The organism is Streptomyces sp. NPDC005898, assembly GCF_040629635.1.
GTDB lineage: Bacteria > Actinomycetota > Actinomycetes > Streptomycetales > Streptomycetaceae > Streptomyces.
In genome coordinates, this window is the sequence record NZ_JBEXWC010000014.1 from 113,974 (window position 1) to 169,034 (window position 55,061).

Below are 55,061 nucleotides of genomic sequence, written 5' to 3' on the forward strand. Positions count from 1 at the left end.
GTGCGCTGATCCTGCTCGTGCTCGGCGTCTCCCTCGTCGGCGCCTTCGTCGTCGCCCGGTCCATGATCCGCTCGCTGCGCCGGCTCCAGGACACCGCGACCAAGGTCGCCCAGGACCGCCTGCCCGAGCTGGTCAAGCAGCTCTCGGAGTCGGACCCGCAGGACGTCGACACCTCCGTGGAGTCCGTCGGTGTGCACTCCCGGGACGAGATCGGCCAGGTGGCCGCGGCCTTCGACGACGTGCACCGCGAGGCCGTCCGCCTCGCCGCCGAGCAGGCCCTTCTGCGGGGCAACGTCAACGCGATGTTCACCAACCTCTCGCGCCGCTCGCAGGGCCTCATCCAGCGCCAGCTCTCGCTCATCTCCGAGCTGGAGTCCCGCGAGGCCGACCCCGACCAGCTCTCCTCGCTCTTCAAGCTCGACCACCTCGCGACCCGCATGCGCCGTAACGGCGAGAACCTCCTCGTGCTCGCCGGTGAGGAGCCGGGACGGCGCTGGACCCGGCCCGTGCCGCTCGTCGACGTGCTGCGCGCCGCCGCGTCCGAGGTGGAGCAGTACGAGCGGATCGAACTGTCCGCCGTGCCCGCCACCGAGGTCGCCGGCCGCGTCGTCAACGACCTCGTGCACCTGCTCGCCGAGCTGCTGGAGAACGCCACCTCGTTCTCCTCGCCGCAGACCAAGGTCAAGGTCACCGGTCACGCGCTGCCCGACGGCCGCGTCCTGATCGAGATCCACGACACCGGCATCGGCCTCTCCCCCGAGGACCTCGCCGCGATCAACGAGCGGCTCGCCTCGCCGCCCACCGTGGACGTCTCCGTCTCCCGCCGCATGGGTCTGTTCGTGGTCGGCCGCCTCTCGCAGCGCCACGGCATCCGCATCCAGCTGCGCCCCTCCGACTCCGGCGGCACGACCGCGCTGGTCATGCTCCCCGTCGACGTCGCCCAGGGCGGCAAGAAGATGCCCGGCAAGCCCGGTCCGTCCGGTGGTCCCGCGGCCGCTCAGGCCGCCGCGGGCGCCGCGGCCGCACGCCGCGGGGTCGGTGCCGGCAACGGCGGCCCGGCGCTCGGCAGCGGCCCCGGCGGTGCCGGTGGCCCCGGCCGCGGTGGTCCCGCGCTCGGCGGTGGGCCTGGTGGCCCCGGCCTGGGCGGCCCCGGTGGCGCGGGCAGGCCCGGTGCCCCGGCGCCGCGCCAGCAGGTCGCCGGTTTGGGTCCGCGCGCCGCGCTGCCCGCCCGGGACACCGGCCAGCAGCGTCCGCCGGCCACGCCTCAGGGGCAGCAGGGGCAGCAGGGCCGTAAGACTCCTCAGCAGGCGCAGGGGCACCAGCAGCAGGCGCCGCAGGGCGGCCGTGGCGGCGGTGTCCAGCAGCCGCCGGTCCCCCAGCAGCGTACGAACGCCATGCCCCCGCCGGCCGACGGCGACCCGGGGCGCCGGCCTCAGCTGCCGCCCCGCGGCGGGCCCCGCGCCGAGCTGCCCGGGGGCAACCCCCAGCCGCGCGTGCCCAGCTGGAGCGAGGAGAACGCGCGGCCGCAGTCGCGCGAGCCCTTCGACGCGCCGCGCGGTCACGAGGAGCACGAGTCCACCGGCCAGTTCACGCAGCCCACCGCGGCCCCCGACGACCGGCAGGGTCCGGGCTCCACCGCGCAGTTCCCCCGCCCCGACTTCGACGCGCCGCCCCCGGGCACCCCCGCGCCGCAGGACCAGGGCACCGGCCAGTTCGTCCGCTCGGACGTCTTCGGCGGCCAGGGCGACGCCCAGCAGGGCGCACCGCAGCACCAGCAGCCCCAGCACAACCCGCAGCAGGGTCAGCAGGGTCAGCCGCGCCGGCCGCAGGGCCAGGCAGGCGGCCCCGCGCAGCCCGGCGGCCCCGCGCAGCACGGCAATCGGGAGATGCCCGACTACACCGTGCCGCGTCCGCCCGCCCCGCGCCGCGGCCAGGGCGGCGACCCGCACCAGGGCCTGCCGCACCAGCCGCAGGCCGCCGAGCAGCAGCCGGGGTCCGCGCGGCCCGAGGACCTGCTGCCCGCCGCCGGCCCCGGTGACGGCCGTACGCCGCTGTACGACACGCTGGAGACCAACTGGTTCCAGCAGCAGCAGGACCAGCGCGCCCAGGCCGAGCAGCAGAGCCGTCAGCCGGAGCAGCAGCAGGCCCGGCACGGCCGCCCGGACGGTGGCCGCGCCGCGGAGCCCGCGCAGCAGCAGACTCCGGAGCAGGCGCCCCAGGGCCCCGGCCCGCAGCGTCCGCTGCCCTCGCGGTCCCCGCGTCAGGCCGCGCCCGGCGCGCCGGGCAACGCCAACACCCAGAACGGCGCGACCCCCGCCACCCCCGCCACCCCGGCCGGCTGGCGCTCCTCCCCCAACGACGAGCTGGGCCGCCAGGCCGAGCGCGTCCGCCAGCCCACCGCGGGCGGCGTCACCACATCCGGACTGCCGCGTCGCGTCCCGAGGGCCAACCTGGTCGCGGGCACGGCCCAGCAGCAGCAGGACAGCGCAGGTCCGCAGGTCTCGCGTGCGCCCGACGACGTGCGCGGCCGGCTGACGAATCTCCGTCGGGGCATTCAGCAGGGTCGACAGGCCGGTACCGGCCAGACCGGCAGTTTCCCTCGCCCCACTCACCAGCAGGAGCGTTAGTTGAGTCCGATGAGCCAGGCGGCACAGAATCTGAACTGGTTGATCACCAACTTCGTGGACAACACCCCAGGGGTGTCCCACACGGTCGTGGTCTCCGCCGACGGCCTCCTTCTGGCCATGTCCGAGGGGTTCCCGCGCGACCGCGCCGACCAGCTGGCCGCGGTCGCCTCTGGGCTGACCTCGCTCACGGCCGGGGCCTCCCGGATCTTCGAGGGCGGCACCGTCACCCAGACCGTGGTGGAGATGGAGCGGGGGTTCCTCTTCATCATGTCGGTCTCCGACGGCTCCTCCCTGGCCGTGCTGGCGCACCCCGAGTGCGACATCGGCCTCGTCGGGTACGAGATGGCGCTGCTCGTCGACCGCGCGGGGGCGGTTCTCACCCCGGACCTGCGCGCCGAGTTGCAGGGCAGCCTGCTCCACTAGCGCGGCGCCGGCCCAGCCGCGCTCCCGCCCCTTCGGCCGCCCCACCGACCGAACGTACTGACCAACCGTCCGGCCGCCACATGCCCCCACCGGCTCTGTCAGACGGCACACGCAGATGACCTGCTGTCCCGCCCGGAGGATCCATGACCCCGCCCACCGCCTCTCACAACCCGTACGGCGACGCCTCGTACGGAATGGAGGGCGACCAGCCGCTGGTGCGTCCGTACGCGATGACCGGCGGCCGGACCCGGCCCCGCTACCAGCTCGCCATAGAGGCGCTGGTGAGCACCACGGCCGACCCGGCCCAGCTGATGGGGATGCTTCCCGAGCACCAGCGGATCTGCCACCTGTGCCGTGAGGTCAAGTCGGTGGCCGAGGTCTCGGCCCTCTTGTCGATGCCGCTCGGTGTGGCCCGGATCCTGGTGGCGGACCTGGCCGAGGCCGGGCTCGTCGCCATCCACCAGCCCGGCGGCGACGAGTCCGCCGGCGGCCAGCCTGCCGTGACACTGCTCGAAAGGGTGCTCAGTGGACTTCGCAAGCTCTAACGGCTCGGGCGGCTCAGGCTCCGGTTCCGGCCGTTCCACCACCTCCGCCAAGATCGTGGTGGCGGGCGGCTTCGGCGTGGGCAAGACCACGTTCGTCGGGGCGGTCTCTGAGATCAACCCGCTGCGCACCGAGGCCGTCATGACGTCCGCGTCCGCGGGCATCGACGACCTCACCCACACCGGGGACAAGACCACCACCACGGTGGCCATGGACTTCGGCCGCATCACCCTGGACCAGGACCTGATCCTGTACCTCTTCGGCACCCCCGGACAGGACCGCTTCTGGTTCATGTGGGACGACCTCGTCCGCGGCGCCATCGGAGCCGTCGTCCTCGTCGACACCAGGCGCCTCGCCGACTGCTTCCCCGCCGTCGACTACTTCGAGAACAGCGGCCTGCCCTTCGTCATCGCCCTCAACGGCTTCGACGGACACCAGCCCTACACCCCCGACGAAGTCCGCGAAGCCCTGCAGATCGGTCCCGGGACGCCGATCATCACCACCGACGCGCGACACCGTGCAGACGCAAAGAGTGGCTTGATCACGCTGGTGGAGCACGCACTTATGGCACGTCTCAAGTAGGCAGGTGTATACGGAAGTTGTCGTAGCCTGATCGGAGGGGTCTGTGTCCTTAGACACGGGCCGACGCCGTATTCATAACGTTTCGACAGAGAATTGTCCGGTGACCGCCACGCGTCGCGGTCGCCTGGTGCCACTGTGCTCACAAGAGCCCCGCCTTTTGGCGGGGCTCGCTCTTTATGACCGATTTATCTGAGGCTTACACCACTCGGGACTTGTGCATCCCACTGTTTGGAAGAGCGGCGCCTGACGTGCTGGAATGCGCTGAACTGCCCAGTAGCACGGGCCTTGGAGACGACAGCGGCACGAGAGTGAGTGCCGCCGCCGAGAGGTTGTTGGTCGAGTGAGGCGAAGCAAGACGAGCCCCGCGGCACCCCCCACCGGGGACGCGCGGGGCAACTTCACCCCGCCGCCGCGCACAGCGGCGTCCCCCGTTGACGTGAGCGGCGCCCCCGGCAACGAGCCCCCGGCTCCCTCCGGCGGCCGGATGTCGCCCCGCAACTGGCGCGTGCCGACCAAGCTGAACGCCATCCTCCTCATACCCGTGCTCGTCGGCCTGGTCATGGGCGGCTTCCAGGTGAAGGGCTCCATCGACACCTGGAACGAGGCCCAGGACGCCGAGAACACCGCCCGCCTGGTGCGGGCCTCCCTCGACTACGGCAACCGCCTCATCGAGGAACGCGACATCTCCGCCGTCCCGCTGCTGAACGGCAAGCGCGACGACCCGGCCGTCCTGCGGGCCCGCAAGGCCACCGACAAGGCGGCCGCCGCGTTCAAGGACGCCACGGAGAAGATGCCGGACAAGGAAGGCCTCAACCGTCGTCTCGACGCCTTCCACAAGGTGGAGCCCAAGCTGGTTCCGCTGCGTCAGGCCGCCTACACCACCAAGCTGAGTGGCGCCCAGACCGAAGAGGGCTACGTCGCCATCCAGCACCCCCTGATGGAGTTCGCCAACGAACTCGGTCTGGGCACCGGCAACATCACCAGCTACGGCCGTACCGTCTACGCGATCTCGCTCTCCAAGGCCGCGCTGTCGCTCCAGCGGTCCCTCGGCACCCACCTGCTGGTCAAGCCGGGCCCCGGCACCGGTTCGCTCACGCTCCAGCGCACCTCGCTCTCCTCGTACGCCTACCTGGAGCGCATCGCCATCGAGGAGTACACCGGTGGTGGCACCCCCGAGGACGTCGCGAAGCTGGAGCGGGCGAAGAAGGAGCTGACGGCCGCCGCCGAGAAGCAGGCCGATCCGCCGCCGTCGCAGGAGAAGATGGTCGCGGCGCTCGCCACCATGGAGAGCACGCAGCCGAGCACCCGCGTCGAGCTGGCGAGCCGGGGCATCACGCGCCAGGCCTGGTGGGCGACCACCAGCGCCAAGTTCGACGCCTACCGCACGATCGAGTCGGACCTCGCCGACAAGGCCGTGGACGAGGCGTCCGACATCGCCGCCACCGCGCAGCGCAACGCCTACATCACCGGCGCCATCGTGGTGCTCGCCCTGCTCGCCGCCTTCATCCTGGCCGGGATGATGGCGCGCCAGATGTCCCGTGCCATGCGCCGGCTGCGCACCGCCGCCTTCGGCATCGCCGAGCAGCGCCTGCCGATGCTGGTCGACCAGCTCTCGCGCACCGACCCGGGCCGCGTGGACACCCGCGTACAGCCCATCCCGATCTCCACCACGGACGAGATCGGCGAGGTCGCCCGCGCCTTCGACCAGGTGCACCGCGAGGCCGTGCGGCTCGCCGCCGAGCAGGCCCTGCTCCGCGGCAACATCAACGCGATCTTCACCAACCTCTCGCGCCGCAACCAGTCGCTGATCGAGGGCCAGCTGACCCTCATCACCGACCTGGAGAACAACGAGGCCGACCCGGACCAGCTGGAGAACCTCTTCCGCCTGGACCACCTGGCGACCCGCATGCGCCGCAACGGCGAGAACCTCCTGGTCCTCTCCGGCGAGGAGCCGGGCCGCCGCTGGGACCAGCCGGTCCCGCTGGTCGACGTGCTGCGCGCCGCCTCCTCCGAGGTGGAGCAGTACGAGCGCATCGAGCTGGAGGGCGTCCCGGAGGCCGAGATCCACGGCCTGGCCGTGACCGACCTCGTGCACCTGCTGGCCGAGCTGCTCGAGAACGCCACCACGTTCTCCTCGCCGCAGACCAAGGTCCGCGTCACCGCGACCCGGCTGCCCGACGGCCGCGTCATGGTCGAGATCCACGACAAGGGCATCGGCCTCACCGCCGAGGACTTCGCGGACATCAACCACAAGCTGGCCAACCCGCCGACCGTGGACGCCGCGATCTCGCAGCGCATGGGCCTGTTCGTGGTCGGCCGCCTCGCCGACCGGCACGGCATCCGCGTCCAGCTGCGCCCCTCGGGCGAGCAGGCGGGCACGACCTCGCTGGTCATGCTGCCGGACGGCATCACGCACGGTGGCGGTGGCGAGCACGCGCAGGACCCCGAGTTCACCGTCTCCTCGATCATCCCCGAGCAGCAGGTACCGGCGGCCGAGCCGCTGCGCACCGCCGCGGAGCTGGGCTTCGACGACAGCCGCTACCACGGTGACGGCGGCGAGCCGCAGGGTCTCGACCCGGTCGGCCGCTCGCTGATGCGCGAGGAGCGCAGGGCGGCCCTGGAGGCGCAGGCCCACCAGCCGGGCGGCGGCCGCCCGCTCTTCCGCGACGAGGTCGAGCCGCAGCAGCAGCCGCACCAGCCCCAGCAGCCGTACCAGGCCCAGCAGGCCCAGCAGGCCCAGCAGCAGGACGCGTACGAGCCGCAGCACTCCCCCGCGTACGACGAGCAGCAGAGCTCGTACGACCAGGGCAGGCCGGCGTACGGGGGCGACGACTACGCCGGTGAGCAGTACGCCGCCGCCCCGCACACCGACGCGCAGTACGCCGACACGCAGTACGCCGAGGGGCAGTACGACAACGGCCAGTACGTCGAGGGCGGCTACGGCGAGCAGCGGCAGGCGCCCGCGTACGACGAGCGGTACTACCCGGCGCAGGACGGTTACCAGGACCCCCAGCTCTCCTATCCGGAACGTACCGGCCAGGACGACTGGCCCAGCGGTGACGGCCACCAGCCTGATTACGGTCAGGAAGCGGAATCCGCTCAGGCCCCCGCGGCCGGCGCCGAGAGCGTAGGCTTCGAGCGGCCGGGACCGGGTCCGTCCGCCGTCCACGACCTGACCGACGCGGGTCTCCCCCGCCGCGGCCCCTCGGGCCCGAACGGGAACGGGAGCGCCCCCGCCACGACCGACGGCCACGGCGGGCAGAACGGCCGTGACCTGCGTTCGTCCAACGACGAGCGCTGGCAGCGGGCCGAGCGCCTCAAGGAGCCGAAGGCGGGCGGAGTCACCTCGTCCGGGCTCCCGCGGCGGGTGCCCAAGGCCAATCTGGTCGAGGGCACCGCGGAACAGACCCCCCAGGGCGGCCCCCAGGTCTCCCGCGACCCCGAGGAAGTCCGGGGCAGGCTGAGCAACCTGCGCCGCGGCGTCCAGCGGGGCCGCAACACCAGCAGTGACACGAATGGCCAGGGCTTCAGCCCTGATAGCACCTACAACCAGGAGCGTTAGTGTGAGCCCGATGAGCCAGGCGGCGCAGAACCTGAACTGGTTGATCACCAACTTCGTGGACAACACCCCAGGGGTGTCCCACACGGTGGTGGTCTCCGCCGACGGACTCCTTCTGGCGATGTCCGAAGGGTTCCCCCGTGACCGTGCCGACCAGCTCGCGGCCGTCGCCTCGGGTCTGACCTCCCTCACGGCCGGGGCCTCCCGGATCTTCGAGGGCGGCGCCGTGACCCAGACCGTTGTGGAGATGGAGCGAGGATTTCTCTTCATCATGTCCATTTCCGACGGTTCCTCGCTCGCCGTTCTCGCCCACCCGGACGCGGACATCGGCCTCGTCGGGTACGAAATGGCACTTCTCGTCGATCGTGCGGGCACCGTCCTCACGCCGGACCTGCGCGCGGAGCTCCAGGGGAGCCTTCTCAACTAACAGACAGACGGTGCGTTTTCGCGTCCCGGCCCCGTAAGGTTTCGGGACGCGGCTCCACAGTGATGGTGCCCGGCACAGTCGGAGGAGGAAGCAACGTGGCAACACCCCCAGACAGTTCGTCATCGGCGAACTGGACCCCTGGTCATGGCCAGGGTGGTCAGCACGACGGCGGGCCGAACCGGTACAACTTCCCCTCCGCGCCGAGTCACCGCCGCCAGCCCTACGCGCCGTCCCAGCAGCCCGGTCCGCGCCCCTACGACCAGGGCACGCCGGGGCGCGCGCCCCGGATCCAGCCCGTGCAGCCCCAGCGGCGCGCCCCCGAACCGGCGCCCGCCGCGGCGGCGCACAACCCGCTGGTGCGCCCGTACGCCATGACGGGCGGCCGCACCAGGCCGCGTTACCAGCTCGCCATCGAGGCGCTGGTGCACACCACCGCACAGCCGCACCAGTTGCAGGGCCAGTTGCCCGAGCATCAGCGGATCTGCAACCTGTGCCGCGAGATCAAGTCAGTCGCTGAGATCTCGGCACTGCTCACCATTCCCCTCGGCGTCGCCCGGATCCTCGTAGCCGACCTGGCGGAGGCCGGACTTGTCGCCATCCACCAGCCCGGCGGCGACGAGTCCGCCGGCGGCCAGCCAGACGTGACACTGCTCGAAAGGGTGCTCAGTGGACTTCGCAAGCTCTAGCGGCGGAGCAACAGCCCGCTCCACCACCAGCGCGAAAATCGTGGTGGCGGGCGGCTTCGGCGTGGGCAAGACCACGTTCGTCGGGGCGGTCTCTGAGATCAACCCGCTGCGCACCGAGGCCGTCATGACGTCCGCGTCCGCGGGCATCGACGACCTCACCCACACCGGGGACAAGACGACGACCACCGTCGCCATGGACTTCGGCCGCATCACCCTGGACCAGGACCTGATCCTGTACCTCTTCGGCACCCCCGGACAGGACCGCTTCTGGTTCATGTGGGACGACCTGGTGCGCGGCGCCATCGGCGCCGTCGTCCTCGTCGACACCAGGCGCCTCGCCGACTGCTTCCCCGCCGTCGACTACTTCGAGAACAGCGGCCTGCCCTTCGTCATCGCCCTCAACGGCTTCGACGGACACCAGCCCTACACCCCCGACGAAGTCCGCGAAGCCCTGCAGATCGGCCCGGACACCCCCATCATCACCACCGACGCCCGCCACCGCGCGGACGCGAAGAGCGCGCTGATCACGCTGGTCGAACACGCCCTGATGGCACGACTGCGCTAGCGTCCCCCCGCTTCTCGGTAGTGCTCGAACTGGGTCACGCCCCGATAGCCGTAGCTCTCGGGGTGCAGTTCGTGCAGGGCGACACCGCCACGGGCGAGCGGGCCGAGCAGCTCGGTGAGCAAGGTGTGGGCCGCGGCGATGAAGGCCGCCTTCTGCGCCGCGCTGTCGGTGCCCGCCGTGAGGCTGACCTCCAGGTGCGCGTCGCGGGCGGCGCCCGTCAGGGGTTTTCCGGCGACGTGGTACCGGTCGGCGGGGACGAGGTCGAGGTGCACGATCGTGCGCGCCCTCGACTTGCCGAGGGCGGAGACGGCCAGGTCGGTCAGTCCTTCGGCGAGGTGATCGATCCGCCGCCCGGGCCCGGTGTGCCGCTCGCCGACGACGGCTACCGGGCGCTGCTCCCGCGCGATCACCCGCTGGCGGGCGAGGCGGCCGTCGACGTACGCGATCTGGAGGACGACGCGTTCCTCGTCTCGCCGGGCGGTTGCGAGGAGCGGGTACGGGAGCTGTACCGCCTGGCCGGGGGGCGGGTGGGCCCGGTGCGGCGGGTGCGGGACCTGGCCACGCTGATCAGCATGGTGCAGGCCGGGATGGGGGTGAGCGTCCTGTCCGAGGTCTCCGAGGCGCTGGTCCCGGCCGACCTCGTCCTGCTGCCGGTGGAGCCACGGGCCGCGCGTCGGCTGGTCCTGAGCGGGCCGCGCGGCCGGCCCTGGCAGCCGGCGGTGCGGGCCCTCGCGGAGTCGGCCGCCGTCCATCTCCGGGGGTCCGTGGCAACGCACACGTGAGGCCCCGTCCTCCTGAGGGAGGTACGGGGCCTTGGTGAGGCGGTGGTGTCAGCCCTGCCAGCTGTGCGGGGCGCGGAAGCCGGGGGTGCGCTCCAGGCGGCGCCAGCCGGCCTTGTCGCGGCCGCGGCGGGCGGGGGCGTCGGCGGGCCGGGCTGCGGCGCGGGCCAGCAGGATCGCGGTGATGGCCGCGACTTCCTCGGGCTCGGCGTGCCCCTTCTCCACTCTGATGTCGGGCGGTGTCATCTGCGGCGTTCTCCTTGTGGGCTGCTGCGGCGCGGGCCGGTCCCGCCGTTACTGCGGGGGGTTGCCGTGCTTGCGCGAGGGCAGATCGGCGTGTTTGTTGGCGAGCATCGCGAGGGAGTTGATGAGGACCTCGCGGGTCTCGGCGGGGTCGATGACGTCGTCGACCAGGCCGCGTTCGGCGGCGTAGTAGGGGTGCATCAGTTCGGCCTTGTACTCCTTGACCATGCGGGCGCGCATGGCTTCGGGGTCTTCGGCTGCGGCGATCTGGCGGCGGAAGATGACGTTGGCGGCGCCTTCGGCGCCCATCACGGCGATCTCGTTGGTGGGCCAGGCGTAGGTGAGGTCGGCGCCGATGGACTGGCTGTCCATGACGATGTAGGCGCCGCCGTAGGCCTTGCGCAGGATGAGGGAGATGCGGGGGACGGTGGCGTTGCAGTAGGCGTAGAGGAGTTTCGCGCCGTGGCGGATGATGCCGCCGTGTTCCTGGTCGACGCCGGGCAGGAAGCCGGGGACGTCCAGGAGGGTGACGATGGGGATGTTGAACGCGTCGCACATCTGCACGAAGCGGGCGGCCTTCTCGGAGGCCTCGATGTCCAGGACGCCGGCCAGGGCCTGCGGCTGGTTCGCCACGATGCCCACGACCTTGCCGTCCAGACGGGCCAGGGCGCAGATGATGTTCCGCGCCCAGCGCTCGTGAATTTCCAGGAAGTCGCCCTCGTCGACCAGTTCCTCGATGACCTTGGCCATGTCGTACGGGCGGTTGCCGTCCGCCGGCACCAGGTCGAGCAGCACGTCGGAACGGCGGTCGGCCGGGTCCTGCGACTCGTGCGTCGGCGGGTTCTCCCGGTTGTTGGACGGGAGCATCGAGATCAGGTAGCGGACCTCGGCCAGGCAGGTCTCTTCGTCGTCGTACGCGAAGTGGCACACACCGGAGGTCTCGGCGTGGACGTCGGCACCGCCCAGGCCGTTCTGGGTGATCTCCTCGCCGGTCACGGCCTTCACCACGTCCGGTCCCGTGATGAACATCTGCGAGGTCTCGCGGACCATGAACACGAAGTCCGTGAGGGCCGGGCTGTACGCCGCGCCGCCCGCGCACGGGCCCAGCATCACGCTGATCTGCGGGATGACACCGGACGCCTTGGTGTTGCGCTGGAAGATGCCGCCGTAGCCGGCGAGCGCGGAGACGCCCTCCTGGATACGGGCGCCCGCGCCGTCGTTCAGGGAGACCAGCGGCGCACCGGCCGCGATGGCCATGTCCATGATCTTGTGGATCTTCGTGGCGTGCGCCTCACCGAGCGCGCCGCCGAAGATGCGGAAGTCGTGCGCGTAGACGAACACCGTCCGGCCCTCGACCGTGCCCCAACCGGTGATCACACCGTCCGTGTACGGCTTCTTGGCCTCCAGACCGAAACCGGTCGCCCGGTGCCGGCGCAGCTGCTCGACCTCGCGGAACGACCCGGGGTCGACGAGCAGCTCGATCCGCTCGCGTGCGGTCAGCTTGCCCTTGGCGTGCTGCGCCTCGGTCGCCTTCTCGCTGGGCCCGCGCAGCGCCGCCGCACGGATCTCGTGCAGTTCGGCCACGCGCCCACGCGCGTCGGTGGGCTCGCCCCCGGAAGAGGCGGTCTCGTCCAAAACGGTCATGTAGCGACCTTACGGAGCGCCCCCGGGGAAACGGACCGTCGACTCTGTACAGTCTCCGGGCCGTTTTCCTGGCACCCCCGGACAGAAGAGGGCGGGGTCACCGAAGAAGTGACTGCTCAGGCCCTCGCCAACTGTAGGGGTTCCACAAAAATACGCGGGACAGTGGCGTCCGGAGAGACCTGGCCGGTCGTTAGCCCGGTTGAGAGACGCCTCACAGCGGCGGTCCGCGTACGCGCTTCGGGGGCCGCCGCGTTGGCGAGGGCCGACAAAGCCGGCGGGGCGTCCGGCGCGCGGGCCGGTCAGGCCCGGCTGACCGTGATGTCGCCCAGGCCGGTGCGGGCCCGCACCTTGACGACGTCCACGTCCGCGTCCGTGCTCGCGGCCGGCGCCTCGGCCTCCGCCAGCGGCTGACGCACCGCCCCGGCGCTCGTCCGTACGTCGAGCCAGGCCGCCGTGCCCTCGCGGATGCCGATCTCGATCTGGCCGGCGGCCGTCTCCAGGACGGCTGTGCCGCGCACCAGCTCCCTGACCCGCAAAGCGCCGTTGGCGGTCCTGAGCCTGACGTCCCCGGCCGCGCTGCCGACGGTGACGGCGCCGTTGGACGCCTTCACCTCGATGTCGCCCCCGATCGCCCCGAGGTCGGTGGTGCCGTTGGAGTTCTTGACCGTCACCGTGCCCGTGACGTCGCCGACGCGGATCTCGCCGGAGGCGGTGACGCGGAGGGCGCCGTCCACCCGGCCCACGGAGACATCGCCGTGGCCGGTGGTGAGGCGGAGGCCGGCCCCCTGCTCGACCTGGAGGTCGCCAGCGCCCGTCTTGATCTCGCAGTCGCCGAGCGTGCCGCGCGCCGTGACGTGCGCGAGCCCGGTGTCGACCCGCAGCGCGGAGCCGGCCGGCAGCGTGATCTCCACGTCGAGCGAGGAGCCCTTGCTGAACGGGGAACGGTCCTTGGGACCCTTGACCGAGAGGGTGCCGTTCACGAAGTCGACGCGGGTGCGCTCGGCCGCCTTGACGTCCGCGTCCCGGGCGGCTTGGCCGGGGCGTACCTCGACGGTGGTCCGCGCGGCGTCCCCGGCGACGACGCGCAGGGTCCCGGCGTCGAAGGCGACGCCCGCGGTGATCGGTTCGGGCGTGTCGAAAACAGGCATGGCAGTCCCGTCCTAGTGGCTCGACGGGCCCTGGCGGGCCCGGTGCCGGCGCGGCAGATCGCGTCGGCCGCGCGAAGTCGTGCGGTGGTGTGTGCGGGCCTGGCCCGGTGGGGCGGCGCGAGGGCGGGTCAGCGTACCCAGCCCGTGAAGGCGGTGCCGAATCCCAGTCCGTCGCGGTGGCCCGAGGGGGCGGCGGGCCTGCCGTCGGGCTGGTCGAGGGCGGCGGAGACCGCGCGGACGAGCCAGGCGTTGACCGACAGGCCGTCACGGCCGGCCGCCTCTTCCACGCGGGTCTTGATGTGGGCCGGGAGGCGGAGGTTGACGCGGGCCGTGCCGCCCTCGTCGGAGGCGTCCGGCGGGGGCGGCGCGGTGGGGGGTGCCGCCTTGAGTGCCATGAGGGCCGCGTACTCCGCCTGGGCGTCGAACGGTTCCTGCGCGGGCGGGAGCGTCACCACGAACTCGGGGTCGAGCCCGCGCAGCCTGACGTCGACCGATCCCGGCGCCAGATCGCTGGTGATCTCCTCGGCGGCGGCGGACAGGGCGTTCAGCAGGGTGAGCCGGGCGGCCGACTCCAGGGGGGCGGTGAGGCGTTCGGCCAGGGCGCGGGCCTCCTCGCCCCCGGCTTCGGCGGCGACCGCGAGCTCCTGCCGGAGGTGGTCGACGTACTGCGTGAGGTTCATGGCGTCATAGTGGCACCGTTGTGGCGCCATCGCAAATGTGGGCGGCGGCGCGGGTGGGCTAACGGCCTCTTCGGCGGCTCGCGTTTGCGCTTTGGGCCAGGTCACCGGGGTTGAGGAGGAGCTTGACCCCTTGTGGCGTCAGCTTGGCACCATGACCTCGACCTCTTGCGGCTCGCGCCCGCCACCCGGGGGGTTCGAACCCTCCAGAACGCTAGAGGTTGAATGTTGAACCAAGTCGCGCTACCTTCGTTCTTGTTGAACCTTCAACTGAAGCTCCCCGTCGGAGCTCATCCCCCAAGGAGCACGCCATGGGTCTCTTCGGCCGCAAGAACGACACCACCGCCACCGACACCACCACCGTCGCCGCCCCGGCGCCCGCCGCGGTCGACCCGGGGCTCGCCGCGCTGACCGGCGACTACACCATCGACCCCGCGCACACCACGATCGGCTTCGTCGCCCGGCACGCCATGGTCACCAACGTCAAGGGCTCCTTCCTCGACGTCTCGGGCACCCTGCACCTGGACGGTGCCGACCCGGCCCGCTCGACGGCCTCCCTCGACGTGCGGATGGACAGCATCGACACGGGCAACGCCGACCGCGACGGGCACCTCAAGAGCGCGGACTTCTTCAAGACGGAGGAGTTCCCCCGGATGACGTTCCGCTCCACCGCGGCGGAGTTCCTCGGCGGCGACGACTACCGCGTCACCGGCGACCTGACGATCCTCGGCACGACCCGGCCGCTCACCATCGACCTGGAGTTCAACGGCTCCGCCAAGGACCCGTTCGGCAACGAGCGCGTGGGCTTCGAGGGCAAGGCCGAGATCCTGCGGTCCCAGTGGGGCCTCACGTGGAACGCCGCGCTGGAGACGGGCGGCGTCCTGGTCTCCGACAAGATCAAGCTGAACTTCGACATCTCGGCGATCAGGTCGGACGAGTCGGTTGCGCCGGGCGAGTCGGGCTCCTGACCTTCGACGCCGGCCGAGGGGCCGAGTCCGGCTCGGGGCGGCCCAGTCCGGCTCCGGACGACCGAGTCCGGCGGGGGGAGCTGCCGCCTCACGCCGATCCCCGCCGCGCGGGGGTCACGCCGACGGACGCCCGGCGGTGTGGCTCAGGATCGCCTCCGTGAGGGGCCCGAGCACCGCCGGGGGCAGCGCGTGCCCCATGCCCGGTATCTCCACCAGCCGCGCGCCCGCGATGACCTGCGCCAGGTGCTGCGGGTGCGGGGGCGGGAAGACCGGTTCCGCCGGGGCCGCGACGACGAGGGTCGGGACCTCGGTGGCGGCCAGTTCGGCGGTGCGGAGCATCCCGGAGGCGTCGGCGCGGCCGTGCGCGGTCGACACCGCGTAGGTGCCGGCGTGCTCGATGACGCGGCGCTCCAACTCCCTGAAGTACGCGGCGTCGAACGGCAGTCCGTCGCCCGCGAGCACCCGCCAGTGCTCCACCCGCCGGTCCAGCTCCGCCTCCAGGCCGTGGTCCTCGACCGGGCGGCCCCACATCTCCAGCACCTCCGGCGCGATGCCGGGCAGTTCGGCGACGGGAACGCTCACCCCGTCCGGCCCCACGTACGGCGTCTCGCTCAGCGCGCAGGTCCCCATCAGGGTGGCGCTCAGCACCCGTTCGGGGTGGTCGGCGAGGACCAGCTGGGTCAGCATGCCGCCGAGCGACAACCCCACGAAGTGCGCGCGATCGACGCCGAGGCCGTCCAGTACGGCGACGGCGTCCTGCGCCAAGTCCGTGACGGGGTACGGGTTTTCGTCGAAGCCGTGGGTGGAGCGCCCCGTGTCACGATGGTCGTAGCGGATGACGTGATGCCGCTCCGCGAGCGCGTCCACCAGGGTCTCGGGCCAGCCGAGACCGGAGGCCTGGGCCCCCATGACGAGCAGCAGCGCCGGGGCGTCGGCGGCCCCTCGCCGCTCCGTCCACAGCCGCACCCCCGGAGCCGCCTCCACATACTGTTCCCGCACCATGAGCCACCTCCGGCAAGACGACGACCGCCCGACCGAACCGCCAAGCGATGAGACGAACCGTATCGTCTCATCAACCCGGCCGCAAGCCCCTCCCGGCAAGGGAGGTAAGGTTCCGAAGCGCCTTGAGGTCATTACCATCGGATGACGCACCACTGGTTCGGGAGGACATGATGCTTGCGGACATGGTCAGGACGTGGGCGGCGGGCTGGGCGATATCCCGGCGCACGCCCCCGCCGGTCGAACGCCCCTGGGGGTTCTACATCGAGGTGGCCGACAACCCTGCGGAAGTGGGGCGCCATGTCCTGCCCGTGCCCGATGAGTCGCTGGTCCGCGGCGCGGCCGCCTCGGTGACGACGCCACGCACGTGGATGAAGATGCCCGCGGAGCCCGAGGACATCGAGCCCTGGCTTTCACCGGGATGGGTGCTGGCCCGGGAAGAAACCGGCCACCTGATGGCCAGCGACCTGACCGCCACCGACGTGGCCACGCCCGAGGGTTACACCGCCACCGTTCAGGCTGCCGACGACGTCGTGTACGTCCGCGTACGGGACGCGGCGGGCGAGCTCGCGGCCCAGGGGCAGTTGGCGGTGGTCGGCGAGACCGCGGTGGTGGACCGGGTGATCACGGCGGAGGGCCATCGGCGTAAGGGGCTGGGCGGCTTCGTGATGCGTTCTCTCGCCGACCGAGCCGTGGAACACGGTGCGGACCTGGGCGTTCTCGCCGCGACAGACGCCGGACGCGCGCTGTACGAGACCCTGGGCTGGAAGAAGCACGCAACGATCGCGGAGTGCATCTACCGGCCCTGATGCCGGAAGCCCTGACTCCGGAAGCCCTGACGCCGGAAGCCCTGACGCCGGAAGTGTGGGCCGAATGGAGAAGGCCGGCGTGCAGATCGACGCCGCCCCCAGGCCAGCGACGCCACCAGCTCAGCGCCGCCCCCAGCCCGGGCCGCCGCCCCTCCCCGTCGCCGGGTCACGGTGTCGTGCAGTCCACCGCTCCCGACGAGCGCCGCGTCCGACCCCGTACCGCCCACACGCCGGCCGCTCCCGCCCCCACCGCAAAGCCGTACACCGCGACCAGGCCATGGCCGTTCTCCTGCGTCAGCCACATCGCGAGGCCCAGGACCGGGACGGCGACCGCCGTCACCCGGTCCTTCACGGCTCCGGCTGCGGCCTCGGCTCCGGCTCCGGCCGTGGCCCCGTGCACGCGGGTCAGGAGCGCCGCCGCGAGGGTCGCCCCCAGGAAGTACGTCGCCCCGGAACTGCCCGCGAAATTACGAGGATCCGCGCCGGCGTCGCCGCCGATGCCCAGCAGGGTGTCGAGCCGTTCCGGCAGGAGGATGCCGGACAGGAAGAACAGCAGCGTCAGGGTGCCGCCCCAGCACCAGTGGGCCAGCGCCGCCACCAGCGCGAGCGTCGCGAGGTTCCACAGCACGCCCCCCACGCCGCCGTTCTGCATGAAGACCGAGGTGAACTCACGCCACCAGCCGCTCTCGGCGGGGTCGGCGTCCAGCGCCTCCATCGCCCCCGGCCAGCTCAGCTGGAGAACGACGCCCGCCATGGCCAGGACGCCCAGCACCGCCACGGCCCACGGGAACGGACGCCCTCGCAGCAGGCCCTCGCCCACCGCCGCGCGACCGCTCTTGGCCATCAGCACCATCAACGCCGCTGTCGTAGCTCCGAACAACAGTCCGCCCATATCCCCCGCGCCAGCCTTTCCAACAGTGTTCAAAACCGGTCGCCGCCGAGACTACACGCGGCACGAGGTTTTTCAAACGGTGTTTGAAAACGCTGTTACGGTAGGACCATGAAGCTCACCAAAGAGCGGATCGTCGACGCCGGCATGGCCACGTTCGCCGAGACCGGGTACCACGGCCTGTCCATGCGCCGGGTGGCCGAGCGACTCGGCGTGCAAGCGGGCAGCCTCTACTACCACGTGCGCGGCAAGGACGAGCTGCTGGCGCTGATGGCGGACCGCGTCTGCCGACACGCGTACGACGCCGGCGACACCGCCCTCGCCGCCCTCCCGCCCGAGGCGCCGTGGCAGGACCGGATCGAGACGCAGGCCGCCGAACTGCGCCGGAGCCTCCTGCGGCATCCGGGCGGCGCCCTCCTTCTGGCCGACAGCCCCGGCACGCTCAGCACCGGCGCCCTCTCCCTGATGGAGCGGCTCCTCGCCACCCTGATCGGCGCCGGTGTCCCCGCCGAACAGTGCGGCGTCGCGGCCGACACCCTCCTCAGCCACGTCACCGGCTTCGTGCTCCAGGAACAGGCCGAGCCCCGGACCCAGACGCCGAACATCACCGCCGACGTCTACGCCGGCCTGTGCGCGCGCTTCCCGCTCGTCATGGAGCGGATGCCCCGCCTGAGCCAGGACGAGAAGTTCCGACGCAGCGTCCGGCTCCTGTGCGCGGCCTTCCAGGCGCTCACGCCGGACGGCCCCGCCCCCGAGCGTCCCTGACGGAACGAGTGTTCCTGGACGCCCCTCAGAATCCGCCGCCACCCCCGAAATCGCCGCCACCCCCGAAGTCCCCGCCCCCGCCGAAGTCGCCGCCGCCCCCGAAGTCGCCGCCGCCTCCGCCGAAGTCTCCCGGATCGAAGTCCGCGCCCGACTGGTCACCGCCCTCGAAGCCGCCCCCGCCGTCCCCGTGGCCGCCGCCGTAGTCCGCCCCGTACGCCGGGCCGGCCATCATGCCGCCGAGCATCGTGCCGACCAGCAGTCCGGGCAGCATGCCGCCGCCGAAGTACCCGCCCGCCCAGGGGCCGTACGCCGGTCCGGCCTCCCAGTAGGGGCGGCGCTCCCCGGACTCCGTCGCCACGGTGCGCGCCATCGGGTCCTGGCCGTCCGCCAGGCGTGCCGCGTCGGCCGCGCACACGGGGACCTCGCGTTCCGCGCCCCCGGCGGGCGCCCACACCGCGTCCCGCACCGAGGGGCCGTGCCGGGGGTCGAAGAAGCAGGGGGCGCGCCGCTCGGGCGGCTCGCGCCCCTCGCGGCGCGCGGCGAGCGAGGCCAGCGAGAAGCGGCCGTCCTCCAGGGCCTGGGTCACGCCGCGCACGTCCTCGGGGTGCGTCGCGGCCGCCATGTACGCCTTGGCCTTCTCGTAGGCGTCCAGCGCGTGTTCGTAGTCGGCGCGCATCGCGTCGTCGGCGCCCGGTTCCGCCGGGTGGAAGTCCAGCCGGTCGAGTTCCTCGCCGAAGGCGGTGATGTCCTCGTCCACGACGACGGAGAGCTTGCGCAGTGCCGCGCGCTGCGCCTCCTCGTGGCGCCGCTTCTTGCGCCGGATCACGGCGTACGCGCCGACGCCGCCGGCCACGACCACCACGCCGACGCCGGCGAGGGTGCCCGCGTTGACGCCTTCGTCGGCCGGGCCGCCGCTCCAGGACTTCGGCGCCCTGCCGGACGCCTGCGCGAGGGCCTCGTCCACGAAGGTGTCGAGCTGGGTGTCGGCGCTCTGCCCGCGGACGAGGGAGACGAGGTTGGCGACGGCGTTGCGCGACAGCACGGAACGGTCGGCCTTCGCGTCGAAACCGTCGCCGAGGCGGATCGCGTACACCCCTGTCACGCCGGTCTCGGTGCGCAGGTTCCGGAAGATGTCCCTTCGCGGGAAGTCCTGCGGCAGCACGGCCACGAAGACCGGCTTGTCCGCGTCCTCGATCTTGCGGGCGAGGGCGTCCGCCCGGGTGTCGGAGAGCTGGTCCGACGCCGCCGGGTCGACGTACACCGGACTCTTCTGCCAGGCCGCCGCCACCTGCGAGGTGGTGGAGGCGGTCCGCGCCCCGGGCGCCGCCGTGAAGGACGTGGCGCCCAGGGCGAGCAGCAGCCCGGAGAGCCCGACGGTGAACCGCTTCGTCCGATTCCTCATACTTCGAACGTAACGCAGCGGGGCCTCGGGCACCGGCCCGGGAACAGGGCGGCCTCCCCCGGGGGACGCCCGGCGGACGCCCGGGGGATTAGTCGACGGGCTCGACCCCGGCCCGCAGGAGGCCGTACGTGTAGGCGTCCTCCAGGGCGTCCCACGACGCGGCGATGACGTTCTCCGCGACGCCGACGGTCGACCACTCGCCGACGCCGTCCGACGTGGAGATCAGTACGCGCGTCGTGGACGACGTGCCGTGCTTGCCCTCCAGGATGCGGACCTTGTAGTCGACCAGCTCCAACTTGGCGAGCTGGGGGTACATGCGCTCCAGGCCGACGCGCAGGGCCCGGTCGAGCGCGTTGACCGGGCCGTTGCCCTCCGCCGTGGCGACGATGCGCTCACCCTTGGCCCACAGTTTGACGGTCGCCTCGTTGGCGTGGCTGCCGTCGGGGCGGTCCTCGACGATGGCCCGCCAGGACTCCACGCGGAAGTAGCGGCGGGCCCGGCCCTCGGCCTCCTCCCGCAGCAGCAGCTCGAAGGAGGCGTCGGCGGCCTCGTACGTGTAGCCCTGGAGCTCGCGCTCCTTGACGCGCTCCACGACCCGCCCGACGAGCGCGCGGTCGTCGCCGAGGTCGACGCCCAGCTCCTTGCCCTTCAGCTCGATGGAGGCGCGGCCCGCCATGTCGGAGACGAGCATGCGGATGCGGTTGCCGACGAGGTCCGGGTCGATGTGCTGGTAGAGGTCCGGGTCGACCTTGATCGCGGAGGCGTGCAGGCCCGCCTTGTGGGCGAACGCGGAGACACCCACGTACGGCTGATGGGTGGAGGGCGTGAGGTTGACGACCTCGGCGATGGCGTGGGAGACGCGGGTCATCTCGCGCAGCGCGCCCTCGGGCAGGACCTGCTTGCCGTATTTGAGTTCCAGGGCGGCGACGACCGGGAAAAGGTTGGCGTTGCCGACGCGCTCGCCGTAGCCGTTGGCGGTGCACTGCACGTGGGTGGCGCCGGCGTCGACGGCGGCCAGGGTGTTGGCCACCGCGCAGCCGGTGTCGTCCTGGGCGTGGATGCCCAGGCGGGCGCCGGTGTCGGCGGCCACCGTGGACACGACGGCCTGGATCTGCGCGGGCAGCATGCCGCCGTTGGTGTCGCACAGCACGACCACGTCCGCGCCCGCCCCGGCGGCGGCCCGCACCACCGCCTTCGCGTACTCCGGGTTGGCGCGGTAGCCGTCGAAGAAGTGCTCGCAGTCGACGAAGACCCGCCGCCCCTTCGAGCACAGGTAGGAGACGGTGTCGCGCACCATCTCCAGGTTCTCCTCCAGCGTGGTGCGCAGGGCCAGCTCGACGTGCCGGTCATGGGACTTGGCCACCAGCGTGATCACCGGGGCGCCCGACTCCAGCAGGGCGTTGACCTGCGCGTCCTCGGCCGCTCTGCCCCCTGGGCGCCGCGTGGCGCCGAAAGCCACGAGCTGAGCGTGCCGGAAGACCACTTCCTGCCGCACCCGCGCGAAGAACTCCGTGTCCCGCGGATTGGCCCCCGGCCAGCCGCCCTCGATGAAACCCACCCCGAAGTCGTCCAGATGCCGGGCGATGGCCAACTTGTCCGCGACCGTCAGATTGATGCCCTCACGCTGCGCACCGTCCCGGAGGGTGGTGTCGAAGACATGGAAGGAATCGTCGGGGGTGCTGGTTTCCGTCATGCTGATCAGGCTCCTGTGTCGGATCTCGGTCTACCGGAAAGACCGGCTCCACCGCCCACAATGATCCCGTGCGCTCCGCGTCCGGCTGTTGTTGGGCCGGGAAACGAAAAAACCCCTCGCGGGTGCGAGAGGTCTGCGCGCGGGTCGAGGACGACGGTGTCCGCCCGTACTTGGTGGTACGAGACGGTCACTGCGGACCGGCGCGCCTGCTGCCAATAATCGTGGCGAACGAGAGCACGGACGCAGCCTGCCACAGCGGGGCCGTGCCGCGTCGCTCCGTCTCACGATGCGGGCGGCGCGGTGGACGCGCCGTCCGCGCCCTTGTCGGGCCAGGGCGACGGGGACACCCGGGCGGGCCGGGGTGTTGTCGCTAGGCGACCGGGGTGAGCGCCCCGTCCAGGAACTCCCTCGCGTGCGCGAGGACTTGTTCGCGGTCCGTCCCGCGCAGCCCGATCGCCACGTGGATGGAGAAGCCGTCGAGCAGCGCCCGCAGGCGGGCCGCGAAGCGGTCGGGGTCGGCCAGGGCGAACTCCCCGCGCGACACGCCCTCGGCGAGCAGCGCCACCAGGTCGCGGTGCCAGGCGCCCTCGATGGCGGCCTGCCGGTCGCGGCCGTCCGCGTCGGCGTTCAGGGAGCGGTTCCAGACCTCCAGCCAGAGGGTCCAGTGGGGGTCGCCGGGCCCGTCGGGAACGTACAGCCGGACGTAGGCGTCCAGGCGCGCGCGGGCGGTGCCGGGGCGGGCCAGGACGCGGCCGCGCTCGGCGCCGAGGCGGCCCTCGCTCCACTCCAGGGTGCGCAGGAGCAGCTCGTCCTTGGTGCGGAAGTAGTAGAGGAGGTGCCCGGAGCTCATGCCGACCTCACGGCCGAGCGCGGCCATGGTCAGCTTCTCCAGACCGCGCTCGGCGATCATCTCCATGGCGGCGGCCAGGACGTCCTCACGCGGTGGTGCGTTCTTCCGCGCGCGGACCTGACCAGCCATGTCACCGCTCCTTGATCACCTCGGGCCGCGCGGTACGGCGGTACCGCCCCCTGCGGTCCGCCTGCTCCCCCACTGACCTGCACAGCGGTCGAGTCTCCCACATCGCGTGGAAGGAGAGGAGGCGTCGCCTCAGGGGCGGAGTCCAGACGTCCGCGCGGATCCCCGTTGCGGGCGCCGCGCGGGATGCGCCAGTATTCCGACGCCGCTGGTCCGGAACCCACCGTGCGGACAGCAAGCCCTTCAGCCCGAGGGAAGCCGATGTGGTCCACCCTGATCGCCGTGCTCGGCACGCTCGCCGGTGCCGCGCTGGCCAGTCTCACCGCGCACTGGACGGACCGTCGCGCCCGCGCGGCCGAGCACCGGCAGCAGGTCCTGGACGCCACCGCGCAGCTCCTCGCCGCGTCCCTGGCCTACCGCGAGCAGTACTGGCTCCAGATAGCGGACCTGCGGGACGGTGAACTCCCGGGCAGGGAGGGCAGGGCCGAGCTGTACCGGGCCCGCTCGGCCGTGACGCACGCCTTCGACCGGCTGGCGCTCACCACGACCGACCCGGAGCTGACCTCGATCGCGGTCGAGGCCGCGTGGTCGGCCATCGACCTGGCCGACATCCGGCTGGGAGAGGTACGGGACGGGTGCTTCGCCGAGGAGGTCGAAGCCGCTCTCGCCGCGGGCCGCGAGCGCAGCCGCGACGCCCACACGGCGCTGCGCGACGCCGTCCGCGACCAGTAGACCGGGCACCGCGGGCGACACCCCGGCCCTGGTCCACGCCGGCGTCACCCCAGGACCGAGCGACGTCCACGACCGGGTCCGGTTCGAGTCCGATGATCCTTTTCCGGAAGCTCGCCTCTCAGGCGCCCCGTGCCGTATCGGGGCCTGTCTCGTTCGGCGTCGGCGGACCGCTGATCATCGTTTGCGCGAGGGCGGAGACGATCTCGGCGCGCTGTTCGTCACTGAGGTTCGCGTCCGCCACCAACCGCTCGGCCGCGAGGTAGCGCGAGAACTCCAGCGGCTGATCGAAGTACGCGCGCAGATGACTTGCCGCGGCCTCCTGCGATCGTACGAATGTCCTGCTGACGTAGCCCGCGAGAGCGGCCGCGACGGCCCCCAGTCCGCCCGCGACGACGGCACCTGCGGTCGTGCTCGCCTGCAACGCGATGATCACGAATCCCACGAGGAGAGCAAAGCCGAGGATCATCGCCATCTGGGCATTGCGGAACGAGCGGGACGCCTGACCGAGTGCGATGTCGTGGTAAAGATCAAGGCGCCGGTGCGTCACCGTCCACAACTCGGAGAGCGTCAGTCTCGCCCTGTCTCGATGGGCGCCACCGGCGTCGCCGCCCGGGAAGGGCGCTGCGTCACCATCCCGCCGCCGAGCGTCATCGGCAGTGCTGCCGGGCGGCGACGAGATGTACACATCGCCGTGCACGACCATCGCCTCACCGACGGGCAGCCGTAGCGCCTGCTCCAGGTCATGCTCCGCCTCCCGGACCCGCTCTCGCCCTTCCGAGACCCGCCCCGCCTCGACATCCAGCGGCCTGAGGACGTACGCGCCGACCGTCCCCACTGCGGCGAGCAGCAAAAGAGCCACCGGCGACGACATCCTCCATTCACCGGGACCCAACCGCACATAAAGGAGAATGGCGACGGGAGCGGACAGAAAGAACGTCGCTATGACAATTCTGCGCTTGTTCCAGGATGTGTCCGCGTTGCCTGTCGACATCTGAGGTTCACCCCTGGGCGTGGGCGTGCTCTCCATAAGGGGCGATCATGCAGACCTGTGACTGAACCGTCCAGCGATTCACGAGGATCCGCCTGCGGACGCGGCTCGCATCCGAACGGATCACCGCCACCGTGCGGGGCTTTCGTATACCCGCACCCGCACAAGACGGCATGATGGCCCCTTTCAACTCACCACACTTGAGGGGACCATGAAACACCGCACCACCACCGTCGCACTGCTCCTCGCCGGCGCCCTCGCCCTCACCGCCTGCTCCTCCAGCGACGACAAGGCCGACAGCGAGCGGAACACCGGCCCGAGCGCCACGGCTCCTCAGCTGACGCAGAAGCAGAAGGACGAGATCGCCCGCTCCTCCGGTCTCCCGCCGAAGCCCGACGCCGTCGAGCGAGCCAAGCTCATCCGGGCCCTGCAGGCGGCGGCGCCGGACGTGGTGCGCTACGAGGACAAGGCCGTGGACGCCGCGCGCAACCAGTGCATGGCGATCAACGGCAAGGCCAAGCGCCTCGATTGGCTCGCGTCCCAGCGCTTCACGTACAAGGACGTGACGACGACGGAAGAACAGGGCGCAAAGATCAACGACGCGCTGCGGGCGACGGGCTTCTGCAAGGTCTGACCCGTACACCAGGCCCGGCCGCACACTCAGCGGCCGGACTTTCGCATGCTCTTACAGGGGCCCGCACCGCAACGACACGCGAGCTGGCGTCGGGCAGCCCCCGGCATGAGGCCCGGCCGCGCACCCTCCTCGCGGTGAGGGCACTTGGGCATGAGCGGCGCAATGAGGGTGATCTTGGGAGTGAGGGCGTGTCGCGCACTGGTCCGCGGACCCGGCATGCCCGGAAACAACAGGCCCGCGCCATGCGGCCCTGACGCAGTTTCAGCCGCTCTGTGTCACAGAGACGTCACTGTGCATTCACCTCCCCTCCACGCGGCGCATGATGCTCCTTCAGCACACCCGCATCCCAGGGGAGAACATGCACACCCGCACCGCCATCGTCGCGCTCATCGCCAGTGCGAGCCTGCTCGCGCTCACCGGCTGCGAGGAGAACGACACGAGCACCAGCAAGGGCAAGCCCGCCGCAGAGCAGGACGCAGGCGGTGACACCAAGAAGGCCGCCCTGCCCGACATGAGCGGCAAGGGCCTGCAGTCCGCACAGGATCAGGCTCAGGAGGCCGGGTTCTACGGCCTCACCTCCCACGACGCGCTCGGCCGTGACCGCATGCAGGCCTTCGACCGGAACTGGAAGGTCTGCTCTCAGACCCCGAAGGCCGGCACTCACCCGACCGACACGAAGATCGACTTTGCGACGGTCAAACTGGAAGAGACCTGCCCGGGCAAGGACGCGGGTGCGGACGAGCCGAAGGCGGCGGGGGCGACGATGCCCAGCTTCCAGGGCAAGGCGGTCAAGGTCGCGCGCGGCGCCCTCGATTCCGGGACGAGCATCACCGTCAACGACGCGTCCGGGCAGGACCGGATCATTTTCATGGAGTCGAACTGGAAGGTGTGCTCGCAGGAGCCCGCTGCGGGCGCCAAGCTCGACGGCCGACCTGTGACGCTCAGCGCGGCGAAGTTCGAAGAGTCCTGCTGATCCCCCCGTGGACCGGCCCGGCCACACCCGTGTGGTCGGGCCTTCGCACGCTCCGGTGGTGTCCATGGCGCGCCCCAAGACGAGCAAGGCTGCCTCGTCACCTCTAGGAGCGCGCTGAGATCACTCGCCTCCAGGGCGAGTGCCACGACCGCAACGAGATCGCGCGCTTCACGCTCCACTCGCCGCGCACGGTGTCAGTGATCTGCGCCGACGAACGCCTCGTCTTCGACGTCACCATGACGGAGGCCACCTGGCACCGCGGTGCATCCGGGAAGCCTGACAAGGGTGGCGGGCCAGGGAAGGAGGGCGGCACCGGGCCAGCGGGGAAGAACGGGGTGGGGAAGTCGGGCAAGGACGGCGAGGCGGGCGCGCCGGGCTCGGGCGGACCAGCTGGTCCATCGGGGCCGCAGGGTGAGCCCGGGACCCGCTGGCCCTCAGGACAAGCGAGGGCCGGCAGGATGGGTCCCGCCGGGGAGCGCGGCCCGGCCGGACCGTCCTGTCCTGACGTTTACAGCCTCAAGCCGCCGGCCGATGACCCGGACGCGCTGGTGTGCCGTCGCGACGGCGCCCCCTACCCGGAGCCGGGCAACTCACCGGCTCCTCAGGCCGCGCTCGATCCGGCGCGCCGCCAGAACCCATGGCACAGGCCCTCTTCCGCCTTCGGGCGGAAGGGGGGCTCTTCGTCATGCCCCGGCGCGGTCAAGAGCGTCGATGGCATTCACGATGAGGCCGCGGGCGTCGGCGCCATACACGGCCAGTTCGGTGAGCCTTGCGAACGCCCGCAGGTAGATGTCCAGCTCACCGGGAGCCGTAACGGTCACCTTCGCCGCCAGAAGCTCCACATGGATCCGTGAATCATCGAAGACCGTGAACTGTTCGAGCGGCCACATGACACCGTCCCGCGCGACTGCGGCCGGGATGACACCGAGCGACATGGATGGGAGCGTCATCGCGGCGAGCAGGTTGCCGAGCTGGCCCGCCATCACATCCTGGTCGCCGACCCGGTGGTGGAGGACGTTCTCCTCGATCAGCGTCGCGAAGCGGTGGCCGCCTTCATGGATGACCCGGCTGCGGTGCATGCGGACATCGACCGCCTCCCGCACGTCGTCCGGGGTCCCGCGGAAGCCCGCGATCGTGCTCATCAGCGCTGTCGCGTAGCCAGGGGTCTGCAAGTATCCGGGCATCACGTGGGAGGCGTACACACGAAAGAGCCGGGTGCGCTCGTACAGCTTGGTGGATGCCTCGGCCAGCTGCTTCATGCCCGACCGCTGGAGCCTCTTCCATTGCAGGTACATGGAGTCGGCCTGCCGGTTCGCTGCGACAAGATCGGCCGCCTCGCCATCGGCGCCGCAGGCCACGGACCACGCGCGGATGTCTGCGTCGGCGGGGGCTGTAACTGCGTTCTCGATCCTTGAAGACTTCGCGACGGACCAGCCGCACCGACGCGCGAGTTCCTTGCTGGTGATCCCCGCATCAAGGCGTAGCTCCCGCAGCCGAGCTGCGAGAGCTGCGCGCGCTTCCTGCACGCTGGACGTGGGGAATTGAGACATGCTGGGCTACTTGACCTCGTACTGGTCGTGCGGAACGGCCCGCTCCCAGATGGCTTCGTAAGCGGCCGCGTGCGGGCCGACCACGAACGGGTCGTCACACAGCTCTTTGTTGATCCATTCGCCATCGCCCGAGAAGTGGTGGACGCGCATGAGCCGTCCGTCGAAGATCCACAGGTCGCTGCCCGGCAGGAGTAGGTCCCAGGCTCGGTGTCGCGGAAGCCAGCGCACATCCTCACCGGCCTCAACGTTGGCGCGGGTCTGGTAGTGCTCCCACCGGATGTAGTCGGTAACCGGTTCGGACACGATACGGACGCGACGGACAGCAACGCCGCGGGCAACCGCATCCGCGATGTTCTGGTGGAACGGCCGCCACCAGGACGCTCGGTCGGTCCAGTCGACGCGTTGCCCGGCCTGCCAGTCCTCGAAGCGGGGGTTGCTGAAGTAGGCGTCGCGCATCTCCAGATGGACAGCCGACTTCCCGGTGTTGGCGAGGAGTTCAGAGAACTCCGGGATCGAGTTCATCGCAGGCCTTCCTGATGATCGGGATCATCCGTCTCGGGATCCGGATGATGGTCTCGCCGGGCGGGATCGGTGCACGAGCCGGGGAGAGGGCATCGCACGTGACGCGCGTCTCGTTGTCCGTCTTGTAGCTCTGGATCAGCAGGTCCCCCGCGTTCGCGTCCACCCAGACGGTTGGGCATCCGTCCTCGTCCGTCTCTGGGTCGATCCCGACAAAGTGAATGTTCATGAGGGCTGGCCTCCCGCGCTAGTCGGTTGCAGCGACTTACATCACCGTCGTGGACCCCGGTTACGGTGTCAAGGGCGCGTGCTCGCCATGGCCAGGAGCATTCAACTGCCCTGTAATTCGGTGCAACTTCCTAGCCGCGACGCACATAACGGTCCTAACGTCAGTCGGCACAACGAAGGCCCTGGCAGCCGCGCTAACGACCCCAGGGCGTGGCCGACTGATGAGGAGTCGACATGGGCGAGAGTACGGGGCGCACGCTGCGCCCGAGGAGTGGTCCTCCCGAGTCGGCGGATGCCATGTCTGACTGGCTGGCGCACGCCCAGCGCGCCATCGAACAGGCCCGGCGCGAATGGGCTGACACCGGCGTGGCCCTTTTGCCGCTCGGCCGGCGATTCGACGCGGCCCGCCTCCCTGCGCAGCTCATCCTCGCGACCGTGGGCATGTGCGATCCGCTGGAGGTAACCGAACGCCTCCACCGGTTCCTCAACGGCCCCGTCCTCTTCGACGGCCGCCTCATGGGCGGCACCTTCTACGCCCTCATGCGGCCCAGCCCCGGACAGCCGTGGAAGCACCAGGCCGCCGCACCTCGCCTCAGCACGGGCACCTACCTCGGCGTCCCGAAGATCGGCCGCACGAAGCCGCCCGGCACGCACTGGGTGGCGCCCCCGCGGTTCCCGGGCGACCTGTGCGAACCCGCCACCGTCGAGGCCCTCATCGGCTTCGGACTCCGCATCACCCAGGAGGCTGAGCAGTGACCCCGCGGGCCGGGGTCCCGGAGTTGGACCCGGTGGAGATCGGCCAGGCGGTGGTCAAGCACACCTACGACTGCCCCACGTGCAAGTCCATCGGCCGCATCTGCGCGAAGGGCCGCCGCCTGCGCCGCACCCTGAAAGCCGGCGGCGAGCCCGCCATGCGGCGCGTGAACGGCGGCCCGGGATGAGCGAGGGCACACGGTTCTGCCGGCACTGCAACGCGCCGATCAACGGTGGCCGGTCACGCACGACGGTCGCCCAAGTCCCCTCTCGTCCGGCGGCGTGACCGTCGTCCCGCACAACACCTGCCGTGCTCATCCGGAATTTCCTCTGTCGCGTCGGGGATTCCCATGCAGGCCAGTTTCGATCTGCTCGCCGACCGTCTCGCGGGCAAGACCGTCCTCGTCACCGGCGGCGCCGGACTCATCGGCAGCCGCATCACCGCCCACCTGCGCTCACTCGGCGCCCGATGGACGCCATCGGCAGCAACATCACCGGCACACAGACCGTTCTGGACGCGGTCGCCGCCAGCGACCGGATTCACCGCATGGTGTTCGTGTCCTCCGCCAGTGTCTCGGCACGCTCCTGTCGGGTGCCCGGCTCGGCTCAGCGTCCCCGGACCGCCGGCTGCTGCTGGGTTATGCAGTGGATTCCCCCGCCCCCGGCGAAGATCGTGCGGGCGTCGACGAGGGTTACCGTGCGGTCGGGGAAGAGGCCGCGGAAGATGCCGGCCGCCAGCTCGTCGTTCGGGTCGCCGAAGGCGCACAGGACGACGCCGCCGTTGCACAGGTAGTGGTTGATGTAGGAGTAGTCGACCCAGCCCTCGTCGTCCTTGACAACGGTCGGCGCCGGCACCTCGACGATCCGCAGGGTGCGGCCGCGGGCGTCCGTCTGGCCCGTGAGGGTCGCGATGATCTCCTTGCTGACCTCGAAGTCGGGGTGCGCCGGGTCGCGCTGGGAGTGGACGAGCACGACGCCGGGCGCGGCGAAGGCGGCGACGATGTCGACGTGGCCGAGGGTGCCGTAGCCGTGGCCGGGGTAGTCGGCGGTGAGGCCGCGCGGCAGCCAGATCGCCTTGGTGGTGCCGAGCTGCGCGTGGATCTCCGCCTCGACCTCCGCCTTGGTCAGGCCGGGGTTGCGCTCGGGGCCGAGCTGGACGGTCTCGGTGAGCAGAACGGTGCCCTCGCCATCCACGTGGATGCCGCCGCCCTCGTTCACGAGGGTCGAGGGGTACGTACGGGCTCCGGCGAGGTCGGCGACGTACGCGCCGATCTTGGAGTCGTGGTCCCAGCGGGCCCACTCCTGGGCGCCCCAGCCGTTGAACGTCCAGTCGACGGCTGCCAGTTGCCCCTTGCCGTCGGTGAGGAAGGTCGGGCCGATGTCCCGCATCCAGGCGTCGTCCAGGTCGCGTTCCACCACCTCGAGGTCCGGGCCGAGGAGTTCGCTCGCGTACGCGGACTGGGCGGGGCCGCAGACCACGGTGACCGGTTCGAAGCGGCGTACGGCGCGGGCGACGTTCGCCCAGGCCAGGCGGGACTCGTCGAGACCCTCGGGGTCGTCGAAGGTGGGGTTGGGGCACGGCCACGCCATCCAGGTGCGCTCGTGCGGGGCCCACTCGGCGGGCATGCGGAAGCCGTCGGCGGCAGCAGACATGAGGTACACCTTCAGAGGAAGTAGAGGCGGTTGAGGGGGACGGAGTCGGCGGGTTCGGAGCGGACCGGGTCGCCGTCGAGGGTGACGAGGCCGGTCTCCTGGTGCACGTCGACGGCTCCGGTACGGGAGTTCAGGCGCAGGTCGGCCGGGCCGATGCCCCGGGTGCCGCGCACCGCGACCCGGCGGCGGCGGGTCGGCATCGAGTCGTCGCCCTGGTCGACGGCGGCCCGCGCGACGAACGCCACGGAGATGTCGGCGGGCACGGCGCCGTGGGCGCCGAACAGCGGGCCGAGGACGAGGGGTTCGCAGGTGTCGGTCGCGGCGTTCGGGTCGCCGGTGACGCCGTAGGCGGGGAAGCCGGCCTTGAGGACGAGCTGCGGCTTGGCGCCGAAGTACTCGGGGCGCCACAGCACGATGTCGGCCAGCTTGCCGACCTCGAGGGAGCCGACCTCGTGCGCGAGGCCGTGCGCGAGGGCGGGGTTGATGGTCAGCTTGGCGATGTAGCGCAGGACGCGCGCGTTGTCGTCGTACGGGCCGTCGCCCTCCATGGGGCCGAGCTCCGCCTTCATCTTGCCGGCCATCGCGAAGGTGCGGCGCACGGTCTCGCCGGCGCGGCCCATGCCCTGCGCGTCGGACGACGTGATGCCGATGGCGCCCAGGTCGTGCAGCACGTCCTCGGCGCCCATCGTGCCCGCGCGGATGCGGTCGCGGGCCATGGCGGCGTCGCCCGGCAGGTCCGTCTTCAGGTCGTGGACGGAGACGATCATGCCGTAGTGCTCGGCGACGGCGTCCCGGCCGAAGGGCAGGGTGGGGTTGGTGGAGGAGCCGATGACGTTCGGGACGCCCGCCATCTTCAGGACGTTCGGCACGTGGCCGCCGCCGCAGCCCTCGATGTGGAAGGCGTGGATCGTGCGCCCTTCGAGGACCTTCAGGGTGTCCTCGACCGACAGGCACTCGTTCAACCCGTCGCTGTGCAGCGCCACTTGGACGTCGTGCTCCTCGGCGACGCGCAGCGCGGTGTCCAGGGCGCGGGTGTGCGCGCCCATGTCCTCGTGCACCTTGAAGCCGCACGCGCCGCCCTCGGCGAGCGCCTCGACCAGCGGGGCGTCGTGCGAGGACGAGCCGCGGCCGAGGAAGCCGATGTTGACCGGCCAGGCGTCGAAGGCGTTGAAGGCGTGGCGCAGCGCCCAGGGCGAGTTGACGCCGACGCCCCAGACCGGCCCGAACTCCTGGCCGATGATCGTGGTGACGCCGGAGGCGAGGGAGGCCTCCATGATGCGGGGCGAGAGGAGGTGGACATGGGTGTCCACGGAGCCGGCGGTGGCGATCAGGCCCTCTCCCGACACGATGGACGTGCCGGTGCCGACCACGACGTCCACGCCGTCGAGGGTGTCCGGGTTGCCCGCCCGCCCGATGGCGTGGATGCGGCCTTCCCTGATGCCGATGGACACCTTGCGGATGCCCTGCACGGCGTCGATGACGACGACGTTGCTGATGACGACGTCGCAGGTGTCGCGGACGGCGGCGGCCTTCAGGTGCAGCCCGTCGCGGGCGGTCTTGCCGAACCCGGCGAGGAATTCGTCGCCGTACTTCTGGGCGTCGGACTCGACGCGGATCGTCAGCCCGGAGTCGCCGAGCCGGACGTGGTCGCCGGCGCGGGGGCCGTGCGTGGCGGCGTACTCGTACGGGGTGAGGCGGCGCGGTGCGGCGGGGTGTCCTCCGGGTCGGCTCATCGCTCGCCCTCCTGATCGCCCTGATCGGTCGTTCCCGGCACGCCGGTGGCTCGGTCTGACGTCCCCGGTATGCCGGTGGCCCGGGCGGCCGTCCCCGGTATGCCGGTGGCCCGGGCGGCCGTCCCCGGTATGCCGGTGGCCCGGGCGGCCGTGCCCGGTATGCCGTCGGCCCGCTCGGTCGCTCCCGGTACGCCGTCGATCCGCTCGGTCGCTCCCCCTACGCCCTCGGCCCGGGCGGTCGTCCCCGGTACGCCGAGGTAGCCGCAGGCGGCCGCGCGGCGCAGGGCCTCTTCGCGGGTGCCGGGTGCGTCCAGCGGGCCGTCGACCAGTCCGGCGAAGCCGATGGCGATCCGCGCGCCGCCGATCGGCACCAGGCCGACCTCGGCGCTCTCGCCGGGGCCGAAGCGGACGGAGGACCCGGCGGGCACGGCCAGGCGCAGCCCGTAGGCGGCGGCGCGGTCGAAGTCGAGCCGGGGGTTGGCCTCGAAGAAGTGGAAGTGCGAGGTCACGGAGACGGGCACGGTGGCGGTGTTGCGCACGGTCAGGGTCACGACGGGCTCGGGGTCCTCGTGCGCGGGGCCGGGCAGCAGCGCGCCGGGCGCCCGGTCGCCGAGGCCGGCGCCGATGGGGTCGGAGACCACCGCGAGGCGGGAGCCGTCGTCGAAGACGGCTTCCACGTGCACCTCGGTCACCACGTCCGCGACGCCGGGCAGGACGTCGTCCGGGCCGAGGACGGCACGCGCCCGCTCGATGGCCTCGGCGAGCCGGACGCCGTCGCGGGCGGCCTCGCAGACCGTGTCGGCGATCAGCGCGGTCGCCTCCGGCACGTTGAGTCTCAGGCCGCGCGCCTTGCGGGCCCTGGCGAGCTCGGCGGCCCCGAAGAGCAGCAGCCGGTCGCGTTCGGTGGGCGTGAGTCGCACGCGCCGTACCTCCCTGTTCCAACCTTCAGCGCCGATCTTTAGAGCAGCACTCTAAACACTCTAACGGCGAAATCCGCGTGCGGGAAGGATTGACGGGGGCAGGTACGACAGGTCACATTGAGCGCTGCTCAAACAACGGGGCAACCATCGGGACCAAGCGAGCGTCAGGGGCACCCTCATGCCGATAGAACAGCGCGGAGTCGACACCATCCCGGACGGGGAACGCACCAGCGGCCCCCGCGACCTCGTGTCGATCCTCATCGGCTCCAACCTCTGCCTGGGGGTGATCGTCTTCGGCTGGCTGCCGGTGTCGTTCGGCCTCGGCTGGTGGGAGTCGGTCAGCGCGGTGGTGGCGGGCACGGTGCTCGGCACCGCGCTCACCGCGCCGCTCGCCCTGGTGTCCCTGCGCACCGGGACGAACCTCTCGACCTCCTCCGGGGCCCAGTTCGGCGTGCGCGGCCGGCTCGTCGGCTCGGTCGTCGGCCTGCTGCTCTCGCTCGGCTACACCGCGCTGACCGTCTGGATCGGCGGCGACGTGATGGTGGGCACGCTGCACCGCCTGCTCGGGATGCCGGCCGGCGGCTTCTCGTACGGCGTGGTCTACGCCCTGCTCGCCGCCGCCACCGTGGTCGGCGCCGTCTTCGGCTACCGCGTGCTGCTGCGCCTGTCCCGGATCCTCGCCTTCGGCATGACGGCGCTGCTGATCCTCGGCGTCGTCGCGTACGCCCCCGACTTCACGACCTCGGCGCTGCCCGGCGCGGGCGGCCATCTGCTCGGCTCGTTCTGGCCTACCTGGCTGCTCGCCCTGGTCGCGGCGGGACTGTCGGGCCCCATCGCCTTCATCACCCTGCTCGGCGACTACACCCGCTACGTCTCCCCCGCCCGGCACAGCTCGCGCGCGGTGCTCGGCGCGGCCTGGGCGGGGCTGCTCGCGGGGCTGCTGATCCCGCAGCTCTTCGGCACGTTCACGGCGTACGCGGCGCGCGCCGCCCTCGACTATGCCGGGGGCCTCATCGACGCCTCCCCCACCTGGTACCTCGTGCCGCTGCTGCTCGCCGCCTCGGCGGGCTCGGTCGGCAACGCGGGCCTGATGCTGTACTCGATGGGCCTCGACCTGGACGCGATCCTGCCCCGCGCCTCGCGCGCCCGCGCCACGTACACCGTCGCCGTCACCGCCACGGCCTGCGTCTTCGTGGGCCACTACGCGTGGCGGGCGCAGGACGCGATGACGGCGTTCGTGCTGCTGTTGACCGCCATCGGCACGCCCTGGGCCGTCATCACCCTGATCGGCTTCAGGCGCTGTCGCGGGGAGTACGACGCGCAGGCCCTCCAGGTCTTCAACCGCCGCGCCAAGGGCGGCGTCTACTGGTACCGCTCCGGCTGGAACGTCCAGGCGACCCTCGCGTGGGCGCTCGGCGCGGTGGTCGGTCTGCTCTCGGTCGCCCTCCCCACGTACGAGGGTCCGCTGCTGTCCCTGACCGGCGGGGTCGACTGCAGTTTCCTGCTGTCGGGGGTGGTGGGCGGTGTGACGTACGCGGCGCTGACCCGGCGGGCGCCGGCCGCGGCGCCGCTTCCGCTGGTGGAGGAGGAGACGGTGGCGGGCTGAGCGGGTGCCTTCCGGGGGTTGCCTTGTCCATTGCGGGTCGGATGCGGCTGGGCGCGCAGTTCCCTGCGCCCTTAGGGGGTTTCACGCGTCGCCCGCCTGGGCCGTGACGCACGTCAGGCGATGTCCAGGATCGCCTTGCCGTGGAGGCGGCGGGTGAGCAGGGTCTCGATCGCTTCCGGGGCCTTGTCCCAGGTGCCCCGCCAGGACGTGCCGGGGTCGAGCGTGCCCGCCGCCACCTGCTCCGCGAGCCAGGTCAGGTCCCGGGAGAGGCCCGAGCAGCCGAGCAGCTGGAAGTTGACGATCGAGCGGTCGTGGCGGCCCTGCTCCCCGTAGAGCGCCTTGAGCGGGAAGTGCTCCGGTTCGCCGCCGGCCTGCCCGACGGAGACGAGGGTGCCGTGCGGGCCCAACTGCTCGTACGCGGCCACCAGTTGCCGACCGCCGATCACGTCCACCACGCCGTCCACCGGGGCGCCGGCCGCCTCGGGCGTGGCGATGACCTCGTGGGCGCCGAGGGCCTTGAGCTGCTCGCCCCGCCCCTCGGGGTCGCCGGTCACCGCGATGACGTGTGCGCCGCCCCGCCGGGCGAGCTGCACCGCGTACCGTCCGACGCCGCCGGTCGCGCCGGTCACGAGCACGCGCCTGCCGAGGATCGGGCCGATCCGGTCCAGGGCGCGCAGGGCGCTGGCGCCCGCGACCGGCACGGTGCTGATCGCACCCAGGTCCGCGTCCTCGGGGACGACGCCGGTCCAGTCCGTGTCGGCGACCCGGTATTCGGCCCAGGCGCCGTCCCCGGCCAGGGTGACCACGGGGGTGCCCGCCGCCGGGCCCGAGCCGTCGGCGGCGGCCCGCTCCACGACACCGGCCGCGTCCCAGCCGAGCACCGCGCCCTCGGGGGCGCCCTCGATGCCCCACCGCACCTCGCCGTGGTTGAGGGAGGTCGCCCGTACGCGGATCAAGGCCTGGTGCGGGGCAGGCTCGGGGACGGGGGCCTCGCCGAGGCGGAGGCCGCCGGGGGCGGAGGGGTCGACGAGCAGTGCGCGCATGTGAGTTGCCTTTCGTCGTACGCCGAAGAAGGCCGTGGGCACCGTGGTCGGTCCCGGCCGCCGCAATAGTGCCACTGAGTGGCAGAAGCCTTCAAGAGGCATTCGCCTCCGCGCGGCCGCCGAGGGCTACACTGCCGGCATGGACGCGATGGACCTCGACCGGTTGCCCCTGCGGGAGCGCAAGAAGCTGCGGACGCGACAGGCGCTCGTCGACACGGCCCTGGAGCTGTTCACCGAGCGGGGCTTCGACGGGGTGACGCTCGACGCGCTGTGTGACGCGGTGGAGGTCAGCAAGCGGACGTTCTTCCGTACGTTCACCAGCAAGGAAGACGTGGCGATGGCGCCCACCCAGGATCTGTGGGGGGCGTTCCTGGAGGAGCTGGAGGACTGCGAACCGGTCGCGGGGCAGCCGCTGTTCGACGTGCTGCGGGACGCGCTGCTCGCGGCGATCGGGCGCATGCCGGCGGAGGGCTGGGCCCGGCGGGTGCTGCTCAGCCGGCGGCTCGCGGGGCGGACTCCGTCCATGGACGCGCACGGGCTCGCGTTCTGCGACCGTACGAGCCGGGCGGCGCTCGCGGTCGCCCGGCGCCGGTTCGCCCTGCCGGGCGGGGAGGAACTGCGGGCGCGGCTCGCCATCGATGTGCTGGTCGCGGCGTTCCACCGGGCGGTGGAGGCGTGGGCGGAGGGCCCCGCGCCCACCCGGGACCACCTTTCGTCAGCGCTGAGGGCCGCCTGCGACGCGGCCCCCGGAAGCCTCACCCTCGCGGTGCGGTAGCCCGGGCCCCAGGGAGCCTCACCCTCGCGGTGCGCTTGCCCGGGCCGGGCGGGAGCGGTTTTCCCCTGCGGGTCGCCGTGGGCCGGTCGCGCAGTTCCCCGCGCCCCTGACCGAGCCCCAGGCACCCCCCGCCCCCTGGCACCCCCAATAGGGGCGCGACGAAGGACCCCCCAGGGGCGCGGGGAACTGCGCGACCAGCCACCACGAACCCGCAGGCGACAGACAAGAGGACGGGCCTCGCGTCTACCGCGACGCGGGGCCCGTCCGGAAAACCGCCAAGGCCTCAGCCGAGGCCGTGCATCCAGCCATGGACGTCCTCGGACGTCCCCCGCTGGATGTCCAACAGGGCCTCCCGCAGCTTCATGGTGACCTCACCCGGCTCGCCCCCGCTCTGCTGCCACTCGCCCGCGTTGCACTTCACCGTGCCGACGGGCGTGATGACGGCGGCGGTGCCGCAGGCGAAGACCTCGGTGAGCGTGCCGTTCTCGGAGTCGGTCTTCCACTGGTCGATGGAGACGCGGGCCTCCCGCGACTCGTAGCCGAGGTCGCGGGCGACGGTGAGCAGCGAGTCACGGGTGATGCCGGCGAGCAGGGAGCCGGTCAGCGTGGGCGTGACGATCACCGGCTTCTCGCCGGCCGCGCCGCCGTACACGAAGTACAGGTTCATGCCGCCGAGTTCCTCGACCCACTTGTGCTCGACGGCGTCGAGGTAGGCGACCTGGTCGCAGCCCTTCGCCGCGGCCTCGGCCTGCGCGAGCAGCGACGCCGCGTAGTTGCCGCCGGTCTTGGCGTCGCCCATGCCGCCGGGCACGGCGCGCACGCGGTCCTCCGAGAGCCAGATGGAGACGGGCTTGACGCCGCCGGGGAAGTACGCGCCGGCGGGCGAGGCGATGACGACGAAGAGGTACTCGTTGGCGGGCTTGACGCCCAGGCCCACCTCGGTGGCGATCATGAACGGGCGCAGGTAGAGGGACTCCTCGCCACCATGCGCCGGGACCCACGCCTTGTCCTGCTGCACCAGGACGTCGCAGGCCTCGATGAACGTCTCGACGGGCAGCTCCGGCATGGCCAGGCGCCGGGCGGAGGCCTGGAAGCGGCGGGCGTTGGCGTCGGGGCGGAAGCTGGCCACGGAGCCGTCGGGCTGCCGGTAGGCCTTGAGGCCCTCGAAGATCTCCTGGGCGTAGTGCAGGACGTTCGTCGCCGGGTCGAGCGCCAGCGGGCCGTACGGCACGAGCTGGCCGTCGTGCCAGCCGCGGCCCTCCGTCCACTTGATCGTCACCATGTGGTCGGTGAAGTGGCGGCCGAATCCGGGGTTGGCCATGATCGCCTCGCGCTCGGCAGCGGCCAGCGGCGTCGAGGAGGGCTTGAGCTCGATGGTCGGCGTCGTCGTCATGAGTGCTTCGTCCTTCACGGTGTGATGGTGACGGACCGCGCTCACGCCCGTACCGAGCGGTACGAGGACGTCCGAGCTTCCCTGTCTTCACGGCCCCACGTTCGATTATCGCTCGTGGGGTCCCGAGGAGGAAACGGCATGAGTGCGGCCCGGGGGTCGATGGTGACACCCCGGGGCCGCATACGAGAAGCCGCCGGGTGTCTCACGAGACCCGGCGGCTTGTGTCGATCTTCGAGCTACCGGGTCAGCCCGCTACTCGTACGGCGAGGGCGTCGCCGATCTGCTCCGTGGTGCGCACGCTCTCCCCGCGCTCGGCGAGGTCGGCGGAGACCGCGGTCTCGATGCGGGCGGCCTCGGACTCGTACCCGAGGTGGCGCAGCAGGAGGGCGACGGACAGGACGGTGGCCGAGGGGTCGGCCTTGCCCTGGCCGGCGATGTCCGGCGCCGAGCCGTGCACGGGCTCGAACATGGAGGGGAACTCGCGGCTCGGGTTGATGTTGCCGGAGGCCGCGACGCCGATGCCGCCGGAGACGGCCGCGGCGAGGTCGGTGATGATGTCGCCGAAGAGGTTGTCGGTGACGATCACGTCGAAGCGGCCGGGGTCTGTGACGAGGTAGATCGTCGCGGCGTCGACGTGGATGTAGTCGGTGGTGACCTCGGGGAACTCCTTGGCCACCCGGTTGAAGACGTTCGTCCACAGGTGGCCCGCGTAGGCGAGGACGTTGTTCTTGTGGACCAGCGTCAGCTTCTTGCGCGGGCGGGCCTGCGCGCGGGCGAAGGCGTCCCGGACCACGCGCTCCACGCCGAAGGCGGTGTTGACGGAGACCTCGGTGGCGACCTCGTGCGGGGTGCCGGTGCGGATCGAGCCGCCGTTGCCCGTGTAGGGGCCCTCGGTGCCCTCGCGCACGACGATGAAGTCGATCTCGGGCTGGCCCTTGAGCGGGGTCGCGACGCCCGGGAGCAGCTTCGAGGGGCGCAGGTTGACGTGGTGGTCGAAGAGGAAGCGGAGCTTAAGCAGGAAGCCGCGCTCCAGGACGCCGGAGGGGACCGAGGGATCGCCGATCGCGCCGAGGAGGATCGCGTCGTGCCGCTTGAGGGCTTCGACGTCGGCGTCGGTGAGGGTCTCACCGGTCGCGTGGTACCGCTTGGCGCCGAAGTCGTACTCCGTGGTCTCCAGCTTCACATCCTGCGGGAGGACCGCGCCGAGGACCTTGAGTCCCTGGGCCACGACTTCCTGGCCGATGCCGTCACCGGGGATCACTGCGAGATTGAGGATGCGAGAGCTAGCCGACATGCGGGCAGCCTACTCTCCGTCCCAGGGGATGACATGCGGTGTCCGGCATGCGGACAGTCGTCTGGCGGACGGGTGCTGTTCATCCCCGCGTGGGGCGGGAGTTGGCATCCACTGGGAACTTTCCTGCCATGGACACACCGAAGGTCGGCATACCGGAGCCGCTGGCGTCCCGCATGAGCATGCCGGAGCAGCACGCCTACCTGCGCTCGAAGCTCTCCCGGCGCCGGGTGCTCGCCCGTTCGTTCGCCGCGGCCGGCACGGCGGGCGGCCTCGGCCTGCTGGCGGGCGGTTCGGGCGGCGCGTACGGCGGAGGCCCGCGGGTGGCGGTCGCCTCGTCCGCCGGGCGGGCGCGGGTCGACGGCGCTCTGGTCGCCCCCTTCGGGCGGCATCTGGCGTTCGGGGCCGATCCGAGGACGCAGATGAGGATCTCCTGGCAGGTGCCGCTGGCCGTCCGGTCCCCCTATGTGCGGGTGGGGCCGCGGCCCTGGGAGCTGAGCCAGAAGATCGAGGCCGAGGTGCGCGACCTGCACACCCCCTCGCTGTCGAAGAAGCTGCCCGCCGTCGAGCAGTACTACCTGCACGCCGCGCTCGACGGACTGCGGCCCGGCACGACGTACTACTACGGCGTCGGCCACGACGGTTTCGACCCGGCCTCGCCCGGACGGCCGGCGACGATCGGCTCGTTCCGGACCGCGCCCGAGCGGCCGGAGACCTTCGTCTTCACGGCCTTCGGTGACCAGGGCGTCGGCCACCACGCGCTCGCCATCGACCAGGTGCTGCTCGGCCAGAACCCGTCCTTCCATCTGCACGCGGGCGACCTCTGCTACGCGGACACCACCGGGCACGGCAAGGAGTCGGACACCTACGACGCGCGCGTGTGGGACACCTTCCTCGCACAGACGGAATCGGTCGCGAAGTCGGTGCCGTGGATGGTCACGACCGGCAACCACGACATGGAGGCGTGGTACTCGCCGAACGGCTACGGCGGGCAGGCGGCGCGCTGGTCGCTCCCCGACAACGGCTTCGACCCGCGTGAGGCGCCGGGCGTCTACTCCTTCACCTACGGCAACGTCGGCGTCGTCGCGCTGGACGCCAACGACGTGTCGTACGAGATCCCGGCCAACCGCGGCTACTCCGACGGCCGCCAGACCGCCTGGCTCGACCGGCGGCTCGGTGAGCTGCGGGCGGCCGAGGGCATCGACTTCGTGGTCGTCTTCTTCCACCACTGCGCGTACTCGACGTCGACGCACGCCTCCGACGGCGGGGTGCGTGACGCGTGGCTGCCGCTGTTCGCCCGGCACCGGGTGGACCTGGTGATCAACGGCCACAACCACGTCTACGAACGCACCGACGCCATCAAGAACGGCGAGGTCGGCAGGCCCGTGCCGGTCGGCGCGTCGACCGATCCGGCGCGCGACGGCATCGTGTACGTCACCGCGGGCGGCGGGGGCAAGGACCTCTACGGCTTCGGCCCGGGGGTGAAGGACAGCCACGAGGGCGCGGTCCACGACCACGACTCCGTCGCGACCTTCCGCTGGACGAAGTCGCGCCATGCCGCCCCGGAGACGGTCGAGTGGTCCCGGGTGCGCTACACCGGCTTCTCGTTCCTCGCGGTGGAGGTGACGGCCGGCGCGCGCCCCAGGATGTCGGTCTCCGCGCTCGCCGGGAACGGCGAGCGCGTCGACCACTTCGAGGTCGTGCGCGGCGCTCAGTGACCGGTCTTGCCGCCGTTGTCCCTGCGGTCGAGGGCGCGCTGGAGGGCGGCGGCGGCGTTCTTGCGCTCGGAGTCGCTCGTGCGGGAGAGGTGACGGACTCGGCGGGCGGTCTTCTCGGCCATGGGAGATCCACTCCTTGGAACAAAGGCAGAATATTGGCGAGACTCCCCCACTGCGCTCATGGGCACGGGGGGACCCCCAGGAGGCGGGGAGCGGGGAGCGGCAGGGTTCGCCTGCGCCAGGGCTCCGGCTCACGGCCGCCATTCGCTTGATCAAGCGAGACGTTCGGCTCCTACCAAGCTAGGCGAATACGGAGCGCCTGTCTCCACGATTACTCGGACTTCCTACTATCTGAGACGGGCGCTTCACACGTATGCCGCTCCCCGCTCACGGACCAGGCGAAGCCCATCGGGCGCCCGGGGCGCCCCACCTGCGTCCCACCGCGCCCCACCGCGCCCCTAGAACACGTCCCCGTCGCGCCAGTCGATGAGCAGCGCGTGCTCCGGGTCCAGTGCGGCGCCGCCCCACAGCAGCGGCGGCTCCTCGTCCGGCATGAGGGCCGGGCCCGTCGGACCGAGCGTGCCGACGGGGCCCTTCCACGGCGTCCAGCCGCGCCGCAGGTAGAGCCCCTGCCCCTCGTCGGACGCCGACAGGGCGCCCATGTCGTACGCCCGCTCGACGACCCGCTCCAAGGCGCCCATCACCAGGCCGCCGAGGCCTCGGCGCTGCCGGTCGGGGCGCACGGCGACCGCCTCGACGTAACCGACGCGCAGCGAACGGCCCGCGTGCAGGACGCGGCGCTGGACCACGGAGCCGTGCGCGACCAGGGCGCCCGCGCCGTCGTGGACCAGGGCGTGCACGCCGCCGAGGCCGTGGTCCCAGTCCTGGTCGCTGAAGTCGCCGTCGAAGGCCTGGTCGAGCAGGGCGCGGGCGGCACCCAGATCGCCGGGTGTCAGCTCGCTCGTGTGGCTCGTGCGCAGGATGCTTTCCGTCACCCCGCCAGCGTAACCAAGCCGCAGGGAAGCGCAATTGGTCTGCACCATGGCGCGGACGGGCTCCCGCGCAGCACAATCGGAGCCATGTCTGAGACCCAGCAGCAGCGAGAGTGGACCCCCATCCACGGCGAGCCCTACCGCTCGGTGCCCTACCGGCCCGAGCGCATGCCCGAGGCCCAATCCCTGGTCCGGGCGGCGGAGTTGCGGGAGCGGATGCGGGAGCGGCGCACGGTACGGCAGTTCGCGCCGGACCCGGTGCCCGCGCAGGTGATACGGGACGCCATCGCGTGCGCGGCCACCGCGCCGTCCGGCGCGCACCAGCAGCCGTGGACGTTCGTCCTCGTCCAGGACCCGCAGATCCGCCGCCGCATCCGCGAGGCCGCCGAGCACGAGGAGCGGATCTCCTACGACGGCCGGCTCGGCGAGGAGTGGCTCGCGGCCCTGCGCCCCATCGGCACCGACGAGGTGAAGCCGCACCTGACGGACGCGCCCGCGCTCATCGTCGTCTTCCAGCAGCGGTACTGGCTGGGCGAGGACGGCACCAAGCACAAGCACTACTACGTCGACGAGTCGGTCGGCATCGCGGTGGGGATGCTGCTGTCCGCGCTGCACCTGTCCGGTCTCGCCGCGCTGATCCACACCCCGAGCCCGATGCGGTTCCTGTCCCAGGTCCTTGGCCGCCCCGAGAACGAGAAGGCGTTCGCGGTGATCCCCGTGGGCTACCCGGCGCCGGACTGCGAGGTCCCCGACCTGGTGCGCAAGTCGCTGGACCAGGTGCTCGTGGAGGTCTGAGCGAGCCCCGGGAAACGCCCGCCACGCGGGCCGCCGGGCCGATCGAGGACTTCTCGGCCCGGCGGCCCACCGCCCGGGTACGGTCGGGATCATGAACGCAACTCCCTCCCGCAGGACCCTCCTTGGCGCGGCGGCCGCCACGCCCGTCTTCCTCTCGGTGCCCGGCGCCGCCCACGCGGCGCCCGCCGACGACGCCCGGCGGCGGCTGCGCGCCCTGGAGAAGAGCTATCCGGGCCGCATCGGCCTGCACGCCCTGCACACCGGTACCGGCGAAACCCTCGGCCACCGCGCCGGCGAACGCTTCGCCATCGCCTCGACGTTCAAGGTGCTGGCCGCCGCCGCGATCCTGCGCCGGACGCGCGAGGCGGAGCCCGGACTGCTCGACACCCTGATCAGGTACGGGCGGGGCGACATCGTCGCGGCCTCGCCGAGGACGGAGCTGCACCTCGCGACCGGCATGACGGTCCGGGAGCTGTGCGACGCGACCATCACGTACAGCGACAACACGGCGGCGAACCTCATGCTGCGCAGGCTCGGCGGCCCGCACGCCATCACCGCGTTCGCCCGCTCGCTCGGCGACAGGCGCACCCGCCTCGACCGGTGGGAGCCCGCGCTCAACACCAACATCCCCGGCGACCCGCGCGACACGACGACCCCGGCGGCCATGACCGCGAACCTGCGCGCGCTGGTCCTCGGCGACGCCCTCGACCCGCGCGACCGCGACCAGCTCGTCCGCTGGCTCCTGGAGAACACCACCGGCGACAAGCGGATCCGGGCCGGGCTGCCCGCCGGGTGGCGGGTCGGCGACAAGACCGGCTCGCCCGCGTACGGCGGGGTCAACGACGTCGCCGTGGCCTGGCCCCCGAACGGCGGGGCGCCCCTGATCATCTCCGTGTTCACCACGCGCCTCGACCCGGACACCCCGGGCGAGGACCGCATCGCGGCCGACATGGCCCGCATCGCCGTCGACGCGCTCGTCGGACCCCGGGCATGACACCGCCTCCGACCGGGGTGGGGCCCGGGTCGGAGGCGGGGTTCAGGGGTGGGCCGCACGGCCCGGGGGCGTCAGCCCATGTGCGGGTAGCCGTACTCGGTCGGCGGGACCAGCGTCTCCTTGATGGCGCGGGTCAGCGTCCACCGCTGGAGGTTCTGCGGGGCGCCCGCCTTGTCGTTGGTGCCGGAGGCGCGGCCGCCGCCGAAGGGCTGCTGGCCGACGACGGCGCCGGTCGACTTGTCGTTGATGTAGAAGTTGCCCGCGGCGTAGCGCAGCTTCTCCATCGTGTACGCGGCCGCCGCGCGGTCGTTGGCGATGACCGAGCCGGTGAGCGCGTAGTCCGAGACCGACTCCATCTGGGTCAGCATCTCGTCGTACTTGTCATCCTCGTAGACGTGCACGGCGAGGAACGGACCGAAGTACTCGGTCGTGAAGACCTCGTTGGCCGGGTCCGAGCACTCGACGACGGTCGGGCGCACGAAGTAGCCGACCGAGTCGTCGTAGGTGCCGCCCGCGACGATCGTGCAGGCGTCGTCCGCCTTGGCGCGGTCGATGGCCGCCTTGTTCTTGGCGAACGCGCGCTCGTCGATGACGGCGCCGATGAAGTTCGACAGGTCGGTGACGTCACCCATCTTGATGCCGTCGACCTCGGCCGCGAACTCCTCCTTGAAGCCGGAGTTCCAGATGGAGGCCGGGATGTACGCGCGCGAGGTGGCGGAGCACTTCTGGCCCTGGTACTCGAAGGAGCCGCGGGTCAGCGCGGTCTTCAGGATCGCGCGGTCGGCGCTCGGGTGGGCGACGACGAAGTCCTTGCCGCCGGTCTCGCCGACGAGGCGCGGGTAGGTGCGGTACTTCGCGATGTTCTCGCCGACCGTCTTCCACAGGTGCTGGAAGGTCGGGGTCGAGCCGGTGAAGTGGATGCCGGCCAGGTCGCGGTGGTGCAGGGCGACCTCGGAGACCGCGATGCCGTCGCCGGTGACGAGGTTGATGACGCCCTTGGGCAGGCCCGCCTCCTCCAGGAGCTGCATGAGCAGCACGGCGGCGTGCGTCTGCGTCGGGGACGGCTTCCACACGACCACGTTGCCCATCAGGGCCGGGGCGGTCGGGAGGTTGCCCGCGATGGCGGTGAAGTTGAACGGCGTGATCGCGTAGACGAAGCCCTCCAGCGGGCGGTGGTCCAGGCGGTTCCAGACGCCGGTGGCGTTCGCCGGGGGCTGCTCGGCGAGCAGGTCACGGGCGTACTTGACGTTGAAGCGCCAGAAGTCGACCAGCTCGCAGGGGGTGTCGATCTCGGCCTGCTGGGCGGTCTTCGACTGGCCGAGCATCGTGGAGGCGGCCAGCGTCTCGCGCCAGGTGGTGGAGAGCAGCTCGGCGGCGCGCAGGATGATCGCGGCGCGGTCGTCGAAGGACATCGCGCGCCAGGCCGGGGCGGCGGCCAGGGCGGCGTCGATCGCGTCCTGCGCGTCCTGCTGGGTGGCGCCGCGGCCGTGGCCGATGACGGCCTTGTGGTTGTGCGGCTGCACGACCTGGAAGGGCTCGCCGCCGCCGAGGCGCTTGACGCCGCCGATGGTCATCGGCAGCTCGATGGGGTTCTCGGCCAGCTCCTTGAGCTTGGCCTCCAGGCGGGCCCGCTCCGGGGAACCGGGGGCGTAGCCGTGGACCGGCTCGTTGACCGGGGCGGGGACCTGAGTGACGGCGTCCATGAGTTCCGTGTCTCCTTATGAGGGTCGAGGGGGTGGGAGCTCAGCCCTGGGTTCAGTCCTTGGTGAGGATGGAGCGGGCGAAGAAGAGGAGGTTCGCCGGCTTCTCCGCGAGGCGGCGCATGAAGTAGCCGTACCAGTCGGTTCCGTAGGCGGTGTACACGCGCATCCGGTGGCCCTCGGCGGCCAGCCGCAGGTGCTCGTCGCCGCGGATGCCGTACAGCATCTGGAATTCGTACTCGTCCAGTTTGCGCCCGGCGCGCCGGGCCAGCTCCTGCGCGATGGCGATCAGGCGCGGGTCGTGGGACCCGATCATCGGGTACCCCTCGCCCTCCATGAGGATGCGCAGGACGCGGACGTACGCCTTGTCGATCTCGGCCTTGTCCTGGTACGCGACCTCGGCGGGCTCCTTGTAGGCGCCCTTCACGATGCGCACGCGGCTGCCGTTGGCGGCCAGGCGCCGGGCGTCGGCCTCGGTGCGGTACAGGTAGGCCTGGATCACGCAGCCGGTCTGCGGGAAGTCCTCGCGCAGCGCGTCGTGGATGGCGAACATCGAGTCGAGGGTGGTGTGGTCCTCGGCGTCCAGGGTGACCGTGGTGCCGATGGCGGCGGCGGCCTCGACCACGGGCCGGACGTTGGCGAGGGCCAGCTCGTGGCCGCCCTCCAGCGCCTGGCCGAACATGGAGAGCTTCACGGACATCTCGGCCCGGGTGCCGAGGCCCAGGTCCTTCAGGCGCTCGATCAGCTCCAGGTAGGCGTCGCGGGCGGCGTGGGACTGCTCGACGGTGGTGATGTCCTCGCCCACCACGTCCAGGGTGACCTCGAGGCCCTTGTCGGTGGCGTCGACGACGACCGGCACGACCTCGTCGACGCTCTCGCCGGCGATGAACCGGGCGACGACCTGCTTGGTGCCGGGGGCCGCCGAGACGAAGCGGCGCATCTTGTCGCTGCGTGACGCGGCGAGGATCACGGGACCCAGCACGGGGCACCTCCACAGGTGTACGAAATCGAGAGCCATACCGACATAGCCCCACCTAGAGGTTATGCGGCGGTACGGCACGGTGAACCACCGTGAAATCTAGGGACCCGCCCCGCCCCGAACCATCGACACCTGTCACGCATCGGTGCCCTGGATCTCAGACAGATGTCTGAAAAAGCGCGCACCCTGCGCGAGAATGATCGGGTGAAGGGCGACTACCAAGAACTGGTCGACGAGATCTCGGCGCTCCTGGGCGCCCCCGCGACCCTGGAGAACCGTGATTTCGAGCTGATCGCCTTCGGCGCGCACGACGGCGGCGCCGACGGGGAGAGCGGCTTCGACGCGAGCGTCCTGGACCCCGTGCGCACCCGCTCGATCCTGACGCGGCGCTCCACCGCCGAGGTCCGCGCCTGGTTCGAGGGCTTCGGCATCACCCGGGCCACGGGCCCGGTCCGGATCCCGCCCACCCCGGAGGCGGGTGTCCACCGGGGCCGGATCTGCCTGCCCGTCCGCCACCGGGGCTTCGCCCTGGGGTACGTGTGGCTGCTCGACGGCGAGCCGGGCCCGACCGAGCGGCAGCTGGCCGCCGCCATGGAGGTGGCGGCCAGGATCGGCGCGCTGCTGGCCGACGAGGCGCAGGCGGGCGCCGATCTGACCCGCGAGTTCCGCGCCGTCCTGACCGCCGAGCGGGGCTGGCAGCGGGACATGGCGGTGGCCGCGCTGCGCACCGCCCTCGGCGCCCGCGGCGAGGGCCTGCACGCGGTGGTGTGCGTGGCCCCCTGGCCCTCCCCCGACCCGGACGCCGCCCCTGAGGCCCGTACGGTGCCGGGCGCGGCGGCAATCTGCACGGTGCCCTGGGGCAGGACCGGGCAGTGTCTCGCGGCGCTGATCAGGCTGCGGTCGGCCGACGCGCTGTCCCCGGCGCGGACGGCGGCCTCGCGGCTGCTTGAGACGGCGCGCTCGGTCGCCGCGGGCGGCGCCGCCGGGATCGCCGGCTCCCGGCACGGCCTGGACGACCTGGGCGCCGCCTGGTGGGAGGCGTCCGGCGCGGCGCGCGCCGCGCTCGCCGAGGACCGCTTCGGGCCGGTGGCGCACTGGTCGGACGTGGGCCCCTACCGCCTTCTGACGGCCCTGCCCCCGGAGGCGGCGCACGATCCGGTGGCCGGGCAGCTGCTGGCCCCCGCCCACCGCGAACTGGCCCGCACCGCCGAGGTGTTCCTGGACTGCGCGGGCCAGGCGGGGCGCACGGCGGCGGAGTTGGGCATCCACCGCCAGACCCTCTACTACCGCCTCTCGCGCGTGGAGCAGCTCACCGGCCTGGACCTGGACGAGGGCGAGGACCGGCTGCTGCTGCACATGGTTTTGAAGTCGTCACGACTGTCCGTGCCGGGTAACGAACACCCGCTTCCGTGATCTTGGAGGGGTACGGTTTCCCCCGTCCGAACACCCACCCCTGGAACGGGAGAACGAACACCTCATGAAGCTCAGGCTGTTGGCCTCGGCCGTCGCCGTATCCGCCGTCGCGCTCTCCGGCACCGTCCTCACCACGGGCACCGCCGCGGCCGCCACGAGGCCGGACTGCTCCCGCGGCCTCACCAACGTCCCCGCCAAGGAGACGGTGAAGGTCCGCACCACCCCGAAGGTGAACGGCCACGCCGTCGGCCAGCTGAACAAGGGCCGCAAGGCCTTCCTCTGCAACGACGGCCAGTCCTTCACCGGCCAGTCGTACCGCCTGTGCGGCAAGAGCAGCAACAAGTGGCTGTACGTCATGCCGAACGACTACAACATCAAGGGCTACGTCCCGGCCACCTGCATCAACTGGTAGCCCCCCGCCCGACATCCCCTCGCGCGCACCCGCGGCCCACCTGGGCCGGCCACCGGGTGCGCGCACCCGTTCTCAGGCCCCGTCCCGCGCCCGCTCCATCACGCGCCGCAGCCCCTCGGTCAACTGCCCGGCGGTGGTCGCCGACTCCGGGTCGAAGAGCCACTGCACCATGAGCCCGTTGAGGAGCGTGGTGTAGAGGCGGCCCTCGCTCTCCAGCACCTCGTCGGGGATCTCGCTCTCCTCGATGCCGGTGAAGAGCGCCGTGAGCCCGCTGCGCCCCTGCTTCTGCGCCTTGATCAGCAACTCGCGGATCCCCGCGAGGCGTTCGCCCTGCGTGATGACCTCCAACGTCATCATCCAGATGGGCCGCGCCTCGGGGATCGAGCGGATGACGTTCTCCCAGACCTCCTGGAATCGCTCCAGGCCCCCCTGCCCGGCGGCGCCCGCGGCCCGCGGACTCTCGAAATGCTCCCCCATCGGCTCGATGAGCGCGATGTAGGCCTCGGCGAGCAGCGCGTCCTTCGACCCGTAGTGGTAGCCGATGGACCCCAGGTTCGTCCCCGACTCCTTCACGATGTCGCGGGCGGTCGTCCGCGCGAACCCCTTCTCCAGCAGGCAGCGCTTGGCCCCTTCGAGCAGATCTTCACGGTGTCCCATGCGGGCACCCTACGCCGATCCAGACGCCCGTCCCATACCACCGTCTTACACAGACGACTTACACGGTCGATTTATACATGCGTACTAGACAGGCGTATAAGACGTCCGTACAGTCGCCGCCATGCCAACGAAACCGCCCGCCTCCGCTCCCCTCCGTGCCACCCGGAAGGAGTGGACCGCGCTCGCCGTCCTGATGCTTCCGCTGCTGCTGGTCTCCATGGACGTCTCCGTCCTGTACTTCGCGATCCCGGAGATCAGCGCCGACCTCGACCCGAGCGGCACCCAACAGCTGTGGATCTTCGACATCTACGCGTTCGTGCTCGCCGGACTGCTGATGACGATGGGCTCGCTCGGTGACCGCGTCGGCCACCGCCGGCTCCTGCTGTTCGGCGCCGCGGCCTTTGGCGCCGCCTCGCTCGTCGCCGCGTACGCCGGCAGCGCCGAGACCCTGATCGCGGCCCGCGCCGTCCTCGGCGTCGGCGGCGCCACCCTGATGCCCTCCACCATGGCGCTGGTGCGCACGATGTTCCGTGACGCGGGTCAGCGGGCGCAGGCGATCGGCATCTGGACCGGTGTCATGGTCGCCGGCATCGCGCTCGGCTCGGTGCTGAGCGGCGTCCTCGTCGAGCACTTCTGGTGGGGCTCGGTCTTCCTGGTCAACCTGCCCGCGATGGTCCTGCTCCTGCTCCTCGCGCCTCTGCTGGTCCCGGAGTCCAAGGACCCGGCGCCGGGCCGCTTCGACCTGCTGAGCGTGCCGCTGTCGATGGCCGCGGTACTGCCGCTGGTCTGGGGTCTGAAGGAACTGCCCGCCGAGGGCGTCCGCGTCGAGTACGTCGCCTCGGTGGCCGTGGGTCTGCTCTTCGCCGCCGTGTTCGTCCACCGCCAGCGCACCACCGCCTCACCGATGATCCCGCCGGAGCTCTTCCGGGGGCGGCGCCGCGCGTTCGGCGCCGCCGTCGCGCTGAACCTCGTCGCGTCCCTGGCGGTGATGGGCTCGGCGTACTTCACCACCCAGTACCTTCAGTCCGTCCTCGGCAAGAGCGCCCTGGAGGCCGCGCTCTGGGCGCTCCTGCCCTCGGTGCCGATCGGCCTCGCGGCGCCCGTCGCCACCGCGCTGGTGCGGCGCGGCGTGGACCGCGCCCACGTCGTGGCCACCGGTTTCGCCGTCGCCGCCGGCGGCTACGGGCTGCTCGCCCTGGCCGGCACCGACGCGCTGTGGCCGGTCCTCGCCGGTGCGGGCGTCCTGGCCTGCGGCTCGGTCGTCGTCGGCTCCCAGCTCACCGACCTGGCGCTCGGCGCCGCCCCGGCCGAGAAGGCGGGCTCCGCCTCGGCGCTCCTGGAGACGGGGCAGGAGTTCGGCGGCGCGCTGGGCATGGCGCTGCTCGGCTCCATCGGCAACGCGGTCTACCGCGACGCGATCCCGGGCTCCGCCCCCGCCCCCGCCCGCGAGACGCTCGGCGGCGCGGTGGCGAGCGCCAGGCAGCTGCCGGACCGCGCGGCCGACACGCTTCTCGCGACGGCGCGCGAGGCGTTCACCACCGGCATGCACGCCGCGGCGCTGACCGGCACGGTGATCCTGCTGGCGGCGGCAGTGGCGGCGGGAGCGCTGCGCGGGGCGGGCACCCGGGAACAGCGGAACGCCGGACGAGTCGGAGAGATCTCCGGCCCGTCCGGCGCCTGAGGACGAACGCTGTGCGCGGGGCTCCGCGGCCCTGGTCCGGGGCTAGTCCGTGAGGTTCACCGCGCGCGCGGACTCCGCGCCGATCTCCTCGGCCAGCTCGGTCAGGACCGACTGCGGAACCGTGTCGTCGACGGTCAGCACGGCGAGGGCCTCGCCGCCGACGTCGGCGCGGGCGACCTGCATGCCGGCGATGTTGATGCCCGACTCACCGAGGACGCGGCCGACGGTGCCGACGACGCCGGGGCGGTCGGCGTACCGCAGGACGACCATGTGCTCGGCGAGCGCCAGGTCGACGTCGTACTCGCCGACGGCGACGATCTTCGGCAGGTGCTTGGGGCCGGCCAGCGTGCCGGAGACGGCGATCTCCTCGCCGTCGGAGAGCGTGCCGCGCACCGTGACCACGTTGCGGTGGTCGGGCGACTCGGAGCTGGTGGTGAGGCGGACCTCGACACCCCGCTCCTGCGCGAACAGCGGCGCGTTCACATAGCTCACCGTCTCGTCCACGACGTCCTCGAAGACGCCCTTGAGCGCGGAGAGTTCGAGCACCTTGACGTCGTGCTGGGTGATCTCGCCGTACACCTCGACGTCGAGGCGGGCCGCGACCTCACCCGCGAGGGCGGTGAAGATGCGGCCGAGCTTCTCGGCGAGCGGCAGGCCGGGGCGGACGTCCTCGGCGATGACGCCGCCCTGGACGTTCACCGCGTCCGGCACCAGCTCGCCGGCGAGCGCGAGGCGCACCGACTTGGCGACGGCGATGCCCGCCTTCTCCTGCGCCTCGTCCGTGGAGGCGCCGAGGTGCGGGGTGCACACGACCTGGTCGAACTGGAAGAGCGGGGAGTCCGTGCAGGGCTCCTTCGCGTACACGTCGAGACCGGCGCCGGCGACGCGGCCCTCCTTGAGGGCGGAGTGCAGCGCCTCCTCGTCGACGATCCCGCCGCGGGCGGCGTTGACGATGCGGACGGTCGGCTTGACCTTGTGCAGCGCCTCGTCACCGATGAGACCGAGGGTCTCGGGCGTCTTCGGCAGGTGCACGGTGATGAAGTCCGAGACTTCGAGCAGCTCGTCGAGCGAGAGGACCTTCACGCCCATCTGCGCGGCGCGCGCGGGCTGCACGTACGGGTCGTAGGCGACGACCTTCATGCCGAAGGCGCTCATGCGCTGGGCGACCAGGGCGCCGATGCGGCCGAGGCCGACGACGCCGAGGGTCTTCTCGGCCAGCTCCACGCCCGTGTACTTGGAGCGCTTCCACTCGCCGTTCTTCAGGGCGGTGTTGGCCTGGGGGATGTTGCGCGCGGTGGCCAGGAGCAGGCCGCAGGCCAACTCGGCGGCGGTGACGATGTTCGACGTCGGGGCGTTGACGACCATCACGCCGGCCTTGGTGGCGGCGGACACGTCGACGTTGTCCAGGCCGACGCCGGCGCGGGCGACGACCTTCAGCTTCTTGGCGACGGCGATGGCCTCGGCGTCGACCTTGGTCGCGGAGCGGACCAGGATCGCGTCGACGTCGGCGATCGCGGGCAGCAGCTCGGCGCGGTCCCCGCCGTTGCAGTGCCGGATCTCGAAGTCCGGCCCCAGGGCGTCGACGGTGGCGGGCGACAGCTCTTCAGCGATGAGTACGACGGGTTTGCCGGTGGCAGCAGTGCTCACGTGAGTCCTCACAGATCCATTGCGGACGGCCGTCCCACGGCCGCAGGCGGTGGAGGGTGCTTGCCGCGTGGAAGACGCACGACGCTGTGGGCCCGACGCGAATGTTGAACAGAAGCATAGTGGCGTACAGGGGTTCAGCACGCGCCTCTGCGGAAGGATCACCCATCCGTGGGTGGACGCGGTGTACTAAAGGTAAGCCCCTCCGGCGTTCGAGGAGCGGGGTCCGGGGCGCGGCCCCGCGGGGGCGCCCCGGACCCAGGGCTGACTAGGCCTCCTCGTCGACCCAGGACATGAGCTTGCGCAGCTCCTTGCCCGTGGTCTCCAGGAGGTGGTTCTCGTCCTGCTTCTTGTACTCGTCGTACTTCTTCAGACCGCCGTGGTACTCGTCCATCCAGTTCTTGGCGAACGTGCCGTCCTGGATCTCCGCGAGGACCTTCTTCATCTCGGCCTTGGTGGCGTCGGTGATGATCCGCGGGCCGGTGATGTAGTCGCCCCACTCGGCGGTCTCGGAGACCGACCAGCGCATCTTCTCCAGGCCGCCCTCGTACATGAGGTCCACGATCAGCTTCAGCTCGTGCAGGCACTCGAAGTAGGCGATCTCCGGCTGGTAACCGGCCTCGGTCAGCGTCTCGAAGCCCGCCTTGACCAGCGCGGCGGTGCCGCCGCACAGCACGGCCTGCTCACCGAACAGGTCGGTCTCGGTCTCCTCGGTGAAGGTCGTCTTGATGACGCCGGCGCGCGTGCCGCCGATGGCCTTGGCGTACGAGAGCGCCAGCTGGAAGCCGTTGCCCGTGGCGTCCTGCTCGACGGCCGCGATACAGGGGACGCCGCGGCCCTCCTCGTACTGGCGGCGCACCAGGTGGCCGGGGCCCTTGGGGGCGACCATGCAGACGTCGATGCCCTCGGGGACCTTGATGAAGCCGAAGCGGATGTTCAGGCCGTGGCCGAAGAACAGCGCGTCGCCGTCCTTGAGGTTGTCCTTGATGGACTCCTCGTAGACCTGGGCCTGGATCGGGTCCGGCACCAGGATCATGATGACGTCGGCCTCGGCCGCGGCCTCGGCCGGGGTGACGACGCGCAGGCCCTGCTCCTCGGCCTTGGCCTTGGACTTGGAGCCCTCGTGCAGACCGACGCGGACGTCGACACCCGAGTCGCGCAGGGACAGCGCGTGGGCGTGGCCCTGGCTGCCGTAGCCGATGACCGCGACCTTGCGGCCCTGGATGATGGACAGGTCGGCGTCGTCGTCGTAGAACAGCTCGGCCACTGGGAATCTCCTATGTGTGCTGGTGTTGCGTCCCACCGTACGGCGGGTGCGGTGAGGGAAGTTCTCGGGTCTCGGTATCCGAGAGGGGCGCCGGGGCCCCGGGTCAGGCGCTGCGGTCGAGCGCCCGCAGGCTGCGGTCCGTGATGGAGCGCGAGCCCCGGCCGATCGCGATGGTGCCGGACTGGACCAGCTCCTTGATGCCGAAGGGCTCCAGCATCTTGAGCATGGCCTCCAGCTTGTCGCTGCTGCCGGTGGCCTCGATGGTGACGGCCTCCGGGGAGACGTCCACGGTCTTGGCGCGGAACAGCTGGACGATCTCGACGATCTGGGAGCGGGTCTCGTTGTCGGCGCGGACCTTGGCGAGGACGAGTTCGCGCGCCACGGCGGCGCCCGGCTCCAGTTCGACGATCTTCAGGACGTTGATGAGCTTGTTGAGCTGCTTGGTGACCTGTTCGAGCGGCAGGTCCTCGACGTTCACCACGATGGTGATGCGGGAGATGTCGGGGTGCTCGGTGACGCCCACGGCGAGGGAGTCGATGTTGAAGCCGCGGCGGGAGAACAGGGCGGTGATCCGGGCGAGGACACCTGGCTTGTTCTCGACCAGGACGGAGAGCGTGTGCTTGGTGGACATGACTCGTGTGTCTCTCTTTCGCGTCCGGTCTCAGTCGTCTTCGTTGTCGCCGAAGTCGGGGCGGACCCCGCGGGCGGCCATGACCTCGTCGTTGGAGGTGCCGGCGGCGACCATCGGCCACACCTGGGCGTCCTCGTGGACGATGAAGTCGACGACGACCGGGCGGTCGTTGATGGCGTTGGCCTCGGCGATGACCTTGTCCAGGTCCTCGGGCCGCTCGCAGCGCAGCGCCACGCAGCCCATGGCCTCGGACAGCTTCACGAAGTCGGGGACGCGGGTGCCCTTGTTGGGGCCGATGTCGTCGGGACCGCTGTGCAGGACGGTGTTGGAGTAGCGCTGGTTGTAGAACAGGGTCTGCCACTGGCGGACCATCCCGAGGGCGCCGTTGTTGATGATGGCGACCTTGATCGGGATGTTGTTCAGGGCGCAGGTGGTCAGCTCCTGATTGGTCATCTGGAAGCAGCCGTCGCCGTCGACCGCCCAGACCGTGCGGTCGGGCATGCCGGCCTTGGCGCCCATCGCGGCGGGGACCGCGTAGCCCATGGTCCCGGCGCCGCCGGAGTTGAGCCAGGTGGCGGGCTGCTCGTACTGGATGAAGTGCGCGGCCCACATCTGGTGCTGGCCGACGCCCGCCGCGAAGATCGTGCCCTCCGGGGCGAGCTGGCCGACGCGCTCGATGACCTGCTGCGGGGAGAGCGAGCCGTCCTCGGGCACGGTGTAGCCGAGGGGGTAGGTCTCGCGCCAGCGGTTGAGGTCGTTCCACCAGGCGGAGTAGTCGCCCGTGTGGCCCTCGGTGTGCTCGGCCTGGACCGCCTGGACGAGGTCGGCGATGACCTCGCGGGCGTCACCGACGATCGGCACGTCGGCGACGCGGTTCTTGCCGATCTCGGCCGGGTCGATGTCGGCGTGGACGATCTTCGCGAACGGCGCGAAGCTGTCCAGCTTGCCGGTGACGCGGTCGTCGAAGCGGGCTCCGAGGGCGA

At 71.6% G+C, this 55,061-nt stretch carries 54 protein-coding genes (2 of these 54 only partly in view); 25 read left to right on the forward strand and 29 right to left on the reverse strand.

Going from position 1 to position 55,061, the window contains the following annotated elements:
• The 8 genes from ABZ385_RS20210 to ABZ385_RS20245 all read left to right on the forward strand — a co-directional run.
• Positions 1-2,627, forward strand: partial view of a nitrate- and nitrite sensing domain-containing protein gene (locus tag ABZ385_RS20210; protein WP_358912462.1) — the 3' portion only. Its footprint begins 1,234 nt before the window's first position; the window shows 2,627 of its 3,861 coding nt (coding positions 1,235-3,861); its start codon lies beyond the left edge, outside the window; the stop codon is at positions 2,625-2,627.
• 9 nt (positions 2,628-2,636) lie between these two features.
• Positions 2,637-3,050: a roadblock/LC7 domain-containing protein gene (locus ABZ385_RS20215; protein ID WP_030787430.1), complete on the forward strand. Its 414-nt coding sequence runs from the start codon at positions 2,637-2,639 to the stop codon at positions 3,048-3,050.
• Between the two features lie 143 nt (positions 3,051-3,193).
• A complete protein-coding gene (locus tag ABZ385_RS20220) occupies positions 3,194-3,595 on the forward strand; it encodes a DUF742 domain-containing protein (protein WP_358589646.1) in 402 nt (133 codons plus the stop codon).
• Positions 3,576-4,175: an ATP/GTP-binding protein gene (locus tag ABZ385_RS20225; RefSeq protein ID WP_125515316.1), complete on the forward strand. Its 600-nt coding sequence runs from the start codon at positions 3,576-3,578 to the stop codon at positions 4,173-4,175. Before ABZ385_RS20220 ends, ABZ385_RS20225 begins: the two co-directional genes overlap by 20 nt.
• 484 nt (positions 4,176-4,659) lie before the next feature.
• Positions 4,660-7,737 (forward strand): nitrate- and nitrite sensing domain-containing protein, encoded by a 3,078-nt coding sequence (locus ABZ385_RS20230; protein ID WP_358912512.1) that lies wholly within the window; start codon positions 4,660-4,662, stop codon positions 7,735-7,737.
• 10 nt (positions 7,738-7,747) lie between these two features.
• Positions 7,748-8,161 (forward strand): roadblock/LC7 domain-containing protein, encoded by a 414-nt coding sequence (locus tag ABZ385_RS20235; protein ID WP_062779227.1) that lies wholly within the window; start codon positions 7,748-7,750, stop codon positions 8,159-8,161.
• Positions 8,162-8,256: 95 nt separating this feature from the next.
• Positions 8,257-8,847 carry a DUF742 domain-containing protein gene (locus ABZ385_RS20240; RefSeq protein WP_358589643.1) on the forward strand — a complete coding sequence of 197 codons (591 nt, stop codon included), beginning with the start codon at positions 8,257-8,259 and terminating at the stop codon, positions 8,845-8,847.
• Positions 8,828-9,412 carry an ATP/GTP-binding protein gene (locus ABZ385_RS20245; RefSeq protein ID WP_030361923.1) on the forward strand — a complete coding sequence of 195 codons (585 nt, stop codon included), beginning with the start codon at positions 8,828-8,830 and terminating at the stop codon, positions 9,410-9,412. Before ABZ385_RS20240 ends, ABZ385_RS20245 begins: the two co-directional genes overlap by 20 nt.
• Here ABZ385_RS20245 and ABZ385_RS20250 read toward each other — a convergent pair.
• Positions 9,409-9,684, reverse strand: a complete 276-nt coding sequence (locus tag ABZ385_RS20250) for a tautomerase family protein (RefSeq protein ID WP_358912464.1) — start codon at positions 9,682-9,684, stop codon at positions 9,409-9,411. The genes ABZ385_RS20245 and ABZ385_RS20250 overlap by 4 nt on opposite strands.
• On the opposite strand from ABZ385_RS20250, the gene ABZ385_RS20255 reads away from it, so the two are divergent.
• The gene (locus ABZ385_RS20255) at positions 9,679-10,194 is read left to right on the forward strand and encodes a LysR family transcriptional regulator substrate-binding protein (RefSeq protein WP_358912466.1); all 516 of its coding nucleotides are present in this window, start codon (positions 9,679-9,681) and stop codon (positions 10,192-10,194) included. The two genes, ABZ385_RS20250 and ABZ385_RS20255, sit on opposite strands and share 6 nt — an antisense overlap.
• Before the next feature lie 48 nt (positions 10,195-10,242).
• On the opposite strand, the gene ABZ385_RS20260 is transcribed toward ABZ385_RS20255, so the two are convergent.
• The 4 genes from ABZ385_RS20260 to ABZ385_RS20275 form a co-directional block, all read right to left on the reverse strand.
• Complete coding sequence (locus tag ABZ385_RS20260) at positions 10,243-10,437, reverse strand: acyl-CoA carboxylase subunit epsilon (protein ID WP_358589636.1); 195 nt, start codon at positions 10,435-10,437, stop codon at positions 10,243-10,245.
• A gap of 48 nt (positions 10,438-10,485) precedes the next feature.
• A complete protein-coding gene (locus tag ABZ385_RS20265) occupies positions 10,486-12,078 on the reverse strand; it encodes an acyl-CoA carboxylase subunit beta (protein WP_358912468.1) in 1,593 nt (530 codons plus the stop codon).
• Between the two features lie 299 nt (positions 12,079-12,377).
• Positions 12,378-13,226 (reverse strand): DUF4097 family beta strand repeat-containing protein, encoded by an 849-nt coding sequence (locus tag ABZ385_RS20270; protein WP_358579519.1) that lies wholly within the window; start codon positions 13,224-13,226, stop codon positions 12,378-12,380.
• A gap of 128 nt (positions 13,227-13,354) precedes the next feature.
• A complete protein-coding gene (locus ABZ385_RS20275) occupies positions 13,355-13,906 on the reverse strand; it encodes a hypothetical protein (protein WP_358579517.1) in 552 nt (183 codons plus the stop codon).
• Between the two features lie 308 nt (positions 13,907-14,214).
• On the opposite strand from ABZ385_RS20275, the gene ABZ385_RS20280 reads away from it, so the two are divergent.
• Positions 14,215-14,871, forward strand: coding sequence for a YceI family protein (locus tag ABZ385_RS20280; RefSeq protein ID WP_358579515.1), 657 nt, complete (start codon positions 14,215-14,217; stop codon positions 14,869-14,871).
• A gap of 114 nt (positions 14,872-14,985) precedes the next feature.
• Here the strand turns inward: ABZ385_RS20280 and ABZ385_RS20285 are convergent, their stop codons facing one another.
• A complete protein-coding gene (locus tag ABZ385_RS20285; RefSeq protein ID WP_358696531.1) occupies positions 14,986-15,873 on the reverse strand; it encodes an alpha/beta fold hydrolase in 888 nt (295 codons plus the stop codon).
• 182 nt (positions 15,874-16,055) lie between these two features.
• On the opposite strand from ABZ385_RS20285, the gene ABZ385_RS20290 reads away from it, so the two are divergent.
• Positions 16,056-16,679 (forward strand): GNAT family N-acetyltransferase, encoded by a 624-nt coding sequence (locus ABZ385_RS20290; RefSeq protein WP_358579510.1) that lies wholly within the window; start codon positions 16,056-16,058, stop codon positions 16,677-16,679.
• A 166-nt stretch (positions 16,680-16,845) separates the two neighbouring features.
• Here the strand turns inward: ABZ385_RS20290 and ABZ385_RS20295 are convergent, their stop codons facing one another.
• Entirely contained in the window at positions 16,846-17,523 is a 678-nt protein-coding gene (locus tag ABZ385_RS20295; protein WP_358912470.1) for a hypothetical protein, read from the reverse strand.
• Between the two features lie 156 nt (positions 17,524-17,679).
• On the opposite strand from ABZ385_RS20295, the gene ABZ385_RS20300 reads away from it, so the two are divergent.
• On the forward strand, positions 17,680-18,333 hold the full coding sequence (locus ABZ385_RS20300) for a TetR/AcrR family transcriptional regulator C-terminal domain-containing protein (protein ID WP_358912472.1): 654 nt from the start codon (positions 17,680-17,682) through the stop codon (positions 18,331-18,333).
• A 25-nt stretch (positions 18,334-18,358) separates the two neighbouring features.
• On the opposite strand, the gene ABZ385_RS20305 is transcribed toward ABZ385_RS20300, so the two are convergent.
• The 3 genes from ABZ385_RS20305 to ABZ385_RS20315 form a co-directional block, all read right to left on the reverse strand.
• Positions 18,359-19,735 (reverse strand): hypothetical protein, encoded by a 1,377-nt coding sequence (locus ABZ385_RS20305; RefSeq protein ID WP_358912474.1) that lies wholly within the window; start codon positions 19,733-19,735, stop codon positions 18,359-18,361.
• 88 nt (positions 19,736-19,823) lie between these two features.
• Positions 19,824-21,428, reverse strand: coding sequence for a citramalate synthase (gene cimA, locus ABZ385_RS20310; RefSeq protein WP_358579501.1), 1,605 nt, complete (start codon positions 21,426-21,428; stop codon positions 19,824-19,826).
• Between the two features lie 370 nt (positions 21,429-21,798).
• Positions 21,799-22,407, reverse strand: a complete 609-nt coding sequence (locus ABZ385_RS20315; protein WP_358579499.1) for a TetR/AcrR family transcriptional regulator — start codon at positions 22,405-22,407, stop codon at positions 21,799-21,801.
• A 258-nt stretch (positions 22,408-22,665) separates the two neighbouring features.
• On the opposite strand from ABZ385_RS20315, the gene ABZ385_RS20320 reads away from it, so the two are divergent.
• Entirely contained in the window at positions 22,666-23,136 is a 471-nt protein-coding gene (locus tag ABZ385_RS20320; protein ID WP_358698685.1) for a hypothetical protein, read from the forward strand.
• Between the two features lie 118 nt (positions 23,137-23,254).
• On the opposite strand, the gene ABZ385_RS20325 is transcribed toward ABZ385_RS20320, so the two are convergent.
• A complete protein-coding gene (locus ABZ385_RS20325) occupies positions 23,255-24,127 on the reverse strand; it encodes a hypothetical protein (protein ID WP_358912476.1) in 873 nt (290 codons plus the stop codon).
• A gap of 208 nt (positions 24,128-24,335) precedes the next feature.
• Between ABZ385_RS20325 and ABZ385_RS20330 the strand changes: the two genes are divergently transcribed.
• Positions 24,336-24,758, forward strand: a complete 423-nt coding sequence (locus ABZ385_RS20330; protein WP_358698682.1) for a hypothetical protein — start codon at positions 24,336-24,338, stop codon at positions 24,756-24,758.
• A gap of 358 nt (positions 24,759-25,116) precedes the next feature.
• Complete coding sequence (locus ABZ385_RS20335) at positions 25,117-25,731, forward strand: hypothetical protein (RefSeq protein ID WP_358698681.1); 615 nt, start codon at positions 25,117-25,119, stop codon at positions 25,729-25,731.
• A 683-nt stretch (positions 25,732-26,414) separates the two neighbouring features.
• Here the strand turns inward: ABZ385_RS20335 and ABZ385_RS20340 are convergent.
• The 3 genes from ABZ385_RS20340 to ABZ385_RS20350 are packed head-to-tail and all read right to left on the reverse strand — an operon-like array spanning position 26,415 to position 28,029.
• Positions 26,415-27,281: a DUF5753 domain-containing protein gene (locus ABZ385_RS20340; RefSeq protein ID WP_358579488.1), complete on the reverse strand. Its 867-nt coding sequence runs from the start codon at positions 27,279-27,281 to the stop codon at positions 26,415-26,417.
• Between the two features lie 6 nt (positions 27,282-27,287).
• Positions 27,288-27,803, reverse strand: a complete 516-nt coding sequence (locus tag ABZ385_RS20345; RefSeq protein ID WP_358698679.1) for a DUF6879 family protein — start codon at positions 27,801-27,803, stop codon at positions 27,288-27,290.
• On the reverse strand, positions 27,778-28,029 hold the full coding sequence (locus ABZ385_RS20350; RefSeq protein WP_358579483.1) for a hypothetical protein: 252 nt from the start codon (positions 28,027-28,029) through the stop codon (positions 27,778-27,780). Before ABZ385_RS20350 ends, ABZ385_RS20345 begins: the two co-directional genes overlap by 26 nt.
• Positions 28,030-28,262: 233 nt before the next feature.
• On the opposite strand from ABZ385_RS20350, the gene ABZ385_RS20355 reads away from it, so the two are divergent.
• Both ABZ385_RS20355 and ABZ385_RS20360 read left to right on the forward strand, forming a co-directional pair.
• A complete protein-coding gene (locus ABZ385_RS20355) occupies positions 28,263-28,784 on the forward strand; it encodes a hypothetical protein (RefSeq protein ID WP_358912478.1) in 522 nt (173 codons plus the stop codon).
• Positions 28,781-28,969: a hypothetical protein gene (locus ABZ385_RS20360; protein WP_358579477.1), complete on the forward strand. Its 189-nt coding sequence runs from the start codon at positions 28,781-28,783 to the stop codon at positions 28,967-28,969. The genes ABZ385_RS20355 and ABZ385_RS20360 overlap by 4 nt, the downstream gene beginning before the upstream one ends.
• 418 nt (positions 28,970-29,387) lie before the next feature.
• Here ABZ385_RS20360 and ABZ385_RS20365 read toward each other — a convergent pair whose 3' ends face one another.
• The 3 genes from ABZ385_RS20365 to ureA are packed head-to-tail and all read right to left on the reverse strand — an operon-like array spanning position 29,388 to position 33,087.
• Positions 29,388-30,434 (reverse strand): agmatine deiminase family protein, encoded by a 1,047-nt coding sequence (locus tag ABZ385_RS20365; RefSeq protein ID WP_358912480.1) that lies wholly within the window; start codon positions 30,432-30,434, stop codon positions 29,388-29,390.
• Between the two features lie 11 nt (positions 30,435-30,445).
• Positions 30,446-32,167: an urease subunit alpha gene (locus tag ABZ385_RS20370; RefSeq protein ID WP_358698664.1), complete on the reverse strand. Its 1,722-nt coding sequence runs from the start codon at positions 32,165-32,167 to the stop codon at positions 30,446-30,448.
• Positions 32,164-33,087 carry an urease subunit gamma gene (ureA, locus tag ABZ385_RS20375; RefSeq protein ID WP_358912481.1) on the reverse strand — a complete coding sequence of 308 codons (924 nt, stop codon included), beginning with the start codon at positions 33,085-33,087 and terminating at the stop codon, positions 32,164-32,166. Before ureA ends, ABZ385_RS20370 begins: the two co-directional genes overlap by 4 nt.
• 178 nt (positions 33,088-33,265) lie before the next feature.
• Between ureA and ABZ385_RS20380 the strand changes: the two genes are divergently transcribed.
• On the forward strand, positions 33,266-34,693 hold the full coding sequence (locus ABZ385_RS20380; protein WP_358912483.1) for a cytosine permease: 1,428 nt from the start codon (positions 33,266-33,268) through the stop codon (positions 34,691-34,693).
• A 113-nt stretch (positions 34,694-34,806) separates the two neighbouring features.
• Here ABZ385_RS20380 and ABZ385_RS20385 read toward each other — a convergent pair whose 3' ends face one another.
• Positions 34,807-35,736 (reverse strand): zinc-binding dehydrogenase, encoded by a 930-nt coding sequence (locus ABZ385_RS20385; protein WP_358912485.1) that lies wholly within the window; start codon positions 35,734-35,736, stop codon positions 34,807-34,809.
• Positions 35,737-35,875: 139 nt separating this feature from the next.
• Between ABZ385_RS20385 and ABZ385_RS20390 the strand changes: the two genes are divergently transcribed.
• Complete coding sequence (locus tag ABZ385_RS20390) at positions 35,876-36,511, forward strand: TetR family transcriptional regulator (RefSeq protein ID WP_358912487.1); 636 nt, start codon at positions 35,876-35,878, stop codon at positions 36,509-36,511.
• A 283-nt stretch (positions 36,512-36,794) separates the two neighbouring features.
• Here ABZ385_RS20390 and ABZ385_RS20395 read toward each other — a convergent pair whose 3' ends face one another.
• Positions 36,795-37,904 carry a branched-chain amino acid aminotransferase gene (locus ABZ385_RS20395; protein WP_358579527.1) on the reverse strand — a complete coding sequence of 370 codons (1,110 nt, stop codon included), beginning with the start codon at positions 37,902-37,904 and terminating at the stop codon, positions 36,795-36,797.
• Between the two features lie 244 nt (positions 37,905-38,148).
• Positions 38,149-39,198, reverse strand: a complete 1,050-nt coding sequence (locus ABZ385_RS20400; protein WP_358579461.1) for a 3-isopropylmalate dehydrogenase — start codon at positions 39,196-39,198, stop codon at positions 38,149-38,151.
• Between the two features lie 128 nt (positions 39,199-39,326).
• On the opposite strand from ABZ385_RS20400, the gene ABZ385_RS20405 reads away from it, so the two are divergent.
• A complete protein-coding gene (locus ABZ385_RS20405; protein WP_358912489.1) occupies positions 39,327-40,913 on the forward strand; it encodes a metallophosphoesterase family protein in 1,587 nt (528 codons plus the stop codon).
• Here the strand turns inward: ABZ385_RS20405 and ABZ385_RS20410 are convergent.
• Together ABZ385_RS20410 and ABZ385_RS20415 are read right to left on the reverse strand one after the other, a co-directional pair.
• Complete coding sequence (locus ABZ385_RS20410; protein ID WP_358579457.1) at positions 40,907-41,035, reverse strand: hypothetical protein; 129 nt, start codon at positions 41,033-41,035, stop codon at positions 40,907-40,909. The genes ABZ385_RS20405 and ABZ385_RS20410 overlap by 7 nt on opposite strands.
• A gap of 336 nt (positions 41,036-41,371) precedes the next feature.
• On the reverse strand, positions 41,372-41,908 hold the full coding sequence (locus ABZ385_RS20415) for a GNAT family N-acetyltransferase (RefSeq protein WP_358912491.1): 537 nt from the start codon (positions 41,906-41,908) through the stop codon (positions 41,372-41,374).
• An 84-nt stretch (positions 41,909-41,992) separates the two neighbouring features.
• Between ABZ385_RS20415 and ABZ385_RS20420 the strand changes: the two genes are divergently transcribed.
• Positions 41,993-42,700: a nitroreductase family protein gene (locus ABZ385_RS20420; RefSeq protein ID WP_358579453.1), complete on the forward strand. Its 708-nt coding sequence runs from the start codon at positions 41,993-41,995 to the stop codon at positions 42,698-42,700.
• Between the two features lie 91 nt (positions 42,701-42,791).
• Positions 42,792-43,694: a class A beta-lactamase gene (gene bla / locus ABZ385_RS20425; protein ID WP_358579451.1), complete on the forward strand. Its 903-nt coding sequence runs from the start codon at positions 42,792-42,794 to the stop codon at positions 43,692-43,694.
• A gap of 71 nt (positions 43,695-43,765) precedes the next feature.
• On the opposite strand, the gene pruA is transcribed toward bla, so the two are convergent.
• Positions 43,766-45,397 (reverse strand): L-glutamate gamma-semialdehyde dehydrogenase, encoded by a 1,632-nt coding sequence (pruA, locus tag ABZ385_RS20430; protein ID WP_358579449.1) that lies wholly within the window; start codon positions 45,395-45,397, stop codon positions 43,766-43,768.
• 52 nt (positions 45,398-45,449) lie between these two features.
• The gene (locus ABZ385_RS20435; protein WP_358699945.1) at positions 45,450-46,376 is read right to left on the reverse strand and encodes a proline dehydrogenase family protein; all 927 of its coding nucleotides are present in this window, start codon (positions 46,374-46,376) and stop codon (positions 45,450-45,452) included.
• A 162-nt stretch (positions 46,377-46,538) separates the two neighbouring features.
• Here ABZ385_RS20435 and ABZ385_RS20440 point away from each other — a divergent pair, with 162 nt between their 5' ends.
• Together ABZ385_RS20440 and ABZ385_RS20445 are read left to right on the forward strand one after the other, a co-directional pair.
• Positions 46,539-47,786, forward strand: a complete 1,248-nt coding sequence (locus ABZ385_RS20440; RefSeq protein WP_358579445.1) for a helix-turn-helix domain-containing protein — start codon at positions 46,539-46,541, stop codon at positions 47,784-47,786.
• A gap of 64 nt (positions 47,787-47,850) precedes the next feature.
• Positions 47,851-48,198, forward strand: a complete 348-nt coding sequence (locus ABZ385_RS20445) for a hypothetical protein (RefSeq protein ID WP_358912493.1) — start codon at positions 47,851-47,853, stop codon at positions 48,196-48,198.
• 72 nt (positions 48,199-48,270) lie between these two features.
• Here ABZ385_RS20445 and ABZ385_RS20450 read toward each other — a convergent pair whose 3' ends face one another.
• Positions 48,271-48,855, reverse strand: a complete 585-nt coding sequence (locus ABZ385_RS20450; protein WP_358912495.1) for a helix-turn-helix domain-containing protein — start codon at positions 48,853-48,855, stop codon at positions 48,271-48,273.
• Between the two features lie 121 nt (positions 48,856-48,976).
• Here ABZ385_RS20450 and ABZ385_RS20455 point away from each other — a divergent pair, with 121 nt between their 5' ends.
• The gene (locus ABZ385_RS20455) at positions 48,977-50,536 is read left to right on the forward strand and encodes an MFS transporter (protein ID WP_358912497.1); all 1,560 of its coding nucleotides are present in this window, start codon (positions 48,977-48,979) and stop codon (positions 50,534-50,536) included.
• Positions 50,537-50,578: 42 nt separating this feature from the next.
• On the opposite strand, the gene serA is transcribed toward ABZ385_RS20455, so the two are convergent.
• From serA to ABZ385_RS20475, 4 genes are all read right to left on the reverse strand, one after another.
• Positions 50,579-52,183: a phosphoglycerate dehydrogenase gene (serA, locus tag ABZ385_RS20460; RefSeq protein ID WP_358579435.1), complete on the reverse strand. Its 1,605-nt coding sequence runs from the start codon at positions 52,181-52,183 to the stop codon at positions 50,579-50,581.
• A 265-nt stretch (positions 52,184-52,448) separates the two neighbouring features.
• Positions 52,449-53,447: a ketol-acid reductoisomerase gene (gene ilvC / locus ABZ385_RS20465; RefSeq protein WP_358579433.1), complete on the reverse strand. Its 999-nt coding sequence runs from the start codon at positions 53,445-53,447 to the stop codon at positions 52,449-52,451.
• A gap of 103 nt (positions 53,448-53,550) precedes the next feature.
• The gene (gene ilvN, locus ABZ385_RS20470) at positions 53,551-54,078 is read right to left on the reverse strand and encodes an acetolactate synthase small subunit (protein WP_358579431.1); all 528 of its coding nucleotides are present in this window, start codon (positions 54,076-54,078) and stop codon (positions 53,551-53,553) included.
• A 30-nt stretch (positions 54,079-54,108) separates the two neighbouring features.
• On the reverse strand, positions 54,109-55,061 hold the 3' portion of the coding sequence (locus tag ABZ385_RS20475; protein WP_358579429.1) for an acetolactate synthase large subunit. It continues 895 nt past the right edge of the window; 953 of the gene's 1,848 nt are visible here — the last part of the coding sequence; its start codon lies beyond the right edge, outside the window; it ends in the stop codon at positions 54,109-54,111.

Bases quoted from the DNA above. Each gene is read 5' to 3' on its own strand.
- ABZ385_RS20215 (WP_030787430.1), top strand. From the start codon at position 2,637: ATGAGCCAGGCGGCACAGAATCTGAACTGGTTGATCACCAACTTCGTG.
- ABZ385_RS20220 (WP_358589646.1), top strand. From the start codon at position 3,194: ATGACCCCGCCCACCGCCTCTCACAACCCGTACGGCGACGCCTCGTAC.
- ABZ385_RS20230 (WP_358912512.1), top strand. From the start codon at position 4,660: ATGTCGCCCCGCAACTGGCGCGTGCCGACCAAGCTGAACGCCATCCTC.
- ABZ385_RS20235 (WP_062779227.1), top strand. From the start codon at position 7,748: ATGAGCCAGGCGGCGCAGAACCTGAACTGGTTGATCACCAACTTCGTG.
- ABZ385_RS20260 (WP_358589636.1), bottom strand. From the start codon at position 10,437: ATGACACCGCCCGACATCAGAGTGGAGAAGGGGCACGCCGAGCCCGAG.
- ABZ385_RS20265 (WP_358912468.1), bottom strand. From the start codon at position 12,078: ATGACCGTTTTGGACGAGACCGCCTCTTCCGGGGGCGAGCCCACCGAC.
- ABZ385_RS20270 (WP_358579519.1), bottom strand. From the start codon at position 13,226: ATGCCTGTTTTCGACACGCCCGAACCGATCACCGCGGGCGTCGCCTTC.
- ABZ385_RS20275 (WP_358579517.1), bottom strand. From the start codon at position 13,906: ATGAACCTCACGCAGTACGTCGACCACCTCCGGCAGGAGCTCGCGGTC.
- ABZ385_RS20280 (WP_358579515.1), top strand. From the start codon at position 14,215: ATGGGTCTCTTCGGCCGCAAGAACGACACCACCGCCACCGACACCACC.
- ABZ385_RS20285 (WP_358696531.1), bottom strand. From the start codon at position 15,873: ATGGTGCGGGAACAGTATGTGGAGGCGGCTCCGGGGGTGCGGCTGTGG.
- ABZ385_RS20290 (WP_358579510.1), top strand. From the start codon at position 16,056: ATGGTCAGGACGTGGGCGGCGGGCTGGGCGATATCCCGGCGCACGCCC.
- ABZ385_RS20295 (WP_358912470.1), bottom strand. From the start codon at position 17,523: ATGGCCAAGAGCGGTCGCGCGGCGGTGGGCGAGGGCCTGCTGCGAGGG.
- ABZ385_RS20300 (WP_358912472.1), top strand. From the start codon at position 17,680: ATGAAGCTCACCAAAGAGCGGATCGTCGACGCCGGCATGGCCACGTTC.
- ABZ385_RS20305 (WP_358912474.1), bottom strand. From the start codon at position 19,735: ATGAGGAATCGGACGAAGCGGTTCACCGTCGGGCTCTCCGGGCTGCTG.
- cimA (WP_358579501.1), bottom strand. From the start codon at position 21,428: ATGACGGAAACCAGCACCCCCGACGATTCCTTCCATGTCTTCGACACC.
- ABZ385_RS20315 (WP_358579499.1), bottom strand. From the start codon at position 22,407: ATGGCTGGTCAGGTCCGCGCGCGGAAGAACGCACCACCGCGTGAGGAC.
- ABZ385_RS20320 (WP_358698685.1), top strand. From the start codon at position 22,666: ATGTGGTCCACCCTGATCGCCGTGCTCGGCACGCTCGCCGGTGCCGCG.
- ABZ385_RS20325 (WP_358912476.1), bottom strand. From the start codon at position 24,127: ATGTCGACAGGCAACGCGGACACATCCTGGAACAAGCGCAGAATTGTC.
- ABZ385_RS20330 (WP_358698682.1), top strand. From the start codon at position 24,336: ATGAAACACCGCACCACCACCGTCGCACTGCTCCTCGCCGGCGCCCTC.
- ABZ385_RS20335 (WP_358698681.1), top strand. From the start codon at position 25,117: ATGCACACCCGCACCGCCATCGTCGCGCTCATCGCCAGTGCGAGCCTG.
- ABZ385_RS20340 (WP_358579488.1), bottom strand. From the start codon at position 27,281: ATGTCTCAATTCCCCACGTCCAGCGTGCAGGAAGCGCGCGCAGCTCTC.
- ABZ385_RS20345 (WP_358698679.1), bottom strand. From the start codon at position 27,803: ATGAACTCGATCCCGGAGTTCTCTGAACTCCTCGCCAACACCGGGAAG.
- ABZ385_RS20350 (WP_358579483.1), bottom strand. From the start codon at position 28,029: ATGAACATTCACTTTGTCGGGATCGACCCAGAGACGGACGAGGACGGA.
- ABZ385_RS20355 (WP_358912478.1), top strand. From the start codon at position 28,263: ATGGGCGAGAGTACGGGGCGCACGCTGCGCCCGAGGAGTGGTCCTCCC.
- ABZ385_RS20365 (WP_358912480.1), bottom strand. From the start codon at position 30,434: ATGTCTGCTGCCGCCGACGGCTTCCGCATGCCCGCCGAGTGGGCCCCG.
- ABZ385_RS20370 (WP_358698664.1), bottom strand. From the start codon at position 32,167: ATGAGCCGACCCGGAGGACACCCCGCCGCACCGCGCCGCCTCACCCCG.
- ABZ385_RS20380 (WP_358912483.1), top strand. From the start codon at position 33,266: ATGCCGATAGAACAGCGCGGAGTCGACACCATCCCGGACGGGGAACGC.
- ABZ385_RS20385 (WP_358912485.1), bottom strand. From the start codon at position 35,736: ATGCGCGCACTGCTCGTCGACCCCTCCGCCCCCGGCGGCCTCCGCCTC.
- ABZ385_RS20390 (WP_358912487.1), top strand. From the start codon at position 35,876: ATGGACGCGATGGACCTCGACCGGTTGCCCCTGCGGGAGCGCAAGAAG.
- ABZ385_RS20395 (WP_358579527.1), bottom strand. From the start codon at position 37,904: ATGACGACGACGCCGACCATCGAGCTCAAGCCCTCCTCGACGCCGCTG.
- ABZ385_RS20400 (WP_358579461.1), bottom strand. From the start codon at position 39,198: ATGTCGGCTAGCTCTCGCATCCTCAATCTCGCAGTGATCCCCGGTGAC.
- ABZ385_RS20405 (WP_358912489.1), top strand. From the start codon at position 39,327: ATGGACACACCGAAGGTCGGCATACCGGAGCCGCTGGCGTCCCGCATG.
- ABZ385_RS20410 (WP_358579457.1), bottom strand. From the start codon at position 41,035: ATGGCCGAGAAGACCGCCCGCCGAGTCCGTCACCTCTCCCGCACGAGC.
- ABZ385_RS20420 (WP_358579453.1), top strand. From the start codon at position 41,993: ATGTCTGAGACCCAGCAGCAGCGAGAGTGGACCCCCATCCACGGCGAG.
- bla (WP_358579451.1), top strand. From the start codon at position 42,792: ATGAACGCAACTCCCTCCCGCAGGACCCTCCTTGGCGCGGCGGCCGCC.
- pruA (WP_358579449.1), bottom strand. From the start codon at position 45,397: ATGGACGCCGTCACTCAGGTCCCCGCCCCGGTCAACGAGCCGGTCCAC.
- ABZ385_RS20440 (WP_358579445.1), top strand. From the start codon at position 46,539: ATGTCTGAAAAAGCGCGCACCCTGCGCGAGAATGATCGGGTGAAGGGC.
- ABZ385_RS20445 (WP_358912493.1), top strand. From the start codon at position 47,851: ATGAAGCTCAGGCTGTTGGCCTCGGCCGTCGCCGTATCCGCCGTCGCG.
- ABZ385_RS20450 (WP_358912495.1), bottom strand. From the start codon at position 48,855: ATGGGACACCGTGAAGATCTGCTCGAAGGGGCCAAGCGCTGCCTGCTG.
- ABZ385_RS20455 (WP_358912497.1), top strand. From the start codon at position 48,977: ATGCCAACGAAACCGCCCGCCTCCGCTCCCCTCCGTGCCACCCGGAAG.
- ilvN (WP_358579431.1), bottom strand. From the start codon at position 54,078: ATGTCCACCAAGCACACGCTCTCCGTCCTGGTCGAGAACAAGCCAGGT.